We start from the raw sequence: 56539 nt of genomic DNA on the forward strand, positions 1-56539 counted from the left end.
CGTGGGCTTGGACACGGCTTGAGCGATGGCGAGTGTGCGACTGAGGCTGACTTGGCAGCCCTGATGGCGGCGCAGGTTGCCGCCGAAAAACTCAATGTCTCCCACGGCGGAGGCGGCCAACAGACCAAGCTTATCGCCGGAGCCTTTCGGTTCGAAAGCGCTTCCGTGCCCTGGCTCGTATCGGCACTGCCGTCGGTCATTCACATTCCAAAAGCCAGCGGCGAGACCGCCGGATGGGCCGAGGGCCTTGGCTACTTCATGATGAAGGAAGCCCAGGAGGTGTATCCCGGCGCGTCCATCATGATTTCACGGCTGATCGACGTGCTGGTGATCAGTATGCTGCGTAGCTGGGTGCGGATCGAGCGGGGCGGCAATGTCGGCTGGCTTGGAGCGCTCGGGGATGCGCGCATCAGCCGCGCGCTCAAGGCCATCCACGACGAACCTTATCGGCGCTGGACCGTGCTCGATCTGGCTCGGGTGGCGGGCCTGTCCCGGTCCGGCTTCGCGGCGCGATTTACAGCATTGGTGAAAGAAGCGCCACTTTCCTACCACAGCCGCTGGCGGCTGACGCTCGCCTTGGGCTTGATGCGCCAGCCTGATGCCAAGGTTGGGTCGGTCGCCAGGCAAGTGGGCTATGATTCCGAAGCAGCCTTCAGCCGAGCCTTCAAGGCACAGTTTGGTTTTGCGCCCATGAATGCCAAATCGACAACTATTCAGGATCGATGATGGTGTAGATCCGGCGCAATGCATACCAGATTATAACGCGCGAATGTCCGACGTGGGGTCGAATGCCGAATGTCAGCTTCTGCTGAACTCGCCCCGATAACAGACGCCCCGCTTCCGGCCCCGTAGCGGTCGTCTATCCAAGCCGAGCCGATGTCCGTCGTTGGTGCGAACAGCCGCCGGGCCACCCCGGCGGCCTACTGCCGCGATATATTATTCCGCCGCGATCCGTGTGACGCCGTTGGCCTGGACGATCTTTTCCAGCAGCGCGAGCTCGTCCTGGGTAAGATCCGTCAGAGGCGGGCGCACGGGGCCTGGGTTCTGCCCGAGGACGCGAAGGCCGGCCTTGATGATCGAGACGGCATATCCCTTCTTGCGGTTGCGCAAGGCGACGAAGGGGAAGAAGAAGCCCTTGAGGATCTCGTCGACTGTTGCCTGATCGCCGGTGCGCAAGGCGCCGTAAAAGCGCTGGGCGAGGGCGGGGACGAAGTTGAAAACGGCCGATGAATAGGTTGTCACGCCTGCGGCAAAATAGGCTTGGGCATAAACCTCATGGGTCGGCATGCCGCCGACATAGACGAGACGGTCGCCAAGCAGGGTGGTAATCTCGATCACCTTGTCGACATCGCCGACGCCGTCCTTGAAACCGATCAGGTTCGGGCATTCCTCCGCCAGACGCGCGATGCTGTCGGCCGAAAGAATGGCGTTGTCGCGATTATAGACGATGACGCCGATGCCGACCGATTGGCAGACTGCCTTGACGTGAGCGACGAGTCCCGCCTGTTCGGCAAACATCAGATAGGGCGGCAGCAGCAGCAGTCCGTCCGCTCCGGCCTTCTCGGCAGCGACTGCGATCTCGATGGCGAGCGACGTGCCGTAGCCGGTTCCCGAAATGATCGGCGTCTTGCCGGCCGATGCCTTGGCGGCCCGGATCACCTGCGGAATCTCGGCCGGATTAAGCGAGAAGAATTCACCGGTGCCGCCGGCGGCAAACAGTGCAGCGGCGTCATAACCTGCAAGCCACTCGACATGGCGGCGGTACTTCGCTTCGTCAAATTTCAGTTGATCGTCGAAATGCGTAACCGGAAACGACAGGAGACCACTACCGACGGCCTTCTTCAATTCAATCGGGTTCATCATGAAGTCCTACTTCTTACGTGTTGAAAACCGGGTCACTCGCTGTCGAGCACTTGCAGAAGTGCGGCGATATAGCCGTAGCAGAAGGCAAATGCTGTGGCGGTTGGATCCTTGCCGCTGACGGTCGGCACATGGTCGGGCATCAGCATGTATTTGAAGCCCACCTCCTTGTAGATCCTGGCCGAGCGGACCATGTCCATGTCGCCTTCTTCGGGGAAGGTCTCCATGAAGGATAGCTTGCCGCCGCGAATATTGCGGAAGTGAACATTGAAGATCTTGCCGCGCTGGCCGAACCAGCGAATGACATCGTCGATTTCCTTGCCGGGATTTTCCAGCATCTCGCCGATCGAACCCTGGCAGAAATTGAGGCCGTGATAGGGGTTTTCGCGCATCAGCACGAATTTCTTCAGGCCTTCCACCGTACCCAGCACCCGCGTGACGCCGCGATAGCCCGGCGGCGTATAGGGATCGTGCGGATGGCAGGCGAGCCGGACGCGGTTGCTTGCAGCGACAGGAACGACGCGTTCCAGGAAATAGTCGATCCGTTCCCAGTTCTCATCTTCGGAAAGCACACCGGCAAGGCCGGGCTCGGCCTGCTGATCCGTCTTGTCCCAGCGGAAGCTCGCATTCAGAGATCCGCCGCGTCCCGGCTCATCCGGCGTACGGGGAATGCCGATCAGGTTGAGATTGTACTTCACCGCAGGAATGCCGGCGGCGGCGGTATTCTCGATCAGCTTGCAGACGGCGTCGATCTGTCTGTCGCGATCGGGGCCGGCAAGCAGGATATCAGGATAGGAAGCCTTCTCGATCGGCTGCGAGGGCAGCGGCAACTGGATCATGTCGAGGATCAGGCCAAAGCTTTCGACCTTGTCGCGATGACGCTCGAGATCGGAGAGCGTCCAGCTGCTCGGCTTCCCCGGCGGGTCGGCATTGATATGCTTCACGCCCAGTTGCGCGAAGATACGATAATCGTCGTCGTCCCGCGCGGCGACCTGTGTTCCCAGATACATTTGAGTCTCTTTCCAAATTATCCAATGTCATATGACATAATATGAATTTCGAAGAGTGTCGAGCCCTATTGCTGCTCCGCGAGCATGCGATAACGGCGTTGGCTGGCCAGCATATGCGCCCGCATTGCCTGTCTCGCCCGCTCCGGATCCTGATCGGCGATCGCTGACAGGATCTCGACATGTTCGGCATAGACCTTCTGAAGATAGTCGCGGTCATTGGCTTCGGGAAGCGTCGGAAATTGGCCACGGGGAATGGCTTTTGGGCCGAATTGGCGCAAGACGGCAACATAGAATCGGTTGTTCGTGGCGGCGGCGATTGCCATGTGGAAGGCATAATCCGCCTCCACCGTCTGCTGTCCCGTCTCGATCAGGTTCGCCATCCTGCGGTTGGCTTCGCGGATCGCCGCTTCCTGCTCGGCGGTGCGGCGATAGGCGGCGATCGCCGCCGCTTCACCCTCGGCGGCCATGCGAAACTCCAGCAATTCCAGGGTTTCCGGAATGCTCTTGATTTCCACTGGTGTTAAGGAAAGCATCGAATGCGACTTCGGATCCGCGACGAAGACGCCTTTGCCCTGGATCGGCTTGACGAAGCCAGCCGACCTCAGATCGGCTATCGCCTCGCGCACCACGGTGCGGCTGACGCCGAATGACGCTTCAAGCTGCGGCTCGGTCGGCAGCTGGTCGCCGACGCGCAGCTTCCCCGTTTCGATTTGCGCCCGCAGCTGATCGATAACCTGTTGCGCCAGTCTTTGCCGGCCCCGGCTGAGTGTCGTCATTTCGGCTCCCCCAATCCCTTCGCATCAAGTCTCTGTCGCCCGGGACTTGTCAATCTTATCGGACTTCGTTAAATCATAATACGACATACGGACGACATAATATGTTTCCTATAGTAATCCAGGGAGGAGTGACAATGAAGCATTTTTCTAAGAGCTTGTTCGTCGGCGCTGTCATCGGCGCCCTGACGATATCGGCAGCACAGCTGCAGGCCGCCACGCCGCAGGACCAGCTGGTGATTGGCACTTCGCTGGCCCAGGTTTTGTCGCTCGATCCGCAGCAGGCGACCGAAGGCAAGGCGGTCGAGATCATGTCGAATCTGTACGATCGGCTGGTTGCCAGCACGGCGGATGGCAAGATCCTTCCGCAACTGGCGGAAAGCTGGAAGATCGACGACAAGGGCATCACCTTTACGCTTCGCAAGGCCAATTTCGCCTCCGGCAACCCGATCACCTCGAAGGATGTCGTCTATTCACTGGCGCGGCTCCTGAAGATGGACCAGGCCGCGGCCGCCAACCTCAAGCGCGTCGGCTACGACAAGGACAATGTCGAAAAGCTCGTCAAGGCGGTCGACGATCAGACGGTGCGCATCGATCTCTCCGACCAGGTGACGGCAGAGCTTCTGCTCTATCGGCTGACAACGACGACGACCAGCGTGGTCGACAGCGTCGAGGTCGAGAGCCACGCCGTCGATAACGACTACGGAAATGCGTGGATGCGAACGCATTCTGCCGGCTCAGGTCCGTTCACCCTCAATCGCTGGTCTCCGAACGAACTGGTGATCCTCGACGCCAACAAGGACTATATGGCCGGCACGCCGAAGATGCGTCGCGTCATCGTCCGGCATGTGCCTGAAAGCCAGGTGGAGCGGCTGATGCTCGAACGCGGCGATATCGATATTGCCAGCGCCTTGACCGCATCGGATCTCGCGACGTTCCAGACCAAGAAGGGCTTTGCCATCCAGCGTATTCCGACGGGCGGTTTCTACGTGCTGTCGATGAATGCCGGCAACAAATACCTCGCCAATCCGAAGGTTCGCGAAGCCATCGCCTACGGCATCGACTACAAGGGCATCGAAAAGACGATCATGGGCCCTTACGGCCGGGCGAGAAACGTCCCCGTTCCGGAGAATTTCGAATATGCCATCCCGAACCCCGATTGGCATCTCGACGTCGAAAAGTCGAAGCAGCTGCTGAGCGAGGCAGGCTTCAAGGACGGCTTTTCGCTGACGCTGAAGACCATCGCGCAAACGCCGCGCATCGATCTTGCCACCGCCATCCAGGCATCGCTTGCTCAAGTTGGCATCAAGATCGACATCCAGCAGGGCAACGGCTCGGAAATCATCGCCGCCCATCGCGCCAGGGATTTCGATCTGCTGATCCCGCAGACCAGCGCCTATATGCCGAACGTGCTCGGCTCGATGGAGCAGTTTTCCTCCAATCCCGACAATTCGAAGGAAGCCAACAATGCCGGCAATTTCGTCTGGCGCTCGGCCTGGGATATTCCGGAACTCACGGCGCTGACGGCGAAAGCATCGATGGAGCCGGACGCCAAGAAGCGTGGCGAACTCTATGTTCAGATGCAGAAGATGTTCGTCGAACAGAAGCCGGCGGTGCTTCCGCTCTTCGAGCGCTTTGAGCCGATCGTCCTCAATAGCAAGGTCGAGGGATATGTGGGGCATCCGTCTCAGCTGACGCGTCTCGAGAACGTCACCAAGGTCGAAACCCAGTAATACTCCCAGGACAGCCGATCATGAAGGAACTCTCCGTAGCCGAATTTGGCCGACGCCTGGCGCATTTGCTGGTCAGCCTGTTCATCCTCTTATGTGTGACCTTCGTGATCGGCCGTATCCTGCCCACCGATCCGGTCGGCGCGATTGTCGGCGAGCTCGCGGATCCCGCCGCCTATGCGGCGATGCGGGCGCGTCTCGGGCTCGATCTGCCGATCTACCAGCAGTTTTTCCTCTATCTGAACGGGCTGGCCCACGGTGATTTCGGCACCGCCGTCCTCACCGGCAATCCCGTCTCTTCGGATCTCGCTCAAGCCTTTCCTGCGACATTCGAACTGGCGACGCTGGCGGTGATCATTTCGACCTTCGTCGGTGTCCCGCTCGGGTTGGTCGCAGCACTGTTTCGAGATAGCTTCATCGACAAGACGGCCCGCGTGGTCGCGCTCGTCGGTCATTCGATCCCGGTTTTCTGGTTCGGCATCGTCGGGCTCGTCATCTTCTATGCCGGCCTCAACTGGGTCGGCGGGCCGGGCAGGATCGATGTGTTTTACGAGGGTCTCGTCACGCCGCGCACCGGGCTGTTGTTGATCGACAGCCTGCTGCAGGGCGAGACGGAAATCTTCTGGAATGCACTCGGCCATATCATTCTTCCGGCTGTCATTCTCGCCTACGCGGCGATGGCCTACATCACCCGCATGACACGCAGCTTCACCCTGGAGCAGTTGAGCCAGGATTATGTCATCGCGGCCCGAGCCAAGGGCGTGAGCCCGCTCGGCACGATCTGGCACCACGTCCTGCCGAACATTGCGGTGCAGCTGATCACCATCCTGGCCATTTCCTATGGCGGTCTGCTCGAAGGCGCTGTCGTGACCGAGATCGTTTTCTCCTGGCCGGGCATTGGCCAGTACATGACCAACGCGCTGATGATCGGCGACATGAACGCCATCGTCGCCGGCACCATCATTGTGGGATTCATTTTCATGTTGTTGAACTTCCTGGCCGACGTCGCTTACGCCGTCTTTGATCCGCGCATGCGGGAGGCGGCCCGATGAGCGATGTCATCCGCAGCGAAATAGAGATCCGCCCTCCAAGTGTGTCGACCCGTATCGCGGCGTCGTTTGCGCGCGCCGGCCGCAAATTGGCCCACGAGCCGCTTGGTCTTGCCGGTTTCGTCATCCTTGGTCTGCTTTGTTTGATCGCGATCTTCGCGCCGCTCCTGGCGCCCTACGATCCGGTCATACAGTCGCTTGGCGATGCCTTGCAGCCGCCGAGCCTCGCGCACCTGGCAGGCACGGACGAATTCGGCCGGGACATCTTGAGCCGCCTCATCTTCGGCACGCGCATCACCATCCAGACCGTGCTGTCGATCTCCTTGATCGTCGGCCCGATTGGCCTGTTGATCGGCGTCGTCGCCGGTTTCTTCGGAGGGCGCACCGATGCGCTGCTGATGCGCGCCACCGATATCGTTCTGTCTTTCCCGTCGCTGATCCTGGCTTTGGCTTTTGCTGCGGCACTCGGCGCCGGCTTGACCACGGCAATCATCGCGATCTCGTTGACCGCATGGCCGCCGATTACGAGACTCGCGCGCGCCGAGGCCCTTGTCGTCAGAAACGCCGACTATGTGGTCGCCGCCCGCCTTTATGGCGCCTCGCCGATGCGCATTCTTCTTCTCTATATCGCGCCGATGTGCGTTCCCTCCGTCATCGTTCGGCTGACGCTCAACATGGCGGGCATCATTCTGACGGCAGCTTCGCTTGGCTTCCTCGGGCTTGGCGCCCAGCCGCCGGCGCCGGAATGGGGCGCGATGATCTCCAGCGGCCGCAAGTTCATGCTCGATTATTGGTGGGTCGCCGTGATGCCGGGTATCGCCATCCTCCTCACCAGCCTTGCCTTCAACATCGCCGGAGATGCTCTGCGCGACCTTTTGGATCCCCGCCATGCAAGATCGTGATCTGCAGCCCGTTCTTTCCGTCGAAGGATTGACCGTCCGTTTCGGCCGAGGCGCCGTACCCGCCGTCTCCAATGTCAGTTTCGACGTCGGGCGCGAACGCGTCGGGATTGTCGGCGAATCCGGTTCCGGCAAATCGACGACAGGTCGCGCGATCATGCGCCTTTTGCCGCCGGCCGCGGTGGTCTCGGCCGAACGCATGGATCTTAGCGGCGATCCGTTGCTTTCAAAGAGTGAGCGTCAGATGGGCGCGCTGCGCGGCAAGGACATCGCGCTGATCATGCAGGATCCGCGCTATTCGCTGAATCCGGTGCTTTCGATCGGTAAGCAGATCGCCGAAGCCGCCCGCCTTCACCTCGGTCTTCATAAGAAACAGGCGCATGAGGCTGCCCGCGCCATGCTGGAGCGCGTGCGCATCAGCGATCCGGAGCGGGTCATGGCGCTTTATCCGCACCAGATATCGGGCGGCATGGGCCAGCGCGTGATGATCGCCATGATGCTGCTGGCGCGGCCGAAGCTTGTCATCGCCGACGAGCCGACCTCGGCGCTTGATGTCAGCGTCCGAAAGGACGTGCTGCTGCTGCTCGATGAGTTGGTGCGCGAGAATAATTCCGGCCTGCTGTTGATCAGCCATGACATTCGCATGGTGGCAGCCTTTTGCGAGCGCATCATCGTCATGTATGCCGGCCGGATCGTGGAAACGCTGACCAGTCTCGAGGAGGCGCGCCATCCCTATACCCGCGGGCTGATCGCTGCGCTGCCCGACCCGAGGAATCCGGTTCGCCGGCTTGCAGTCCTCGACAGGACGAAACTCGATCTGGAGACGGCGCAATGATCAATGTGCGTGACCTCGATGTCTTCTTTGCCTCTGGCAAGACTAGCAACCATGTCGTCAGGGGCATCAGTTTTCAGGTCAACCAGGGGGAGACCCTTGGCATTGTCGGTGAATCCGGATGCGGCAAATCGACGGTGCTGCGTTGCCTCGCCGGCATGGAGGCCGGTTGGACCGGTCACATCGAGCTTGGCGGCAAACCGATCGGTAAGAAGCGCTCCCGCGAGGAGCTGAAATTTGCCCAGATGGTGTTTCAGGACCCTTACGGATCCCTGCATCCGCGCCATCGTATCGGCACTGCCCTGGCGGAACCGCTGCGCGCGATGGGCCATTCCGATATCTGGTCGAAGGTCGAAAGGGCTTTGATCCAGGTCGGTTTGCCGGCGAGCTTCGCAAACCGTTTTCCGCACGAACTTTCCGGCGGCCAGAGGCAGAGGGTTGCAATCGCCCGGGCCCTGATCCTGTCGCCGCCCATCCTGTTGCTCGACGAGCCGACATCGGCGCTCGACGTCTCGGTCCAGGCCGAAATCCTCAACCTGCTGGCCGATCAGCGCGAGGAAAAGGGCCTGACCTATCTGCTTGTCAGCCACGACCTCGCGGTCATCGCACATATGTGCGACCGGGTGCTGATCATGAAGAATGGTTGCTTCGTCGACGAGCTCACAAAAGCGGATCTGCAAGCCGGCACCACGCATGATGCCTATGCGCGTGAACTGTTTGAGGCGAGTTTTATCGAGGCTTGATATCCTCGATCGCGGTGTGGATTCAGCGGCCCGCCGATGCGGCAGGGATGCGGACAGCCGCAACGCTGCCCCTTTCGACAAGATGGCAGGCAAGCTCGACCCGCCGCCGTGGGGCAGCAAGGCCGAGCATCATGTCGCGCAAAAGATCGAGCGCGGTGGCGCCGAGTTCGCGCATCGGAATATGCACCGTCGAGAGCGGTGGGTTGAGAAAGGCCGACTGCGGCAGGTCGTCTATGCCCATCACCGAGATGTCCTGCGGCACGGCATAACCCATCGCCTGCAATCCGCGCACCGCGCCATTGGCAAGACTGTCGCCCGCCGTCAGGATGGCGGTGAAGGTGAGGCCTTTCTCGCGGACAAGACGGGTGACGGCCTCGGCGCCGAGTTCCGGCAGCCAGTCATCGACTTCGAGCACCAGATCGGCATCGGCCGTCAGCCCATGATGCTGCAGGGCATCGCGCCAGCCCTCAAGGCGCCGCTCGATGGTCCGCCGCCCCGGCCTCAGCATGAACAGGATGCGTTCATGCCCGGCCTTGATCAGCCGCTCGGCAGCGATGAAGGCGGCTGAACGGTTGCAGGGCGTAACACTCGAAAGCCGCATATAGGGATCGTCGCTGTTGACCAGCACGACGGGCTTTCCGAGATCAGCGGCCGCTGCCAGCATCTCCTCTTCGTCGACGGTCAGGATCAGCATGCCGCCAAAGCTCGGATCGTCACGCATCTCGGCGACGACGCGGGCTTCATCCCCCTTGCCGGCAATGGGGCGCATCGCCAGTTCGATGCCGAGGGCGGCGGCACGCGCGTTCAATCCTTCGAGCACATAGAGCGTGAACTGGTTGCGGACATAGTCGATCATCGCCGCGCCGGAGGCGACGAGCATGACCTTCTTGCCGGCAACGCTGGCCGGCAGCGCGTAGCTGACCGCACTTGCCGTTTCCAGCACCAGCTTGCGGATCTCCGGCCTGACGCCCTTTTCGCCGGCCAGCGCACGCGACACCGTGCTGATCGAGACGCCGCATCGGGCGGCAATGTCGTCGAGGCGCGTGCGCCTGCCTTTTTTCTCTTCCGCCGCCATGTCGTCTCCTCGCTGTCTGTACTATGCAAAAATCTTTCAGATTGCGCAAATGGAATGCCTATGCACAATTGTTGCTGAGGAGTCCGCGGCAAGCGGCAGAGCAGGGAGGCTTTGAAATGTGGCTAGACAGCCAGTCCATGCGTCGGCGTTTTACCCGGCGTCCCAAGGATCGAGCATGATGCCGAAAAGTGTGAGCGGTTTTCGGACGACCTCATGCTCTAGCTGTTCTCGGGCGGGCTGAAGCATGACCGCCGAGCAGCAATCTCATCTCCGCCGTGCAACGGTGAAGGAAAGCCCGATCGTCTACTGGCAGCTCGCTGACCTGTGGCAGGAGCGCTATGACGTCGCCGACCGTCCGATGGACGGCAGCATGGATCCCTTCTTCTTCGTCACCAAGACGAAGAACTTCATTCCGCATGAATATCCCTGCCGCACCGAATTCAAAAAGTCCTTCTCCGGCCGGCGGCCGCAACCGGCTGCCGAATTCGAAGCTGTCCGCTGGTGGCTTCCCTTTGCTTCCCCGCGTGTCGATCTCTCCGGCTTCTGGTTCCGCCCGACACGCATCGGCTGCTGGGCGCGCACCTTCCTCGATGTCCAGTCTGCTGGGGCCGCGACGCTCCGTCTGTCGACCTGCGGTGGCGCGATCCTCTTCGTCAATGGCCGCGAGCAGGGCTTCATGGCGCCTTATGAGCGCAATCTCGAAGCCGAGCAGCTGTTCGAGGTCGAGCTGGCCGCCGGCCTTAACGAGATCCGCGTCTATTTCGACGATCTCGCCGAGCGCGACGCCCGCTTCTATTTCCAGCTGGATTACGTCGAAGGGCCGGAAGTTGAAACTACTCTGCCTGTTCCCATCGCCGCCGGTGATGCGGATGCGCTGGAGGTCATCCTCGAGGGCATGCACTTCGACCGCACCGCCTATCTCGGCGAAGACGTGACGATCCTCTTCCCCGCGCCGCTGCCGGTGGCGCTGAGCTGCCATGTCGAGATCGAAGGCGACTTCATGTCGATCGAGCGCTTCGACTATGATTTCGAGCTGGAAACGGGAGCAACCAAGCTTGAGCTCGGCACGTCGGCGGATATGCCCGCCGATTTCCGCCATTTCCGCATCACCTTCAAAACAGGAGAGCTTTCGCTCGGTCGCACGCTCGGCGTCGAGATCTGTCATCCCCAACGCCAGGGGGAAGCACCCGCCGCACTGGATGACCGCGTCGCCGAGGCGCTGGCCGAGGTCGCCGCCTATTCCGAACCCGACACGGTCTGTGCTTTCGCGCGTCTCGCGCTGGGGCAGGGCGGCGAGGAAACCGAGGCGATGATTTCGGCCATGCTGCCTGTTATCGAGGATTGCCACGACTGCGCCGATTTCGTGCTGGTGCCGCTGCTCTTTGCCTATACGCGCTGGAGCGATCTGCTGTCACCTGCGCTGCGCGACAGGATCGAGCACGCCGTCCTCAACTACCGCTACTGGATGGATGAGCCCGGCAACGACGTTCAGTGGTATTTCTCGGAAAACCACGCGCTTCTCTTCCATACCGCCGCCTATCTCGGCGGCAGGCTGTTCCCCGATGCCGTCTTCGTCCGTTCCGGCCGCACCGGCGCCGAGCAAATGCAGGTCGGCGAAGAGCGTGTCCGCGCCTGGCTCGATCATTTCGAGCGCTGGGAAATGGCCGAGTGGAATTCCGTTCCCTATTTCCCGATCGATCTCAAGGGGCTGACGGCGCTGGCCGCCTGCGCGCCGGATGAGACGATCCGCAACCGGGCAGGCGCCTGCATCGTCCGCCTGATGGAGATCGTCGCTCGCTCCGCCCATCACGGCATGCTGACCGGCAGCCAGGGCCGCTCCTACGAACATACGCTGCGCCCCGGCCGCTCGGTCGAACTGTCAGCTATCGCCCGGCTGCTCTGGGGCCGCGGCTGGTACGGCCGGCGTGTCCACGCTTTGCCGCAGCTTGCCGTCTGCATTCGCGATCATGGCCTGCGTTTTCCAGAAGCGCTTGCGGCGATTGCGGCGCACCAGTCCGACGACGCGCAGGAATGGACCTTTTCCCAGGGCGAGAACCGTTTCGCCGCCCTCTATCACTATAAGACCCGCGACACCGCTCTCGGCACCATCGCCCATTATCGCCCCGGCGCCTGGGGCTATCAGGAGACGGTGCTGCATCTGCGCTTGGGTGACCGGCCGGAAGCGCAGATCTGGATCAACCATCCCGGCGAAACCATCCAATTCGGTTATGGCCGGCCGAGCTTCTGGGGCGGCTGCGGAACGCTGCCGCGCGTGCATCAGTATCGCGATCTGGCGATCCTCGATTTCGAGATCCATGAGGGCCAGCCGGATTTCACCCATGCCTGGTTCCCGCTCGAGGCCTTCGACGACACGGTGGTCGACGGCAATCTGGCGCTCGCCCGCTCCGGCAACGGGATTGCGATGCTGATCGGCAACGGCGCGCTGGAGCCGGTGAAGCAAGGGCCGACAACGGATATCGAGCTGCGGCTGGCCGGCCGCAAGGGCCGCTGGATCGTCCGTCTCTCCGATGTCGGGCGCGAGGGTAGCCTTGACGGCATGCAGGCGCGTTTCGCCACGCTTTCGGCCCGCCGCGACGAAGAGGGCGCATTGATCGTTATCGATCCGGATTATGGCCGGGTCGTCTTCGAAGAAGACGGCACCGTGCGCGCCGAAGGCCGTATTCTTCGCCCGACGGACTGGTCGGTGCGGGGAGACGCGGTACATCTGAAGATACCGGGCAGGCAGCCTCGGCGCGCGGCCTCGTAGACGACGTGTCTGGCAGGTGGAGGACCGGCCGGACGCAGGAATTGATCGATCAGAGGAGGAAAAAATGACCAGAATGAAATCGATCGGCGCGGCTTTTGCTGCAATTCTCTTGAGTTCCGTTGCCGCCCATGCCGGCGACGTGCGCATCATGTGGTATTCCGACGGCGGCGAAGGCGAGGTGATCAAGGACCTGCTCTCGCGCTTCTCCAAGGCCAATCCTGACGTCAACGTCATCCTCGACGAAGTCTCCTACGACGTCGTCAAGGAACAGCTGCCGGTGCAGCTCGAAGCCGGGCAGGGGCCGGATATCGCCCGCGTCACCAATCTGAAGGCGCCGGCGCAACACTGGCTCGATCTTCGGCCCTATCTCACCGACGCGAAATACTGGGAGGACAATTTCGGCGCCCAGGCCGACTGGATGCGTCCGGACGGCTCGAACGCCATCACCGGCTTCATGACGCAGCTGACCTTGACCGGCGGCTTCGTCAACAAGACGCTGTTCGAGCAGGCCGGGGTCGAAATTCCCGGCCCGAAAGCCACCTGGGACGATTGGGCGGCGGCGGCCAAGAAGGTTGCCGACAGCCAGAAGGTCTTCGCCATGGCGATCGACCGCTCCGGCCACCGCGTCTCCGGCCCGAACATCTCTTACGGCGCCAACTACATCGCCGCCGACGGCAAGCCGGCGCCGATCGATCAGGGCGCCAAGGACTTCCTCAGCCGCTTCGTCAAGTGGAACGAGGACGGCACCATCAACAAGGATGTCTGGGTGAGTGCTGCCGGCACCACTTACCGCTCCGCCGCCGAGGACTTCATCAATGGCGGCCTTGCCTATCTTTATTCGGGCAGCTGGCAGGTTTCGGGCTTCGCCCAGAAGATCGGCGACAATTTCGACTGGGTGATGGCGGGCAGCCCCTGCGGTTCGGCCGCATGCTCCGGCATGCAGGGCGGCGCCGGTCTGGTCGCCGTCAAATACACCAAGAACCCGAAGGACGTCGCCAAGGTGATGGATTACCTGGCAGGTGCCGACGTGCAGAAGGAATTTGCCGAACGCAGCCTGTTCATTCCGGCGCATAAGGGTGTTGCCGCCGGCCAGATGGACTTCAAGACCGACAATCCACATGTACAGGCGGCGCTGAAGGCCTTCGTCGAAGCGGCCGGCCAGACGGCGGCACCCGCCATGAAGCTGCCAGGCTGGAAGTGGTCGGACGCCTATTACAGCGCCATCGTCGCCCGCATCAGCCAGGTGATCGCCGGCGAAATGAAGCTCGACGACGCCTATGCCCGCATCGACGAGGACATCAAGGCCAAGGTCGCCGGCAACTGACGGAAGAACAGATGACGGCGAAGACGGCTTCTTCTGAACCACTTGTCAAAACCGGTCTGCGGCAGGCGCTCTTGGCGCCTGTCCGGCTTGTCATGGGGCTCGTCGACATTCCCATGCGGGCCTGGCAGAAAATGACCGGGCTGAACGGCATGGCGGGCGTCTTCCTGGCGCCCAACATGCTGATCTTCACCGTCTTCGTGCTGCTGCCGCTGGTCATCAACTTCATCTATTCGACGACAAGCGGCAGCGCCATCTTCCTGCAGAACCGAACCTATGTCGGCGCCGATCAGTACCGCATCCTCTTCGATTGCGGCAGCTATCTCGACCCTTCGACCTGCGCGGCCGACACCTTCTGGGCGGCCGTGCGCAACACCGCCGTCTTCGTCGTCTTCCAGGTGACCGTAATGCTGATCGCGGCGCTCGCAACGGCGCTAATCCTCAACCGCGAGCTTTCCAATCGCGGCTTCTGGCGCGCCGTCTTCTTCTTTCCGGTGCTGCTGTCGCCCGTCGTCGTCGGCCTGATCTGGAAATGGATCCTGCAGCGCGAGGGCCTGTTGAACTATGCGCTGAGCCCCTTCGGCTTCGAACCGTTTTCCTGGCTCAGCGATCGTTTCTGGGCCTTTTTCTTCGCCGTCTTTGTCTCGGTCTGGGCGCATATGGGCTTTTATGCGCTGATCCTGCTCGCCGGCCTGCAGGCGATCCCGCGGGATCTCTACGAGGCGGCGGCAATGGACAGCGCCCGTCCGATCCGCATCTTCCGGCGCATCACCCTGCCGCTTCTGATGCCGAACCTCATCGTCGTTCTGGTCTTGGCGCTGATCCGCGCCGTGCAGATCTTCGACGAGGTCTTCGTGCTGACCGGCGGCGGCCCGGGCACCAGCACCATGTACATCACCCAGTATATCTATGAGACCGGTTTTGCGAGTTCGCTGCGCAATCCAGGGCTGGCGTCGGCTGCCTCGATCCTGATGGGCATCGTGCTCGTCATCCTGACCCTGGTCCAGCTCGGCGTCAGTAACCGCAACGAGAAGAAGGGAGCACGCCATTGAGCGCTGTCTCTGCCTTTCTGCTGCGCCGGCGCGGCCGCGGCTGGCACTGGACGGATGTCGTCACCTGGATCTGGCTGATTTCAGGCGTCTTCCTGATGTTCGGCCCGGCCGTCTGGCTTGTCTTTTCCTCCTTCAAGACGCCGGCGGCCCTTGCCGAGTTCCCACCGTCCTTCCTGCCCTATGTCACCGAACAGGCCGTGGTGCCGGGCTACGACAAGCCGTTGCCGCTCTATAATGTCGCAATGCCGGATGGCAGCACGCGTGTGCTCGCCGAAGTCCGCCGCATCGGCGTCATCGGCCAGATGGTCGATCCGAAACAGCCGGGCGAAATCGTCAAGGCGAATATCAAGGACCGCACACCGGTGCGTCAGGTCGAATTCGCCCGCGGCAACTACACCGAACCGTTCCAGCGCTTCGATTTCTTCCTCTTCCTGCGCAACTCCGTCTTCGTCACCGTCGTCGCGACGGCGATTACGCTGCTCGTCAATTCCATGGCCGCCTTCGCGCTGTCGAAATACCAATTCCCCGGCCGCACCGCCGTCATGCTGATGATCCTGGCGACGCTGATGGTGCCGCTTTCGGTCATCGTCGTGCCGCTCTATTCCGTCATCGGCACGCTGAACCTCTTCGACAGCCTCTGGGGCGTCATCCTGCCGACGGTCGCCACCCCGACGGGCGTCTTCCTGCTCAGGCAATACATGCTGACGATCCCTGACGAATTGCTCGACGCCGCCCGCATGGACAAGGCCAGCGAATGGCAGATCTACTGGCGCATCATCCTGCCGCTGTCGGCGCCGGCTCTCGCCGTGCTGGCGATCTTCTCCGTCGTCTGGCGTTGGAACGACTTCCTCTGGCCGCTGATCGTGCTGTCGCGCAAGGAACTCTATACGCTGCAGGTCGGCCTCAACGTCTATGCCGGCGAGCTCAATGTGCAATGGCACTACATCCTCGCCATGACCGTCGTCTCGATGATCCCGGTCGTGCTGATCTTCGTCTTCCTGCAGCGCTTCATCACCACGGGCATTGCCGGCGCGGGGCTCAAATAGGCCACCTTAAAAGAAGAAAACAGGAGAGTGCATGAGCGGGCTCGAGCTCAGGAACATCGTCAAGAATTTCGGTGCCGTCGAGGTCATTCGCGATGTCTCGCTTCATGTCAATGACGGCGAGTTCGTCGCTTTCGTCGGCCCTTCCGGTTGCGGGAAATCGACGCTGCTGCGCCTGATTGCCGGCCTCGATAAGCCGACAGACGGCAGCATCGCCATCGACGGCAAGGATGTTACCGCTATCAGCGCTGCCGATCGGGGCCTGGCCATGGTCTTCCAATCCTATGCGCTCTATCCGCATATGAGTGTCAGGGAGAACCTCGCCTTTGGTCTCGAGAATACCAAGGTGGCGAAAGCCGAGATCGAAGCGCGCATTACCGACGCCGCGCGCATGCTGGAGATCGAGCCTTTCCTGCAGCGCCGTCCGGGCCAGCTCTCCGGCGGCCAGCGCCAGCGAGTCGCCATCGGCCGCGCCATCGTGCGGCGGCCGGATGCCTTCCTGCTCGACGAGCCGCTGTCCAATCTCGACGCCGAACTCAGGGTCAGCATGCGCGCCGAATTGGCGGCCCTTCATGCCCGCCTGAAGGCGACGATGATCTACGTCACGCACGATCAGGTCGAGGCAATGACACTGGCCGACCGTATCGTCGTGTTGAGAGGCGGCAGGGTCGAGCAGGTGGGAACACCGCTGGAACTCTACAACAAGCCGGCCAACCGCTTTGTCGCCGGCTTCATCGGCGCGCCGCACATGAATTTTCTCGAAGGTGCGATTGTCGGTCACGAGGGCGGTTTCGCTGAGGTCGAAACCGTCGGCGGCCATCGTCTCTCGGTGATTGCCAAGGAGGCACGCCCGGCGGGCGAAAGGGTCAGCATCGGCATTCGGCCGCAGCATATCACCCTCGCCGAAGCGGGCTCAGCGGGCAGACTGGATACAAGCGTTACCCTTGTCGAGGAATTGGGCTCGGAGACTGTCGTCCACGCCGACGCAGGCGGGAAGAAGCTGATTGCGGTTTTTGCCGGCCAGCAGCGGATGAAATCGGGTGACAGCCTGCCGCTGCATCTCGACCCCGATGTGCTGCACCTCTTCGGCGAGGACGGCAGGCGCTTGTCCTAAGCATGACGCGCAAAAGTGTGCAGCGATTTTGCAATAAAGACATGCGTGGAACAATGCGTCCAAAAGAAAAGCCCGCGCCGAAGCGCGAGCCTAATTGCATATCATAACAGAGCTTTAGTGGCTGTTCTTGTGGCTTTGTTGATCAGCCTTTACATGCTGTTCATGGCTGCCGCCGCGGGTTCCGCTGGACTGCGCGTCGCGGCCAACTGAGGCGTTGCGGGCATTGGAGTCATTCTTGGGACTCTGCTGCCCAGCCTTGACGTGCTGTTCATTGGATCCACCTTGGTTTGCCATTCGGTTCTCCTTGGTTTGAACGAGGCCACGTCGACCTCGAGAGGAGAACCGCGCTCCCGCGCAAGCGTTCCGCATTTTAATATTTCGTGATCTTCGCTCGGAAAAAGCGCTACGAGGACGTGGACCGGGCGGATAGGGAGCTCGACTGCCATTTCGTTGGCCAGAGTGAGAAAGCGGAAAAATCCCGATGTTCTCCAGCACCGCCGCGTCCGCTTGGCGCGGCCCGCAACATCGATCAAAAAGTGCGCATGTTGGCGAAAAGGTTCCAGAAAAACAATTGCATCCACCCGTGCCGGAAGCCTCGATGCGGCTCGCCGGCTCTTTCCAAATCGACGGGTCGCTCTAACTTAGAGAGTATCTGACGAAAAGGAGAAAACCATGACCGACGCACCGAATACGGCGACCCCGGCGCGGAGAGTGTTGCGTGGCCGCCCTTACAGCATCGGCGAATTTGCCAGGAAATATCGGCTCGACGACAAGGAGGCAAAGCGCCTCTACGACAAGTTCGGCCCGTCGGCCACCGAACTCGACCTATTGATGGCAGCAAAGCGGCGCCCGCCGGGCCTGCCGACCAATCTCGACGGCTGACGGGCGCCATGGGTATCCGAACCGGAAGTTGCCTTTGCGGGGCGGTGGCCTACAGGGTGGAAGGCCAGCCGCTTCGCACCGGCCTCTGCCACTGCGCCGATTGCCGCAAATCGAGCGGCTCCGCCTTCGTGTTCTTCGCGGTCTGGCCGCGCCAGGCTTTTTCCCACAGCGGCGAGATCGCCACCTTCGCCGGCCGCAGCTTCTGCCCCGTCTGCGGCGGCAGGCTTTTCTGCCTCAGGGAAGACGAGGCGGAAATCCGTCTGGGCTCGCTCGACAGTCCGCCAACCGACTTTGCGCCTGGTTATGAGGTCTGGATCAAGCGGCGTGAACCGTGGCTGCATCCTTTGCCCGGCGCGGGCCAATTTGCCGAGGATGCGAACTGACGGACGCTTGCTCATCGAAAACTTGACTTTCCTTACCAATATTTCATTTCACCCATCCGCAATTCCGTGCCAGTTCGGCGGCAACGCTAATCGCCGGTTCATCTGCGTTGTGATTACTTCGCCGCAGAGGCCACAAGCGGCCACTGACGGATTGAGGACGACATGAACAAAATCGTAAGCGGCAGCGAAACCGGAGCAAAGACAGGCGCAGCGTCTGATCTCGCCGCGGTCCTTGCTGCATCGGGCCGGCAGGGCAAGCGCAGCCGCTGGCGCGGACGCCTGCTCATCCTGCTGATTCTCATCGCTGCTGCAGCCGTCTCCGCTTATGTCTATATGGGCCGTGGGCAAAGCGAAGTGAGCTATGCCACCCAGCCGGCAAAACGCGGCGACCTGACGGTGCTCGTCACCGCCACCGGTTCCGTGCAGCCGACCGAGCAGGTGGATATATCGAGCGAACTGTCAGGCACAGTTCGCGACGTCAACGTCGATTACAACAGCACGGTCAAATCGGGCGAAGTGCTCGCTCTCCTCGATACGAACAAGCTCGAGGCCGATGTGAAGAGCTCGCGCGCCAAGCTCAATTCGGCCAAGGCGAACGTCATCAAAGCCAATGCCGATATGCAATCGGCAGGCACCTCGCTCGAGCGGCTGAAGAGCCTGGTCAAGAGCAACGTCTCCACCCAGCAGAGCCTCGACGACGCCAGCTACAAATATGCTTCCGCCGTCGCCGCCAAACAGATCAATGAGGCCGAGGTTCTGGCCTCGGAGGCCGACCTGCAGCTTGCCGAAGTCAATCTCGCCAAGGCGAAGATCATATCGCCGATCGACGGCGTCATCCTCACCCGCTCCGTCAATCCTGGCGCCACGGTCGCAGCCTCGCTCTCGGCACCGATCCTTTTCACCATCGCCGGCGACCTGAAGAAGATGGAGCTGCAGGTTGATGTCGACGAGGCCGATGTCGGTCAGATCGCCGTCGGCCAGAAGGCGAAGTTCACCGTCGACGCCTATCCCGATCGCAGCTTTCCCGCCGAGATCGAGCAGATCCGCTTCGCCTCCGAAGTGGTCAACAATGTCGTGACCTATAAGGCGGTCCTATCGGTCGACAATGCCGATCTGCTGCTGCGCCCCGGCATGACGGCGACGGCCGATGTCACCGTCGAGGCCGTCAAGGACACGCTGATGGTGCCGAATGCGGCGCTGCGCTACGCTCCGGCGCAGGCGGAAAGGCGCGGCCGCGGTATTTTCGGCATCTTCGGCCCGCCGCGCCAGCGCAACAACAATGCCGGTCCGGCGCTGAAGGGCGCTGAGCGCCGTGTCTGGCTGCTGCGCAACGGTCGCCCGGCGCCTGTTGTCATCCAGGTCGGCTCATCTGACGGCCAGTTCACGCAGGTCGTCTCCGGCGACATCAAGGAAAACGACGCACTGGTGACCGACGCCACGACGCGTGCGAACTAGGCGGAGAGACGGATGGCAAGCCCGCCGCTCATCGAATTCAGACAGATCTCGAAAATTTACGGAGAGGGCGAGGCGGCGATCCGCGCGCTCGACCATGTTGACCTTGCGATCAACGCCCATGAATTCGTCGCGATCATGGGCCCGTCTGGCTCCGGCAAGTCGACGGCGATGAACATTCTCGGCTGCCTCGACGTGCCGAGCGCCGGCGACTACATCTTCGAGGGTATTCCGACCAGCGGCTTCGACCGCAGCCAGTTGACGCTGCTGCGCCGCCACATGCTGGGCTTCGTCTTCCAGGGCTTCAACCTGCTGTCGCGCACCTCGGCCGTCGAAAATGTCGAGCTGCCGCTGATCTATCGCGGCATGGCGGTGCGCGAGCGGCGCGAACGGGCCCGCGAGGCCTTAGCACTCGTCGGCCTCACCGGGCGCGAACATCACAAGACACAGGAACTGTCAGGCGGCCAGCAGCAGCGCGTCGCTATCGCCCGCGCCATAGTCACCGAGCCGGCACTGCTCTTGGCCGACGAACCCACAGGCAATCTCGATACGAAGACCAGCGTCGAGATCATGGATCTGATGACGCGGCTGAACCGCGAGCAGGGCATCACCATCGTCATGGTCACCCACGAGCCTGATATTGCCGCCTACGCCCAGCGGCTGCTGCGTTTTGTCGACGGCAAGCTGGAGACCGAGGTCGAGCACCGGAGGAGGGCGGATCATGTTCTTTGAGACGCTGAAGCTGGCGCTGCGGGCCATCAGCCGCAACATGCTGCGCTCGTTCCTGACCGTGCTCGGCGTCGTCATCGGCGTTGCCGCCGTTATCGCGCTGGTGACGATCGGCAACGGCACGACTGCGCAGGTCTCGACCGAGCTGTCGCGCCTCGGCACCAACATGCTGTTCGTCCGTCCCGGCCAGTTCGGCCCCGGCCGGGCAAGCTCCGAAGCCAAGCGCTTCAGCGTCAAGGACGTCGCGGCGATCCGCGACCAGATCGGCGGCCTCAGGGCCGTGGCGCCGCTCAACCAGTCGACGGCGACGGTGATTTTCGGCGGCCAGAACCATTCCACCAGCGTCTCCGGCACCACCAACGACTATTTCATCGCACAGGATTGGAATCTGGCGCTCGGCCGCAATTTCCTGCCCGCCGAGGAACGCGGCCAGGCACGCTGCATCATCGGCGAGACGGTACGCTCGCAGCTCTTCGGCAGCGCCGACCCAACCGGCCAGCAGATCCGCGTCGGCAAGGTCTCATGCCCTGTCATTGGCGTGCTTGCCAAGCGCGGCCAGTCCGGCATGGGCAACGACCAGGACGATGTCGTCATCATGCCGGTCAAGGTGTTCCAGCGGCGCATCAGCGGCAGCAGCAACGTGCCGCAGATCATCATCTCGGCGCGCGACGGCGTCTCCACAGCCAAGGTGCAGTCCGATGTCGAAAATCTCCTGCGCGAGCGCCGCAAGATCGTGCCCGGCCGCCAGGACGATTTCAACGTCAACGACATGACCCAGATCGCCGAGGCGATGACCGGCACGACGACGCTGCTGACCGGCCTGCTCGGCGCCGTCGCGGCGATCAGCCTGCTCGTCGGCGGCATCGGCATCATGAACATCATGCTGGTCTCCGTCACCGAGCGCACCCGCGAGATCGGCATTCGCCTGGCGATCGGCGCGCTCGAGAACCAGGTGCTCACCCAGTTCCTGGTCGAAGCGGTGGCGCTGTCACTGTTTGGCGGCATCACCGGCATCGTGCTGGGCCTGAGCCTCGGCTTCGGCGCGGTGACGCTCCTGAAAGTCCCCTTCGTCTTCAGCCCCCTGATGGTCGCCGTCGCCTTCCTGTTCTCCGCGGCGATCGGCATGATCTTCGGCTATTTTCCGGCGAGAAGGGCCGCGCAGTTGAACCCCATCGAGGCGCTGCGGCACGAATAATGCGCCGTGGCAAGCCGCATGATGTCTCTCTACTCCTATCAATCGAACACAAGCACTATCGGAGGTCAGCATCATGCCGCTCAACAGACTGGTGATTTATGCTGGGAATGTCGAGGAAACGGCGCGCTTTTATGAGAAGCACTTCGGTTTCAAGGCGACCAGCCTGCCGGGCGACAGGATCATTGAATTGGTCGCTCAGGACGGCGGTGCGAATATCATGCTGCACCAGGCCGCCAAGGGCCAGCGGGGCGGTCAATCCACCGTCAAGCTGGTGTTCGACGTGGAGGATGTCGAGGCCTTTTGCAGTCGATGCGCGGAGAACGGCTTGGAGTTCGGCGCCATCCATAAAGCCGACGGTTATCTGTTCGCCAATGCCAAAGACCCGTGTCAAAATTCGATCTCGGTTTCCAGCCGGGCGTTTCGCAAGGGGTGACCGAGGGGGTAGTGCCGGCCTGATGACTAGGCGAGCCGGTGTACCTCAGTAGGCCGGGCGGGTGGCACGAGCCTTCACGGCGCAGACGTCAATGCCTCGCCGAGTTTCACGCCTCGCCTATGTTATCTATCTGTCTCTATTCTGATATTTCAATGCCGACTTGTCTTCGGTTTTTGACCGTGTCACTATGTGATATATCAGATTTGGCGACGGAGCTCCGTATTGCAGACTTCTCAGAGCCATCTTGCCTATCTCGCGCTGGAGCATCTGATCGTGACGCTGGCGCTGAAGCCCGGCGCGCTTGTCACCGAAAAACAGCTGATCGATATGGCGGGCCACGGGCGTACGCCGGTGCGCGAGGCAATCCAGAAGCTCGCCTGGCAGGGACTGATCCTGGTGAAGCCGCGCGTCGGGCTGCAGGTCGCCGAGATCGCGCCGGAGGATCATGGCAATGTCATGCAGGTGCGCCGTGAGCTGGAGCCGATCGCGGCAAGCCTTGTCGCCGAACATGCGAGCGACGAACAGCGCGCGCGTCTCCTCGACTGCGCCCGCGCGATGGAGGAATGCGCCGTCACCAGCAATCTCGAAGGCTTCTTCGCTGCCGACAAGGCCTTCGACGAAATCCTTGAAGACGCCTGCCCAAACGGCTTCATCACGGCAGCACTTGGCCCGGTGCAGACGCATTCGCGCCGCCTCTGGTACTCGAAGGCAAGCCCCGAGCGCATGGATCGCGCCATCGCGCTGCACGTCGCCGTCATCCGCGCCATCCATCAGGGCAGGCCGGATGAAGCGCGCGCCACCATGGCGGTGCTGATCGACTACCTCAGCCGGACCCCCGCATAATCCATAAACCGAAATCGGTTTAAGGAGTTATGCAGCATTCAAAGCGCTACAGCGTCCTTTGCGCGTCTGAAAGACGCGCGGCGCTGTAGAAACGGCCCCGTTTCCGGAGCCGTTGACAGATCAGATTGTCGGAAAATATCAGCCGACGAAAGCGCGCTCAATGACGAATTCGGCGGGCTTGCTGTTGGCGCCTTCATCGAGGCCGGCCTTCTCAAGCAGTTCCTTGGTATCCTTCAGCATGGCCGAGGAACCGCAGATCATGCCGCGATCGATCACTGGGTCGAGCGGCGGCACGCCGAGATCGGTGAACAGCTTGCCGGAGGAGATCAGGTCGGTGATGCGGCCGCGATATTCGAAATCCTCGCGCGTGACTGTCGGATAGTGGCGCAGCTTGTCGCCGACCACTTCCTTCAGCAACTCGTCATTCTGGATCTCGTGCACGAGGTCGAAGCCGTATTTCAGCTCGGCGACGTCGCGTGTCGTATGGGTGAGGATGACTTCCTCGAACTTTTCATAGGTCTCGGGATCGCGGATCAGGCTGGCGAAAGGCGCAATGCCCGTTCCCGTCGAGAACATGTAGAGACGACGGCCGGGCGTCAGCGCATCCAGCACCAGCGTGCCCGTCGGCTTCTTGCGCATCAGCACCTGGTCGCCCGGCTTGATCGCCTGCAGATGGGAGGTGAGCGGACCGTCCGGCACCTTGATCGAGAAGAATTCAAGCTCTTCGGCCCAGGCGGGGCTGGCGATCGAATAGGCGCGGAAGACCGGTTTGCCCTCGACCATCAGGCCGATCATCGCGAATTCGCCGGAACGGAAACGGAAGCCCTGCGGCCGGGTCATCGTGAAGCGGAAGAGCCGGTCGGTATAGTGCGTGACATCGAGCACCGTCTCGGCGTAGACGCCGGCGGGGATGGACGAGGCGAAGTCTTCGGTCTTTGCAGGCGCGTTCATTGCGGTAGAGGATCCCGTTTCGTCGGATGAACTGTCGGATGCGAGCGAGATATTACAAATCGGGCCGGAATTAAAGGCATTCCATTCCACACGACGCTTCTAAAGGGAAATATGCATGTCATTGTCAGGATTCAATGGGGAGCAGGGAGCAGGCGGGGAATGTCGTATTTCCCGCTGGCGAAGCCCGGCAAAGGATGCATATTAGAGCAGCACGCCGGAAACGGATGCCGGTTTTCGGCAAAAACGGTGCGACAACAAAGACCTACGGCGTCGAACCCGATTCAGCAACAGAGTTCGGCGATGGTGGCGAAAAAAAAGATGCTTGCCGGGGCGAGCGCGATAGGGCGGTCGGGGGAATATGAAGATTTTCAACTACAAGCGCGTTCCTTATGCGGAGATGCGCGCCTTTTCCGTCCATATCCTGACGGCATCCGGCTCCTTCCTTGCCTTTCTTGGCGTCGTCGCCGCCGCCGAGCACCGCTTCATCGACATGTTCTGGTGGCTGGGACTTGCCCTTCTGGTCGACGGCATAGACGGGCCGATCGCCCGCAAGGTGCGCGTCAAGGAAGTGCTGCCGAACTGGTCGGGCGATACGCTCGACAATATCATCGATTACGTCACCTATGTGCTTCTGCCGGCCTTCGCGCTTTATCAGAGCGGCATGATCGGCGAGCCCTGGTCCTTCGTCGCCGCCGGCATGATCGTCGTCTCGAGCGCCATTTACTATGCCGATATGGGCATGAAGACGGACGAATATTTCTTCTCCGGCTTTCCCGTCGTCTGGAATATGATCGTCTTCACGCTGTTCGTCATCGATGCCAGCGCCACGACGGCGCTCACCGTCGTCATCGTCTCGGTGGTGCTGACCTTCCTGCCGATCAATTTCCTCCACCCGGTCCGGGTCAAAAGGCTGCGCCCGCTCAACCTCGGCGTCTTTTTCCTGTGGTCGGCGCTCGGCATTTTTTCGCTGCTGATGCATTTCGACACGCCCGAATGGGCGCTCATTCTCTTTATCGTGACTGGAGCCTATCTTTACGTCATCGGCGCGGTGCTGCAATTCTTCCCCGCCCTGGGACGCGAAGCATAGGACAGGCAAGATGACCAAAACGCAGGCTGTTTCATTTTCGAGAACGGGTGGGCCGGAGGTTTTCGACTATGTCGAGATCGATCTTCCGCCGCCGTCGACGGGCGAAGTGCAGATCAGGCAGGCGGCGGTTGGGCTCAATTTCATCGACGTCTATTTCCGCAACGGCACCTACAAGGCGCCGCATCTGCCCTTCGTCACCGGCAAGGAGGGCGCCGGCACCGTGACATCGGTCGGTCCCGGCGTCGAGGATTTCAAGGTCGGCGACCGTGTCGCCTATGCCAGTGCCGATGGTGCCTATAGCGCCGAGCGCAATGTCGAGACGCGCCATCTGGTGCATGTTCCCGAGGGAATCGAGCTCGAAACCGCAGCGGCGATGATGCTGAAGGGCATGACCGCCGAATATCTCTTGAACCGCACCTTCAAGGTCGGCCCGCAGACCGTCCTGCTGTTCCACGCCGCTGCCGGCGGCGTCGGCCTGATCGCCGGCCAATGGGCTAAGGCGCTGGGCGCCACCGTCATCGGCACGGCGGGCTCTGAAGACAAGATCGAGCTGGCGCTCGCCCATGGCTACGATCAGGTGATCAACTACAAGAGCGACAGCTTCGTCGACCGTGTCCGCGACATCACCGGCGGCAAGGGCGTGGATGTCGTCTACGATTCGATCGGCCGCGATACTTTTCCACAGTCGCTTGACTGCCTGAAGCCGCGGGGCCTTTTTGCCTCCTTCGGCCAATCCTCCGGACCGATCGAGAATTTCACCCTTGCGGCTCTGGCGCAAAGGGGCTCGCTCTTTGCGACGCGGCCGACGCTCTTCACCTATATCGCCACGCGTCAGGAACTGATCGACAGTGCGAAAGCGCTATTTGATATTGTGCAAAGCAACAAAGTGCGTATCAATATCAATCAAACCTATCCGCTGCGTGAGGTTGGGCGGGCTCATGCGGATCTGGAGACAAGAAAAACAACAGGAACGACGCTGCTGATTCCATGAGATCCGAACGGACCGGTTGGCAGAAGAAATGAGGGGAACGTGTCGCCATTGAATGTGCCGGATTCCGGCGCGTTATTATCGGTCCAGAAGCTGACGAAGTTCTTCGGTGGCTTTGCAGCCTGCAATGAAATCGATCTCGATATCGCGCCGGGCGAAATTCATGCGCTTCTCGGCGAAAATGGTGCAGGCAAATCCACCCTGGTGAAGATGCTGTTCGGCGTTCTCGAGCCGACGGGCGGGCATATCCTCTGGCAGGGCCAGCCGGTCGCGATCGCGTCGCCCGGTGAAGCCCGCAAGCTCGGCATCGGCATGGTCTTCCAGCATTTTTCGCTGTTCGAGGCGCTGACGGTTGCCGAAAACATCGCGCTGTCGCTCGATGACGCCATCCCGATCGACAAAATCGCCGAGGAGGCGAGGGTGCTGTCCAACGCCTACGGCCTGCCGCTCGATCCGCATGCCCATGTCGCCGACCTCTCGGTCGGCGAGCGCCAGCGCATCGAGATCGTCCGTGCGCTGCTGCAGAACCCGAAGCTCATCATCCTCGACGAACCGACCTCGGTGCTGACGCCGCAGGAAGCCGACAAGCTGTTCGAGACGCTGTTCAAACTGCGTGCCGAGGGGCGCTCGGTTCTTTATATCAGCCACCGCCTGGAGGAAGTGCAGCGCATCTGCGATCGCGCCACAGTCCTGCGCCATGGCCGCGTGACCGGCGCATGCGATCCCAAACACGAAACGCCGGCCTCGCTCGCCCGCATGATGGTCGGCAGCGAAGTGGCGACCGTGACGCATCCGGAGCGCAGCGACAAGGGCGAGGTGCAGCTTGCGGTCGCCAACCTTTGCGTCGCCGCGCGCACCCCCTTCGCCATGCCGCTGCGTGATGTGTCGATGGCGGTGCGCTCCGGCGAAATCCTCGCCATAGCAGGTGTCGCGGGCAACGGCCAAAGCGAGCTCTTCGACGCATTGTCCGGCGAATATCCGGTCGCCTCGGCCGAGGCGATTGTCATCCGCAAGAAGCCGGTCGGCAACCAGGGCATTACCGCCCGCCGTCTTCTCGGCGCGGGCTTCGTGCCGGAGGAGCGCCATGGCCATGCCGCCGTCTCTGCCATGAAACTGTCGGATAATCTCGTCCTTGCCCGCAGCCAGTCGGACCGCAAGGCTTTTCTGGGCCTGCTCGGTATCATTCGCCACGCTGCGGTGAAATCCGCCGCAAGGCGCATTTCCGAAGCGATGGATGTCCGCAAGAGCGGCGATGATCCGGCCGCCGGCTCCCTGTCCGGGGGGAATCTGCAGAAGTTCATCGTCGGCCGCGAGCTCGACCGCCAGCCGGCAGTCCTCGTCGTCAACCAGCCGACCTGGGGCGTCGATGCCGGGGCTGCAAGCCGCATCCGCCAGGCGCTTGTCGATCTCGCAAGAGCTGGTTCGGCCGTCGTCGTCATCAGCCAGGATCTCGACGAGATCTTCGAAGTGGCGACCGATATTGCCGTCATCTGCGAAGGCCGTCTTTCCCGCCCGTTCCCGGCCGGCGAACTGACGCGGGAAAGGATCGGACTGCTGATGGGCGGACTGCACGAGAGCAGCTCTCCCCCGGAGGCGCCCCATGCGCATTGAACTTGAAAAACGGCCCGACGTCTCGAAGCTCTTCGCCTTCGTCTCGCCACTGCTTGCCCTTGTCTTGACGCTGGTATTCGGCGCCATCATGTTTGCCATGCTCGGCAAGGACCCGGTCGAGGCACTCGACGCCTTCTTCATCGAGCCGCTGCTCGAGGTCTGGTCGTTGCACGAGCTGGCGATCAAGGCCGCCCCGCTTATCCTGATCGCCGTCGGCCTGGCCGTCTGTTATCGCTCGAACAACTGGAATATCGGCGCGGAAGGCCAGTTCACCATCGGCGCCATCACCGGCTCCTATCTGCCGATCGTCTTTTACGACTGGCATTCGCCGCTCGTGCTGCCGCTGATGCTGATCCTTGGTGCGTTCGGTGGTGCGCTTTTCGCCGCCATTCCGGCGCTGCTGAAGGCGCATTTCAACACCAATGAGATCCTGACGTCACTGATGCTGGTCTATATCGCCCAGCTCTTCCTTGACTGGCTGATTCGCGGCGCCTGGCGGGATCCGAAAGGCTTCAACTTTCCAGTCTCGCGCGATTTCGCGCCGGAGGCGGTGCTGCCGGCGATCTGGGAAGAGTCGGGCCGCGCCCATTGGGCCTTCATCTTCGCCATCATTGCGGCGGTCGGTGCCTGGTTCATGCTGCGTTATACGCTGAAAGGCTTCGAGATCGTCGTGCTCGGCCAATCGGAACGGGCAGGGCGTTTTGCCGGTTTCTCGTCGAAGAAGATGATCTGGTTCAGCTTTCTCTTCTCGGGCGCTCTTGCCGGCCTTGCTGGCATCAGCGAGGTTTCCGGCTCGATCGGCCACCTGCAGCCGGCGATTTCGCCGGGCTACGGCTTCACCGCCATCATCGTCGCCTTCCTTGGCCGCCTCAATCCACTCGGCATCATTGCATCCGGCCTGGTGCTGGCGCTGACCTATCTCGGCGGCGAGGCAGCCCAGCTTTCGCTCGGCGTTTCCGACAAGGTCACCCGCGTCTTCCAGGGCTTACTGCTCTTCTTCGTGCTCTCCTGCGATACGCTGATCTATTACAAAATCCGCATTGTCTGGTCGCGGTTAAGGGGCAGGGCGGCATGAGCATCTTCGAAGCCATTCTTCTGACTGTCATCACCGCCTCGACGCCGCTCGTCATCGCCGCACTCGGCGAACTGGTGACCGAGCGCTCCGGCGTTCTCAATCTCGGCGTCGAAGGCATGATGATCATGGGTGCAGTCGCCGCCTTTGCCGGCGCGCAGATGTCGGGTTCGCCCTATGTCGGCATTGTATGCGGCATTGCGGCAGGCGCGCTTTTCTCTCTGTTGTTTGCCTTCCTGACACTAACGCTGGTGGCGAACCAGGTGGCAACTGGACTGGCGCTCACCCTTCTCGGCCTCGGCGCCTCAGGCATGCTTGGCGAAGCCTATGTCAGCGTGCCCGGCATTCGGCTAGGAGAGATCGTCATTCCCGCCCTGTCGGATATTCCGGTCGTTGGCCACGCTCTCTTCAGCCAGGACCTAATCTTCTACCTGTCGATCGCGCTCGTCGTCGGCGTCAGCTGGTTCCTGTTCCGCAGCCGGATCGGGCTGAAGCTCAGGGCGATCGGCGACAATCACGGTTCGGCCCACGCACTCGGTATTCACGTCATCCGCACGCGGTATCTGGCGGTGATGTTCGGCGGTGCCTGCGCCGGTCTTGCCGGCGCGCAGCTTTCGCTCGTCTACACGCCACAATGGGCCGAGAACATGTCGGCCGGCCGCGGCTGGATCACGCTGGCGCTGGTGGTCTTTGCCTCTTGGCGGCCGTGGCGGGTCTTTGCCGGCGGTTATCTCTTCGGCGCGGTCACCATCCTGCAGCTTCACGCGCAGGCCTTCGGTCTCGGCATTCCCTCGCAGTTTCTCTCGATGCTGCCCTATGCCGCGACTATTGTGGTTCTCATCATCATTTCCCATAATCGGCGCACGACGTTGATCAACACGCCCGCGTCGCTCGGAAAAGCCTTCGTGCCGGAGCGATAAAGCAACAATACAAAGACGGGTTTACGCAATAACTTCAAACCAACAGGGGTCCCCATGAAGAAGTTAGCATTCACACTTGCCGCCTCGGCTGCCGCCGTGATCGGCATCTCTTCCGCCGCGCAAGCCGCGGACAAGACGAAGGTCTGCTTCGTCTATGTCGGTTCGCATACCGACGGCGGCTATTCACAGGCCCACGACCTCGGCCGCCAGCAGATCCAGGCCGAGTTCGGCGACAAGATCGACACGCCTTATCTCGAAAACGTGCCGGAAGGCCCGGATGCCGAGCGCGCCATCGAGCGCCTTGCCCGTTCCGGCTGCAAGCTGATCTTCACGACGTCCTTCGGCTTCATGGACGCGACCGTCAAGGTCGCCGCCAAGTTCCCGGACGTGAAGTTCGAGCATGGCACCGGCTACAAGGCCGGCCCGAACCTTGCGACCTACAATTCGCGCTTCTATGAAGGCCGCTACATCCTCGGCCAGATCGCCGCCAAGACCTCGAAGAATCACGGCGCGGCCTACATCGCCTCCTTCCCGATTCCCGAAGTCGTGATGGGCATCAACTCGTTCGAACAGGGCGCCAAGTCGGTCGATCCGAGCTTCAAGCTGAAGGTCATCTGGGTCAACACCTGGTTCGACCCCGGCAAGGAAGCCGATGCCGCCAAGGCAATGGTCGACCAGGGCGTCGACGTGCTGACCCAGCACACCGATACGACAGCGCCGATGCAGGTTGCCGAAGAACGCGGCATCCACGCCTTCGGCCAGGCCTCCGACATGATCGCAGCAGGCCCGAAGGCTCAGCTGACGGCAATCGTCGATACCTGGGGTACCTACTACTCCAAGCGCGTTCACGCCCTTCTGGACGGCACCTGGAAGTCCGAGCAGAGCTGGGACGGCCTGAAGGATGGCATCCTGAAGATGGCGCCCTACACCAACATGCCCGACGACGTGAAGAAGATGGCCGAGGAAACCGAAGCCAAGATCAAGTCAGGCGAACTGCATCCCTTCACCGGCCCGATCAACAAGCAGGACGGAACGCCCTGGCTGAAGGCCGGCGAGAAGGCCGATGACGGCACCCTGCTCGGCATGAATTTCTATGTCGAAGGTGTGGACGATAAGTTGCCGGGTAAATAATCCCGCAAGCTATCTCGCTAATGCGAAGAGCGCCCTTGTGGGCGCTCTTTTTTTGCTGCAATGCATCCCAAGATTCCGATTTACAAAAGTAATACTATATGATTTTTTGACCCTGCGCCGCGAGATGCGGCATTGGGAGGAAATCATGAAATTGAAGACTGCACTTTTGAGTGCCACGATTCTGGCTGCCTGCATGTTCGGTTCGGCTTCGGCCGCCGGCCTTACTGTCGGCTTCTCGCAGATCGGCTCGGAATCGGGCTGGCGTGCGGCTGAAACGACCGTGACCAAGGAGCAGGCCAAGAAGCGCGGCATCGATCTGAAGTTTGCCGATGCGCAGCAGAAGCAGGAAAACCAGATCAAGGCTTTGCGCTCCTTCATTGCTCAGGGCGTCGATGCCATTCTCATTGCTCCGGTCGTTGAAACCGGCTGGGACGACGTTCTCAAGGAAGCCAAGGAAGCCAAGATTCCGGTCATCCTTCTCGACCGTACCATCAAGGCTCCGGACGATCTCTATCTGACGGCTGTTACGTCGGACCTGGTCCATGAAGGCAAGGTCGCAGGCGACTTCCTGGTCAAGACCGTCGGCGACAAGAAGTGCAATGTCGTTGAACTTCAGGGCACAACCGGTTCGTCGCCGGCCATCGCCCGCAAGAAGGGCTTCGAAGAGGCCCTTGCCGGCCACGACAACCTCAAGATCGTTCGCAGCCAGACCGGTGACTTCACCCGCACCAAGGGCAAGGAAGTCATGGAAAGCTTCCTGAAGGCCGAGAATGGCGGCAAGGATATCTGCGCTCTCTACGCCCATAACGACGACATGGCCGTCGGCGCCATCCAGGCGATCAAGGAAGCCGGTCTGAAGCCTGGCAAGGATATCCTCGTCGTCTCCATCGACGCCGTACCGGATATCTTCAAGGCGATGTCCGAAGGCGAGGCCAACGCCACGGTCGAGCTGACGCCGAATATGGCAGGTCCGGCCTTCGATGCGCTCGAAGCCTATCTGAAGGACAAGAAGGCTCCGGCCAAGTGGATCCAGACCGAGTCCAAGCTCTACACGCCTGCCGACGAGCCGATGAAGGTCTACGAAGAGAAGAAGGGTCAGGGCTACTGATCTGATGTGACACTGCTGCATAATTCCTTAAATCGGAATTCGATTTCGGGATAAATCATGCAGCAATTCAAAGCGCTACAGCGTCCTCTATGCCTCTCGAAGAGACCAGGCGGCGCTGTAGAACCGCACCGGCCCGTCATGGACCGGTGCGGAACTGCCTTTGCCGCCTTGGGACGTCATGTCCGGCCGCGGCGCGGCTTTTGCCGTCAATATCAGGAAAACAGACCCTTATGATTCACGATTTCGAGAACGTTCTCGCGGCCTCCGGAATATCGAAATTCTTTCCCGGCGCAGTGGCGCTGGATAAGGTCGATTTCACGCTCCGCAGAGGCGAGGTGCACGCATTGCTGGGCGAGAACGGCGCCGGCAAGTCGACGCTGATCAAGTGCATCACCGGCGCCTATCATCGTGACGAGGGCAGCCTGATGCTGGAAGGCCAGGAAATCAATCCGGCCAATACGCTCGCCGCCCAGAAGCTCGGTATCGGCACGGTCTATCAGGAGGTCAATCTCCTTTCCAATCTGAGCGTCGCCGAAAACCTCTTTCTCGGACGCCAGCCAAGGCGCTTCGGCATGACCGACGTGCGTTCGATGAACCGCAAGGCGCGCGACCTGCTCGCCGGCTACGGCGTCGATATCGACGTCACCGCCGAGCTTGGCCGTTTTTCCGTCGCTGTCCAGCAGGTGGTAGCCATCGCCCGTGCCGTCGATCTCTCCGGCAAGGTGCTGATCCTCGACGAGCCCACCGCAAGTCTCGACAATCAGGAGGTGGCGCTGCTCTTCCGCATCATCGAAGACCTGAAGAAGCGCGGCCTGGGCATTGTCTTCATCACCCATTTTCTCGAGCAGGTCTATGCGATCAGCGACCGTATCACCGTGCTGCGCAACGGCAAGCTCGTCGGTACCCGCGACGCCGCCGATCTGCCGCGCCAGGGCCTGATCGCCATGATGCTCGGCCGCGAACTGGCGCATGTAGAAGAGACCGTCAGGGAACGCAGCCTTGCGGCCGGCGACGTCCGATATCATTTTGCAGGCTACGGCAAACGCGGCAAGGTCAAACCATTCGATCTTGAAGTGCGCGCCGGAGAGGTGGTCGGCGTCGCCGGGCTGCTCGGTTCCGGCCGCACCGAAACTGCCGAACTGCTTTTCGGCATCGAGCATGCCGACAGCGGCAGCGCCACGATCGACGGCCAGCCGGTGACGATTTCGAGCCCGCGCGCCGCGATCGCAAAGGGTTTCGGCTTCTGCCCCGAGGACCGCAAGACCGATGGCATCATCGGCGACCTGTCGATCAGGGAGAACATCGCACTTGCGCTCCAGGCCCGCCGCGGCTGGACGCGGCCGCTGTCGCGCGCCGAACAGAACACGCTTGCCGACCGCTACATCAAGGCGCTCGATATCCGCACCACCGATCGCGAGAAGCCGATCCGGCTACTCTCAGGCGGCAATCAGCAAAAGGCGATCCTCGCCCGCTGGCTGGCGACCAATCCGAAGTTTCTGATCCTCGACGAGCCGACCCGCGGCATTGATGTCGGTGCCCATGCCGAGATCATCCGGCTCATCGAAGAGCTCTGCGCCGGTGGCATGTCGCTCATCGTGATTTCCTCGGAACTTGAAGAGCTTGTCGCCTATAGTTCACGTGTCATCGTACTTCGCGACAGACAGCATATCGCCGAACTGACAGGCGAGCGTATCACCGCTGCCGGCATCGTCGAAGCCATCGCCGCCGCCGAACACAAGATGGAGGATGCATGAGGTCCTCGCTGAAAGCGCTGGCATATCGCTTGGCGCCGCAATTGATTGCGCTCGTTGTCATTCTTCTGTTGAATTTCATAACGTCGCCGCAGTTTTTTAATGTCGTGGTTCAGAATGACCGCCTCTATGGCAGCCTGATCGACGTGCTGAACCGCGGCGCGCCGGTGGCGCTGCTGGCGATCGGCATGACGCTGGTCATCGCCACCAAGGGCATCGACCTGTCCGTCGGTGCAGTCATCGCCATCTGCGGCGCCGTCGCCGCATCGTCGATTGTCTCCGGAAATTCAGTTGCCTATACCATTATCCTGACGCTTGCGATCGGGCTTGCCTGCGGCGTCTGGAACGGTTTCCTGGTGGCGGTCCTCAATATCCAGCCGATCATCGCGACGCTAGTGCTGATGGTCGCCGGCCGCGGCATCGCCCAGCTGATCACCGAAGGCGCCATCCTGACCTTCAACAATGACGGGCTCACCTTCTTCGGCAGCGGTTCGCTGCTGCTCCTGCCGATGCCTGTCGTCATCTGGCTTCTCGTCGGCCTGCTCGTCATCCTGCTCGTCCGCCGCACGGCGCTCGGCATGCTGATCGAGGCCGTCGGCATCAATCGCCGCGCCAGCACGCTCTCCGGCATTCAAACGCCGGTGCTGCTGATGGCGGTCTATATGCTGAGCGGGCTCTGCGCCTCGATCGCGGGCATCATCGTCGCAGCCGACATCAAGGGCGCCGATGCCAACAATGCCGGCCTATGGTTGGAACTCGACGCCATCCTCGCCGTTGTCGTCGGCGGCAATTCGCTGCTCGGCGGCCGCTTCAGCATTCTCGGGTCGCTGATCGGCGCGATGATCATCCAGGCGGTGAATACCGGCATCCTGTCCGCCGGCTTTCCACCTGAATTCAACCTGATCATCAAGGCCGTCATCATTATCGTCATCCTCGTCATCCAGTCGCCGGCGGTCCAATCGCTCGCCATCTTCGCCAGCCGCCGGCAGGGCGGTAGGGAGCAGCCGAAATGAACTCCAAATACCTGCCGCTGCTTGCGACCATCGTCATCTTCGTGCTCGCCTATGCCGGCTGCGCGCTGCAATATCCGAACATTCTGTCGACGCGCGTCATCGGCAATCTTTTGACCGACAACGCCTTTCTCGGCATTGCCGCCGTTGGCATGACTTTCGTCATCATTTCGGGCGGCATCGATCTGTCGATCGGCTCGGTCATCGCCTTTACCGGCGTCTTCCTCGCGGTGATCCTGCAGAACACCTCGATCCATCCGCTGCTCGCTTTCGCGATCGTGCTCGTCATCACCACTGTCTTTGGTGGTATCATGGGCGCGATCATCCATTATCTCGAAATGCCGGCCTTCATCGTCACGCTTGCCGGCATGTTCCTGGCACGCGGCATGGCCTTCGTGCTCTCGATCGACAGCATCCCGATCGATCATGAATATTATTCGACGCTGACGAGCCTCTACTATCGTCTGCCCGGCGGCGGGCGGCTGACGCTGATCGGCGGCATCATGCTTCTGGTCTTTGCCGTCGGCATCTTCATCGCCCAGCGCACCCGCTTCGGCACCAATGTCTATGCACTCGGCGGCGGTCCGCAGACGGCGCGGCTGATGGGCGTGCCGGTCGGCCGCACGACAATCCAGATCTATGCGCTGTCGGGCTTTCTGGCGGGCCTATCCGGGATCGTTTTTTCGCTGTACACCTCTGCCGGATATTCTCTTGCAGCAGTCGGCGTCGAACTCGATGCCATCGCGGCGGTGGTCATTGGGGGGACGCTGCTGACCGGAGGAGCGGGATTCGTGGCGGGAACCTTGATCGGGATCCTGATCCAGGGGCTCATTCAGACCTACATCACCTTCGATGGTACGCTGTCGAGCTGGTGGACCAAGATTCTGATTGGTCTTCTGCTGTTTGCATTCATCCTGATGCAGAAAGCCATCCTGTTCATTTCCAGTCTGAACAAGAGGTACGCCTGAGGGGGAGACGGATCGCTTGCGCTACAAATTGGACGAGACACGCAAGACGGGGCGCAGAACCCGGACGAGCCACGCTCAGGTCGTCGACGAGCTCGGCAAGGCGATCGTCGCCGGCACCTATCCCGTCGGCTCGATCCTGCCGGGCGATACGGAACTGGCGCAGCGTTTCAAAGTGTCCCGCACGGTCTTGCGCGAGACGATGAAGACGCTCGCCGCCAAGGGCATGGTCGTCGCCAAGGCCCGGGTCGGCACGCGTGTGACCGAGAAGAATCTCTGGAACATGTTCGACAGCGAGATTATCGCCTGGCACTTCGACAACGGCGTGACGGAAGAATTCCTGTTGCAACTCTACGATATTCGCCTCGCCTTCGAACCCTTCGCCGCCGGTCTCGTCGCTGAACGGGCGAATGCCGAGGAGATTGAGACGCTACGCGGGCTGGCGCTCGAGATGGCAGCGGCGGGTCATACGGCCGACAGCCTGGCACTCGCCGACCTTCATTTTCACCTGGCGATCGCCGAAGCCTCGCACAATCCCTTCATGCGGACACTGGGCAGCCTCATCGAAGCGGCTCTCGTCGGAATGTTCCGGATGAGCACGCCGCCAACCGAAAACGGCTTCGCCAATATCGCCGACACCCATATGCGCATCGTCGATGCGATCGTGTCCGGCGATAACGCCGCCGCGCGCCGTGCGATGGAGGACGTCATCCTGGACGGTCGCATTCATGTGCACGAAGCCTTCGCGGCCCGCGGTTCCGAGGCCATCATAGGATCGATTTCGGCCGCAATTTCACCTTTGTGAAGGCTTTGCATATCGACAGCGATTTATCCTTAAATCGATTCCGATTTAGGGATTTTTGCAGTATGAGGCGATAAAGCCGCCTCATGGCGCGGATTCGCGGAGCAAATCATGGAACGCACTTGTCTTGCCGTCATCCTTGCCGCCGGTGACAGCACGCGGATGAAATCCTCGAAATCGAAGGTGCTGCATCCGGTCGCCGGACGGCCGATGATCGCCCATGTGGTCGAGGCGGTCGCCTCCGCCGGCATCTCGTCCGTCGCCCTTGTCGTCGGCCGTGATGCCGAGGACGTGGCAAAGGCGGCGAGCATCGGCGGCGTCAGCATCGAATCCTATCTGCAGAAGGAACGCCTCGGCACCGGCCATGCAGTGCAGGCGGCGCGCGACGCGATCGCCAAGGGCTATGACGATATTCTCGTCACCTATGGCGACGTGCCGCTGCAGACCGCCGGACCGCTGAAGGCCGCTCGCCAGGGCCTTGCCGATGGCAGCGATGTCGTCGTCATCGGTTTCCACACCGACCGCCCGACCGGCTACGGCCGCCTGCTTGTCAAGGACGGCGAACTCATCGCCATCCGCGAGGAGAAAGATGCGACCGATGCCGAGCGCACCGTCACTTGGTGCAACAGCGGACTGATGGCGATCAACGGCAGAAAGGCGCTCGATCTTCTCACGCGCATTGGCAATGCCAATGCCAAGGGCGAATTCTACCTGACCGATCTCGTCGAGATCGCCCGTTCGCTCGGCGGACGCGTCACCGCCGTCGATGCTCCCGAGATCGAGATGACCGGCTGCAACACCCGTGCCGAACTCGCCGTGATCGAGCGTTTCTGGCAGGAGCGTCGCCGCCACCAGATGATGCTTTCAGGCGTCACCATGATCGCGCCAGAAACGGTTTTTCTCTCCTACGATACCGTCATCGGCCAGGATGCGTTGATCGAGCCGAACGTCGTCTTCGGCCCTGGTACTGTTATCGACAGCGGCGCCGTCATCCATGCCTTCTCGCATATCGAGGGCGCGCATGTCAGTCAGGGCGCGACCGTCGGGCCCTTTGCGCGACTGCGGCCGGGTGCGGATCTCGGCACCGGTTCGAAGGTCGGCAATTTCTGCGAGGTCAAGAATGGCCGGCTCGGCGAGGGCGCTAAGGTCAACCACCTGACTTATATCGGTGATGCCGTCATCGGCGCCGGCAGCAATATCGGCGCCGGGACGATCACCTGCAACTATGACGGCGTCAACAAGAGCGAGACGGTGATCGGCGAAAACGCCTTCATCGGTTCCAATTCCTCGCTGGTCGCGCCGGTGACGATCGGCGACGGCGCCTATATCGCCTCCGGCAGCGTCATCACCGCCAACGTGCCGGCCGACGCGCTGGCGCTCGGCCGCGCCCGGCAGGAGATCAAGCCCGGCCGCGCGACGCTGCTGCGCGAGCGTGCGCTGGCCATCAAGGCGGCGAATAAGGCGAAAGCCTGACCGGCCTTGCGTAACCGGCGGAAATTCAAAGTGACCGCCGAGGTGATTGAGAAATAAGCAGGAATTGTTAGGACTGGCCTCGTCATCGAAGCCTTTATGGGGATACTATATGTGCGGCATTGTGGGGATCGTCGGAACTGCGCCTGTTGCCGGGCGCCTGGTCGATGCGCTGAAGCGTCTCGAATATCGCGGTTACGATTCCGCCGGCGTCGCCACAATTCATGACGGCGTGATGGATCGCCGCCGCGCCGAGGGCAAGCTGTTCAATCTGGAAAAGCGCCTCGACAGCGAACCGCTGCCCGGCATCGTCGGCATCGCCCACACGCGCTGGGCGACCCATGGCGTTCCGAACGAGACCAATGCCCATCCGCATTTCGTCGAAGGCGTCGCCGTCGTCCATAACGGCATCATCGAGAATTTTTCCGAGCTTCGCGACGAACTGACCGAAGAGGGTTCGGTCTTCGAAACCCAGACCGACACCGAAGTCGTTGCCCATCTGATGGCGAAATACCTGCGCGAAGGCCTGGAGCCGCGCGCCGCCATGCTGAAGATGCTGAACCGGGTGACCGGCGCCTATGCGCTGGCCATCATGCTCAAGGCCGATCCCGACACGATCATGGCCGCCCGTTCCGGCCCGCCGCTCGCCGTCGGCTATGGCCGCGGCGAGATGTTCCTCGGCTCGGACGCGATCGCGCTTTCGCCCTTCACTAACGAGATCACCTATCTCGTCGACGGCGATTTCGCCGTCCTCACCCGCGACGGTGTCTCGGTGCTCGATTTCGCCGGCAAGCCGGTCAAACGCGCCCGCCAGATCTCGCAGGCGACCGCCTATGTCGTCGACAAGGGCAACCACCGCCATTTCATGGAAAAGGAAATCTACGAGCAGCCGGAGGTGATCTCCCACGCGCTCAGCCACTATGTCGATTTCGCCGAGAACACGATCGGCGCCAATGCCGCCGCGATCGACTTCAAAGCGACGACCGGCCTTGCAATCTCGGCCTGCGGCACCGCCTATCTCGCCGGCCTCGTCGGCAAATACTGGTTCGAGCGTTATGCTCGCCTGCCGGTCGAGATCGACGTTGCCTCCGAGTTCCGCTACCGGGAAATGCCGCTGTCGCCGTCACAGGCGGCACTCTTCATCTCCCAGTCCGGCGAGACCGCCGATACGCTGGCATGCTTGCGTTATTGCCGCGACAACGGGTTGAAAATCGGCGCCGTCGTCAATGTCCGCGAATCGACGATCGCGCGCGAATCCGATGCCGTCTTCCCGATCATGGCCGGCCCCGAAATCGGCGTCGCCTCGACCAAGGCCTTCACCTGCCAGCTTGCCGTGCTGGCAGCGCTGGCGATCGGCGCCGGCAAGGCGCGCGGCACGGTGAGTGCTGATGAGGAGAGGGCGCTTGTGCGCCATCTCGCCGAAATGCCGCGCATCATGAGCCGGGTGCTGAACCTTATTCAGCCGCAGATGGAAAGCCTGTCGCGCGAGCTGTCGAAGTGCAAGGACGTGCTCTATCTCGGCCGCGGCACCAGCTTCCCGCTTGCCATGGAAGGCGCGCTGAAGCTTAAGGAAATTTCCTATATCCACGCCGAAGGTTACGCCGCCGGCGAATTGAAGCACGGACCGATCGCACTGATCGACGAGAACATGCCTGTCATCGTCATCGCCCCTTACGACCGTTTCTTCGAAAAGACCGTCTCGAACATGCAGGAGGTCGCAGCCCGCGGCGGCCGCATCATCTTTATCACCGACGAGGCCGGTGCAGCGGCTTCGAAACTGCCGACCATGGCGACGATCACCCTGCCTGTGGTCGATGAAATCATCGCGCCGATGATCTTCTCGCTGCCGATCCAGCTGCTCGCCTATCACACCGCCGTCTTCATGGGCACCGATGTCGATCAGCCGCGCAACCTGGCGAAATCCGTGACGGTGGAATAAGCCTGTAACGCCGGGACCTACGCGCCGAAACATATTGTGCGACGCCCCGAATTCTGGCAGTTTTGGTCCGCGGACAAGGGGGAAGGGCCGGCGTACCGGCCTGTCCACGACTGAGATGGAGATCATCAGGAAACGATGACCGACAACACCCCCAGAATGCCGGTCGCGACCCGGCTGAGGAATAATTTTCTCGCAGGACTGATCATCTGCGCGCCGATCGCGATTACCATCTGGCTGACCTGGACCTTCATCCATTGGTCGGACAGCTGGGTCCGGCCCTATATTCCGGCGCGTTGGAATCCGGAAAGCTATCTCAATTTCGCCATTCCCGGTTTCGGTCTGCTGACCGCCATTATCCTGATCACCGTCGTCGGCTTTCTCGGCAAGAACCTCATCGGCCAGAGCATCGTTCGGTTCGGCGAATCGATCGTTCAGCGCATGCCGCTGGTGCGCACGGTCTATCGAAGCGTGAAGCAGATTTTCGAAACCGTGCTGAAGGAGCAGGCGAACTCCTTCAAGAAGGTCGGCCTCATCGAATATCCGGGTCCCGGCCTCTGGGCACTGATCTTCATCGCCACCGACGCCAAGGGCGAAATCGCTTCGAAGTTCAATGCTATGGGCCAGGACATGGTCGCCGTCTTCCTGCCGCCGACGCCGGTGCCGACAGCCGGCTTCCTCATCTTCGTACCGCGCGAGAAGATCGTCATGCTCGATATGTCGCCGGAAGACGCCGCCAAGTTCCTGATTTCAGGCGGGCTCGTGGCGCCAGAACACAAGCCGGCTGATCCGAAGCAGAAGCATTTGCCGCGGCCGAAGCCGGTCGCGGTTTCCAAGGCTGAATGATGCATGTCGCCCAAAAGTGTTCAGCGGTTTTGGGGTAACGACATGCATAGAACAATGACTTAAAGCGCGCCGCAGCGCGCTTTATCCAGCTCTAAGAAAACGGATCGCCTCGTCGCGGCGGAAGAGATAGAGCAGGGTGCGGATCGCCGCTCCCCTTTCGGTGGTCAGCTCCGGATCCCGCTCGATGAGGTAAGCGGCATCCTTGCGGGCGATCTCCAGCAGGTCGGCATGTGCTTCGAGGCTGGCGATGCGGAATCCCGGCGTGCCGGATTGCCGTGTGCCGAGCAATTCGCCTTCGCCGCGCAGCTTCAGATCCTCCTCGGCAATGCGAAAACCGTCCTCCGTCTCCCGCATGATCGAAAGCCTGGCATGGCCGGTCTCGCCGAGTGGTCCCTTGTAGAGCAGGATGCATGTCGAGGCCTCGTCTCCGCGCCCGACGCGGCCGCGCAGCTGATGCAATTGCGCCAGGCCGAAGCGTTCGGCATGTTCGATCACCATGATCGTCGCATCCGGCACGTCGACACCGACCTCGACGACGGTGGTGGCGACGAGCAGCCGGGTCTCGCCGTTCTTGAACGCCATCATCGCCGCGTCCTTCTCCGGCCCGCTCATGCGACCGTGGATGAGGCCGATGCCCGGACCAAGTGCTGAGACCAGCGTCGCATGCCGCTCTTCGGCCGACATCAGGTCGAGCTCCTCGGACTCCTCCACCAGCGGGCAGATCCAGTAGGCCTTCTTGCCCTCGGTGATTGCGCTTTGCAGCCGGCCGACGATTTCGCCGGTCCGTTCCATCGGCACGGTGATCGTCTGGATCGGCTTGCGGCCGGCCGGTTTTTCGGTGAGCTTGGAGACGTCCATATCGCCGAAGGCGGCGAGCACCAGCGTGCGCGGGATCGGCGTCGCCGTCATGACCAGCATATGCGGCGAGAGGCCCTTGGCGGTCAGCCGCAGGCGCTGATGCACGCCGAAACGGTGCTGCTCGTCGACGACGGCAAGCATCAGATTGGCGTAGGCGACGCTGTCCTGAAACAGCGCATGCGTGCCGATGACGATCTGGGCGGCACCCGAGGCGATTCGCTCCAGGATTTCTTCCCGTTCGCGTCCCTTGGTGCGCCCGGTCAGCACCTCGATGCCGAGCCCGGCAGAGGCGGCGAATTTCGATATCGTTGCGTGGTGCTGCCGCGCCAGGATTTCCGTCGGCGCCATCAGCACGGCCTGGCCGCCGCTCTCGATCACCGCCGCCATCGCCATCAGCGCCACCAGCGTCTTGCCGGAACCGACATCGCCCTGCAGCAGCCGCAGCATGCGCTCGTTGCCGGCCATATCCTTCAAAACCTCGGCGATCGCCTCGTTCTGGCTTGATGTCAGCGAGAAGGGCAACGCCTTCAGGATCTTGCTGCTGATGGCGCCGGTCGCAGTGACCGGCTGGCCCGCCACCTTGCGCAGCCTCTGCCGAACCAGGCTCAGCGACAGCTGGCCGGCGAGGAATTCGTCATAGGCAAGCCGCCGCCGGGCAGGGGCCTGCGGGTCGATATCCCCAGGGTCGTGCGGCTCGTGCAGCATGTGGAAACTGTCGCGGATCGATGGCAGGCCCTCTCGCTGCGTCAGTGCCAGATCATCCCATTCCGGCAGCTCGGGAAACCGCGGCAGGCCGGCGTCGATGATCTTGCGCAGCGTCTTCGGCGAGAGCCCCGCCGTCAGCGGATAGATCGGCTCGACCAGCGGCAGGCTCTCCGTCTCGTCGGCCCTGACGATATAATCGGGATGCACCATCGAGGCGCGGCCGTTGAACCAGTCGATCTTGCCGCTGACCGTCACCTCCGCGTCAACAGGCAGCTGCTTCTCCAGCCATGCCGCCTGTCCGCGGAAGAACACCAGCGTCAGTTCGCCCGTCTCGTCATGCAGGAAGACGCGGTAGGGGATATTGCTTTTGCCGCCCGGCGGCACCTGGTGGCGGTCGACGCGCGCCGTGATCGTCACGATTGCGCCCTGCGGCGCGCGGGCGATGCCTGGCTGGTTGCGCCGGTCGATCAGCGAGAAGGGCGCGTGGAAGAGCAGGTCTATGACCCGGCAATCCTCCAGCGACTCGCGCCCGAGCAGCTTGACCAGCAGGTCGGCGATCTTCGGGCCGACGCCCGGAAGGCCCGAAATAGGGGAAAACAGAGGATCGAGAATGGCGGGGCGCATGCGGCCAAAATGCGATAAACAATGCGGCCTTGGCAAGGCTGACAAGCCGCTTTCCAGGGTCTATAGAGGCGCATCAACAGGAAGGTATGCCATGACAGGTGTCACGCTCACCAGTGCCGGTCTCGACCCGCGCCGCCGCCGGATCCTTTTCCGCTGCTGGCATCGCGGCATCCGCGAAATGGATCTGGTCTTCGGCCAGTTCGCCGAAGCCGAGGTTGCCAGACTGTCGGAAGCCGAACTCGACGAGTTCGAGACGATCATGGCGGAAGAGGACAATGATCTCGTCCGCTGGATCATGGGAACATGGCCGGTGCCCGAGCGTTTCCAGACACCGATGTTTGCCCGCATTGCCGCCTATAAGCCCGATTTTGACAAGCCCCTCAGGACGCCGGAATGATCCCTGGTTTCGATGCGAAGAAGCTTGCGGCCATTGCCGAGCCGCTGACGATCGGCAATGTGCCGGCAGGTCTTGAAACGCTGCTGCTCGCCGAGCTCGCCCGAACGGGAGAGCCGGTCGCCTATGTCATGTCCGACGGCCACCGCATGGCCGATCTGGAGCAAATGCTGAGCTTCGTCGCCCCCGACATTCCGGTTCTCACCCTGCCGGCCTGGGACTGTCTGCCCTATGACCGCGTCTCGCCGAGCGCCGACACCTCGGCCCGCCGGCTTGCCGCACTCGGCGGCCTCATCGCCCATCGCAAGAAGCCGCATGCGGCAATCGTGCTCGTCACCGCCAATGCCATGCTGCAGAAGGTGGCGCCGCAGGATGTCATCGAGAGCCTGACCTTTTCGGCCCGTCCCGGCAACCAGCTACGCATGGACGATCTCGCGGGCCGCCTCGAGCGCAATGGCTTCGAGCGGGTCGCGACCGTTCGCGAGGTCGGCGAATATGCCGTGCGCGGCGGCATTCTCGACGTCTTCGTGCCCGGTTCGGAGGAGCCGGTCCGCCTCGATTTCTTCGGTGATACGCTGGAGAGCATCCGCAGCTTCGATCCCGCCAGCCAGCGCACGACCGGGCAGGTGCACTCCCTCGATCTCAACCCGATGAGCGAGGTGACGCTGACGCCGGATACGATCAGCCGCTTCCGCAAGAATTACCTCTCCGCTTTCGGCGCGACCACACGCGACGACGCGCTCTATCTTGCCGTCTCAGAAGGCCGCCGTTACCCCGGCATGGAGCACTGGCTGCCGCTTTTCTACGAGAAGCTCGATACCGTCTTCGATTATCTCAGCGGCTTCCGGATCGTCATCGACCATACGGTGCGCGAAGCAGCCGAAGAGCGCTCCAAGCTCGTTTTCGACTATTACGACGCCCGCCTGAATTCCGGCCAGCCGGCCAAGGGGATGACGCAGGGCACGCCTTACAAGCCGGTGACGCCGGGCCAGCTCTATCTCGACAGCAAGCTTTTCGTCAAAACCCTCGACGCGCTGGGTGCGATCCGCATCAGCCCCTTCAACGAGCATGAGGGCGAGGCGCGGCGGGTCGTCAATGTCGACGCCCGCCAGGGTCAGCGCTGGGCTCGTTCGAACGCCGAAGGCGGCGGTGATGCCGAGCGCATCAACATCTTCGACGTCGTCGTCAAGCATATTGCCGACCGCCGTGCCGCCGGCGCGAAAGTGCTGGTCACCGCCTGGACCGAAGGTTCGCTGGAGCGCCTGCTGCAGGTGCTGAACGAACACGGCCTGGAAAAGGTCAAGCCGATCGAGGCGCTGAAGGATGTCGGTTCGCTGGCGAGAGGCGAGGCGGCGGCTGCCGTGCTCAGTCTCGAAGCCGGCTTCGAGGCCGGCGACCTCGTCGTCATCGGCGAGCAGGATATCCTCGGCGACCGCATGGTGCGCCGCTCCAAGCGCCGCAAGCGCGCCGCCGATTTCATCTCGGAGGTCGCTGGCCTCGACGAGGGCTCGATCGTCGTCCACGCCGAACATGGTATCGGCCGCTTTATAGGGCTGAGGACCATCGAGGCCGCGGGTGCTCCGCATGCCTGCCTCGAACTGCAATATGCCGATGACGCCAAGCTCTTCCTGCCGGTCGAAAACATCGATCTTCTCTCGCGCTACGGTGGCGAGGGCACCGAAGCCCAGCTCGACAAGCTCGGTGGCGGCGCCTGGCAGATGCGCAAGGCCAAGCTCAAGAAGCGCCTGCTCGACATGGCCGATGCGCTGATCCGCATCGCCGCCGAGCGCCTGACGCGCCACGCGCCGATGCTGACGACGCCGGAAGGTCTCTACGACGAATTCGCCGCCCGCTTCCCCTATGACGAGACCGAGGACCAGGAAAACGCCATCGAGGCTGTGCGCTCCGATCTCGGCGCCGGCCGGCCGATGGATCGCCTCGTCTGCGGCGACGTCGGCTTCGGCAAGACGGAAGTGGCGCTACGCGCCGCCTTCGTCGCAGCGATGAACGGCGCCCAAGTCGCCATCGTCGTGCCGACGACACTGCTTTCCCGCCAGCATTTCAAGACCTTTTCCGACCGTTTCCGCGGTCTGCCGGTGCGTATCCAGCAGGCCTCGCGCCTCGTCGGCGCCAGGGAGCTGGCGCTGACCAAGAAGGAAGTGGCGGAAGGTAAGACCGATATCGTCGTCGGCACGCATGCACTGCTCGGCGCCGGCATCAAATTCGCCAATCTCGGCCTGCTCGTCATCGACGAGGAACAGCATTTCGGCGTCAAGCACAAGGAGCGGCTGAAGGAGCTGAAAAGCGACGTGCACGTGCTGACGCTGTCGGCAACGCCGATCCCGCGCACCCTGCAGCTTGCCATGACCGGCGTGCGCGAACTGTCGCTGATCACCACCCCGCCGGTCGACCGCATGGCGGTGCGCACCTTCATTTCGCCCTTCGACAGCCTGGTCATCCGCGAGACGCTGATGCGCGAGCATTATCGCGGCGGCCAGAGCTTCTATGTCTGCCCCAGGCTTGCCGATCTCGAGGACGTGCATGCCTTCCTGCAGTCGGATGTGCCGGAGCTGAAGGTCGCCATCGCCCATGGCCAGATGCCGGCCGGCGAACTTGAAGACATCATGAACGCCTTTTATGAAGGCCGCTACGATGTGCTGTTGTCCACAACCATCGTCGAATCCGGTCTCGACGTACCCACAGCTAATACGCTGATCGTTCACCGTGCCGATATGTTCGGCCTTGCCCAGCTCTATCAGCTGCGCGGCCGCGTCGGCCGCTCGAAGGTGCGCGCTTTCGCGCTCTTCACCCTGCCGGTCAACAAGGTGCTGACGGCCACCGCCGAACGCCGCCTCAAGGTGCTGCAGTCGCTGGATACGCTTGGCGCCGGTTTCCAGCTGGCAAGCCACGACCTCGACATCCGCGGCGCCGGCAACCTGCTCGGCGAGGAGCAGTCCGGCCATATCAAGGAGGTCGGCTTCGAGCTCTACCAGCAGATGCTGGAAGAGGCGGTCGCCGAGGTCAAGGGAGTCGACGAAATCCACGATACCGGCTGGTCGCCGCAGATCTCGGTCGGCACGACGGTGATGATCCCGGAAGGCTACGTGCCCGACCTGCATCTGCGCATGGCGCTCTACCGCCGCCTCGGCGAAATCACCGAACTCAAGGAGATCGACGGCTTCGGCGCCGAGATGATCGACCGCTTCGGCCCGATGCCGATCGAAGTTCAGCACCTGCTGAAGATCGTCTACATCAAGTCGCTCTGCCGCGCCGCCAATGTCGAAAAGCTCGATGCCGGCCCGAAGGGCGTCGTCGTGCAGTTCCGCAACAAGGAATTCCCCAATCCGGCCAACCTCGTCGGTTATATCGGCAAGCAGGGCACGATGGCGAAGATCCGTCCCGACCACAGCCTGTTCTTGACCCGCGACCTGCCGACGCCGGAAAAACGCCTGCAGGGCGCTGCCGTCATCATGACGCAGCTGGCCGAATTCGCGAAATAGAGCAATTCCAGCAAAAGTTTGCCGCGGTTTTGCGTCCGGAATTGTGTGGAAAAAGGAGACAAGGATGGCAACATACGGCGCAACGATTGCCTGGCAGCGCAACGGCGAGACCTTCACCGACAACCGCTACAGCCGCGTCCACCGCTGGACCTTCGACGGCGGCATCGAGGTGAGGGCCTCCTCTTCCGCGCACGTCGTTCCGCTGCCCTATTCCGCCGAGGATGCCGTCGATCCGGAAGAGGCTTTCGTCGCCTCGCTCTCCAGCTGCCACATGCTCTGGTTCCTGTCGATCGCCGCCAAACAGCGCCTTTGCGTCGACAGCTACACCGATGCCGCCGAGGGCATCATGGAGAAGAATGCCGAAGGCCGCCTTGCCATGACCGTCGTGACCCTCCGTCCGCATGTCGTCTTCAGCGGCGAAAAGCAGCCCTCGCTGAGCGAGCTGGAAGCTCTACACGATCGCGCTCACGGCGAATGCTTCATTGCAAATTCGGTGAAGACCGATGTGCGCTGCGTTCCGGTTCTGGGCTGAACCTGGAGCCGGCAGCGTTAGTTCATGCCTGATCGCGCCTCGGCCTTCGCCTTGGCGATGTCGCGCAGCGCGTTCGCCAACACGTCGGGCGTCTGTGCGCCGCTGACGGCATATTGCTGGTCGAAGATGAAGAAGGGCACGCCGTTGACGCCCATCTCCTGGGCCGCCTTGATTTCGGCGACGATCAGATCGCGGTCGGCATCGGAGGCAAGCAGCGAGGCGATGACCGAGCGGTCTAGGCCTGATTTTTCGGCGATATCGAGCAGCACCGCATGGTCGCCGACATTGTGGCCTTCCTCGAAATTCGCCTTGAACAGCGCGGCAACGACCTTGTCCTGCTTCTCGCGGCCTTCGATCATCGCCCAGTGGACCAACCGATGTGCGTCGAGCGTGTTCGGGCCGATCTTGATCGCCTCGAAATTGAAGGAGACGCCGACCTCGCGGCCGTAATCGGTGAGCATCTTGTGCGCCTGGGCCACACGCTCCTCGCCGCCGAGCTTTTCCGCCAGCGCCTTCTTCTGGTCGACGCCTTCCTTTGGGTAGTCGGGATTGAGCTGGTACGGCCGCCAGTTGATGTCGACGCCGATTTGGTCCTGAACTTCGGCGATGGCGAGCTCCAGGCGCGCCTTGCCGAGATAGCACCAGGGGCAGACGACATCCGAGACGACGTCGATGGTGATACGCTCCATAATAATCTTCCTTATTCTCATGCATCTCCGCACGGCGACATTTCGGCCGGCAGCGGTTCGGTTGCTTCCTATTGCGCGCTCACGTCCCACCATACCGGCAGCTGGTAGCCGTAGAGCGGCACCGTGTCGGGATGGCCGATGCGCTTGCTGCGCGCCACCCATTGCTGGTCCATATGATAGAGCGGCAGCACGTAATGGCCGGAAAGCAGCAGCCGGTCGTAGGAGCGCACCGCCGCGGTGAAATCCTCGGCGGAGCGCGCCCCGAGCAGATGGTCGATCAGCGTGTCGAGATCGGGATCGTTGGCGCCTGCAAAGCTGTCCGTCCCCTCCTGCGTGCGCACAGCCGAAGACCAGCGGCCGAGCTGTTCGGTTCCAGGCGAGAGCGAAGACGTGTAGGACTTGAGGATCATGTCGTAATCGAAGCTGTTCGTCCGGCTCTGATACTGCGAATCGTCGACCGTACGGATCGCGGCGGCGATGCCGATCGTCTGCAGCGAACGCTGGTAGGCGACGGCGAGTTTCTCCTGGTCGGCATTCTGCGTCATGATCTCGAAGGCGAGCTGGCGGCCGGAGGCGTCAAGCATCTTGCCGCCTTGGATCGTATAGCCGCCCTGCTTCAACAGCGCGACGGCCTGTTTCAGTACATTGCGGTCGCGGCCGGAGCCGTCGGTGACGGGCAGCTTGTAGGTGCCGTCGAGAATCTCTGGCGCGATCTTGTCCTTGATCGGCCCGAGCTGGGCAAGTTCCCTCGCATCGGCCGGAACGCCAAAGCTCGACAGCTCGGAATTCTGCCAGAAGCTCTGCGTGCGCTTGTAGGCTCCGGAATAGAGGTTCTTGTTCGCCCATTCAAAATCGAACACCAGCGACAGGCCCTCGCGCACCTTGAGATCGGCAAAGATCGGCCGGCGCGTGTTGAACACGAAGCCGAGCATGCCGCTCGGCAGTTTAGGCGTGAACGCATCCTTGATTGCAGCCCCCGAGGTGACGGCGGGGAAATCATAGGCATTGGCCCAATGGCCGGGATTGCCGTCAGGGTAGGTGTCGACGTCGCCTTTCTTGAAGGCCTCGAACAGCGTCGTGTCCTGCAGGAAATACTGGACGGTGATCTGGTCGTAATTGTCCGTGCCGACCTTGGCGGGAATGTCCTTGCCCCAGTAATTCGGGTCGCGCTCATAGGTGATGCTCTCGCCGGGCTTCACCGTCTTTACCTTATAGGGGCCAGAGCCGACCGGCGGCGTCAGCGCTGTGCGGTCGAAGGTTTCGGGATCGACCGCATGTTTGGGCAGCACCGGGAAAAGGCCGAAGATCAAAGGCGTCTCACGGTTAGCTTTGTCGGTGAAGGTCAAGCGCACGCTACGCTCGCCGACCCTTTCCACCTTGGCGACGAATTTCTTCAGGGGGGTTGCGTAGCGCGGGAGGCCTTTGTCGCGCATCAGCTCGAAGGTGAACATCACGTCTTCGGGCGTCACCGGCTGGCCGTCGTCCCATTTCGCCTTCGGATTGAGATTGAACTGGATGAAGCTCCTGTTGTCGTCCCATTCGACCGTCTCGGCAAGCAGGCCGTAAAGCGTGAAGGGTTCGTCCCTGGAGCGCTGCATCAGCGATTCGTAGACGAGATTGCCATATTCCGGATCCCACATGCCGCGCGCCGTCGTGCGCATGCTCTTCAGGATGAACGGGTTGAGACTGTCGAAGGTGCCGACGACGCCGTAAGTGATCTTGCCGCCCTTTTTCACGTCGGGGTTGACGTAAGGGAAGTGTTTGTAGTCGGCTGGCAAGGCCGGCTCGCCGTGCATCGCGATGCCGTGCAGCGGCTCGGCAGCGACAGTGCCGCACAGCAGCGAGAGGACGAGAGGGACGACAATCCGGAGCATTCGGCAATCCTTGATCCGTGAAAACGGGGCATGATTCACCGCGGAGATTATCATGGGGTCGATCGATTCCAACACTGAGCGGCGATTTCTTTGGCATCGCGACGAAATGCACCTCAAATTGCCAAAGAAATGCTGGATATCTTGAACGCTGCGATGTAACAGGTGAACCCGAAGTTTAGGGGTCATGCATTTGCCTTATTTTTTTAAGAGGTGGAGTGCCGAACGACCCGATGGTTGGGGCGGCAAACCGCTGCTCCGAACGGATATCAGGAGACGGAATTCGTTATGATGTTCAAGTCTGAAAAGAAAATGCGGGCAGCACTGTCCGTTCTGGCAGTGGTGTTCGGCGCTTCGGCTCCGGTCTCCTCCTTCGCACAGGATGCGGCGGCACAGGCTCCGGCCGATGCCCCGGCACAGGCCGCAGGAGCGCCGAAGCTCGGCTGGTACAAGACCTGCAGCAAGCAGGAAGACAACGACATCTGTGTTGTCCAGAACCTGATCCTCGCCAATGGCGGCCAGCTTGTTACAGCAGTCGGCCTGATCTCGGTTTCCGGCAAGATCAACCGCAAGCTCTTGCAGGTCTCGGTTCCCACGGCACGCCTGGTTCCTCCCGGCGTCATCATGCAGATCGACGGCGGCAAGGGCCAGAAGCTCGACTACGCCGTCTGCCTGCCGGACAAGTGCACAGCCGAAATTCCGCTGACCGACGCGATGATCGCCAGCCTCAAGAAGGGCAGCGACGTGATCTTCACTTCAATCAACTTCCGCCGCGCCCCGAACCCGATCAAGATTTCGCTTGAAGGCTTCACCGGCGCTTATGACGGCGAACCGGTTTCCGAATCCAAGCTCGCTGAAAGCCAGCGCAGCCTGCAGGACAGCATGCAGAAGAAGGCCGAAGAAGCCCGCAAGAAGCTTGAAGATGCCCAGAAGGCAGCCAAGGCGCAGTAATCCTGCCGCTTTCTTTGAAACAGAGACCCGGCTTCGCGCCGGGTTTTTTGTTGCGCAATGAAAAGGCCTCGCCGGGAGAAGCGAGGCCTTGATTTAACGATCGGCACGAGTGAGTTAGTGGGCGAAGCTCATCTTGGGTTTGAACTGCCCTGACGGGGCCTGATCGAAGATCTGGTAGATCTGTGGGTTGCGAAGCGGCGTGCCGCTTTCGTCGTTCATCAGGTTCTGTTCGGAGACGTAAGCGACATATTCGCTCTCGTCATTCTCGGCAAGCAGGTGATAGAAGGGCTGGTCCCTGCTCGGGCGCACCTCGGCCGGAATGGAATTCCACCATTCCTCCGTATTCGCGAACTCCGGATCAACGTCAAAGATGACGCCGCGAAACGGAAAAACCTTGTGCCGAACCACTTCGCCGATGCTGAACTTTGCTACTCTTTCTTTCATGGTACGACTTCCTTTCATCACCAAATTTGGTGATTGGCGCCGCGCAAATCAAGATTTTGCACGCCGTTCGTCACATGAACGTCATATCCTCGCCATTTGCCGTTCGTGACCTGGGAGGCGAAAGCCCCGGCGGGCCGGGACTTTCTGTGTTCAGGGCCCGATCAGGCCGAATAGTACATGTCGTATTCGACCGGATGCGGCGTCATTTCGAAACGCATCACCTCAGCCATCTTCAACTCGATGAAGGCATCGATCTGGTCGTCGTCGAAGACGCCGCCGGCCGTCAGGAACTTGCGATCCTTGTCGAGACTTTCGAGTGCTTCGCGCAAGCTGCCGCAGACGGTCGGGATCTTCTTCAGTTCCTTCGGTGGCAGGTCGTAGAGATCCTTGTCCATGGCCTTGCCCGGATGGATCTTGTTCTTGATGCCGTCGAGGCCGGCCATCAGCATGGCGGCAAAGGCGAGATAGGGGTTGGCGGTCGGATCCGGGAAGCGGACTTCGACGCGCTTTGCCTTCGGGTTGGTGCCGAACGGAATGCGGCAGGAAGCCGAGCGGTTGCGGGCCGAATAGGCCAGCAGTACCGGTGCTTCATAACCCGGGACCAGACGCTTGTAGGAATTCGTCGACGGATTGGTGAAGGCGTTGATCGCCTTGGCGTGCTTGATGATGCCGCCGATATAGAACAGGCAGCTCTCGGAAAGGCCGGCATATTCGTCGCCGGCAAAGGTCGGCTTGCCGCCCTTCCAGATCGACTGGTGCACATGCATGCCCGAGCCGTTGTCGCCGAAGATCGGCTTCGGCATGAAGGTCGCTGTCTTGCCATAGGCGTTGGCCACCTGGTGCACGACGTATTTGTAGATCTGCATCTTGTCGGCGTTGCGCACCAGCGTATCGAACTTGATGCCGAGTTCGTGCTGGGCAGCAGCCACTTCGTGGTGATGCTTTTCGACGACGACGCCCATTTCGGAGAGCACCGTCAGCATTTCAGAACGCATGTCCTGGGCGCTGTCGACGGGGGGAACCGGGAAGTAGCCGCCCTTGACGCGCGGACGGTGGCCGAGGTTGCCGGTCTCGTAGTCGGTGTCGTCGTTCGACGGCAATTCGGTGGAATCGAGCTTGAAGCCGGTGTTATAAGGATCGGCCTTGTACTTGACGTCGTCGAAGACGAAGAATTCGGCTTCCGGGCCGACGAAGATGGTATCGCCGATGCCTGATGCCTTGAGATAGGCTTCGGCCTTCTTGGCGGTGCCGCGCGGATCGCGGTTATAGGCCTCGCCGGAGACCGGATCGAGGATGTCGCAGACGATGACCATGGTCGACTGGGCGAAGAACGGGTCCATATGCACCGTTTCGGTGTCGGGCATCAGCACCATGTCGGACTCGTTGATGGCCTTCCAGCCGCCGATCGAGGAGCCGTCGAACATCACGCCGTCAGCGAACATGTCTTCGTCGACGCAGACGACGTCCATCGTCACATGCTGTAGCTTGCCCTTCGGGTCGGTGAAACGCAGATCGACGAACTTTACGTCGTTCTCCTTGATCTGCTTCAGAATTTCGCTTGCGGTCGCCATTAATGAGTTTCCTCCGATTTGCGATGACGGTGTAGGTCGGCGATGACGGTAACGGACTTTGCGCGATTGGCAAAGTGGTCAGATGGCATCGATGCCGGTCTCGCCGGTGCGGATGCGGATAACCTCTTCGATGTTGGAGACGAAGATCTTTCCGTCGCCGATGCGGCCGGTCTGCGCCGCCTTGCGGATCGCATCGATGACGGCCTCCGCGTTCTCGTCGGCCAGTACGACCTCGACTTTAACCTTCGGCAGGAAATCGACGACGTATTCAGCTCCGCGGTAGAGTTCCGTGTGGCCCTTCTGACGGCCGAAACCCTTGGCTTCCGTGACCGTGATACCCTGCAGGCCAACTTCCTGAAGGGCTTCCTTCACTTCGTCCAGCTTGAAAGGCTTAATGATCGCTTCGATCTTTTTCATGAGAAAATGTCTCTCCGCTTCTCTTGTTATGGCAGGAATTTTCCCGCTCGCCGGATATGATGCAGATATCGTGCCAGTTTGAAATCCATCTTGTCGAAAAAACACGTCGATTCTGTCAAAACAGGCGCGTTTGCGGGGAATTCTATGTGGTTTTGGTGGCGGAACGGGTGGAAAAACATTGTCTCCGATCAAAATCACATCCGAAACGGAAAAAGTCAGGTATTTTCGCAACTGCGAATACACATCGTCTGGAGATGAAAATATAGGCAAATGCTTAAATTGCGTCCTTCTCTTTGGTATTTCAGGCGGTTGTTTTTTAGGCGTTTTTTGATTGAATAGGGTGATGATCAAACATCTGTCCGACCTTCTTCTCACGCCTGCCGAAATGGCCGCGGTCGACGCGGCCGCTGCGGCATCCGGCATCGACTCCTTCGGTCTGATGGAGGGGGCAGGTGCCGCGGTCGCGGCCGCTGCTCTGCGCCTTTATCCCGGAGCTTTGCGTTTCGTCGCACTCTGCGGACCGGGCAACAATGGCGGCGACGCCTATGTCGCAGCCCGTCATCTGCAGGAAAGCGGGGCGAGGGTGGCGCTCTTCCACCTCGGCGATCCCATGAGGCTGAAAGGTGATGCCGCCCGTGCCCACATGAACTGCGCGCTCAAGGGACAGGAACTCGACCTCTATCGGCCGGAAACCGGCGACGTCGTCGTCGATGGCTTGTTCGGGGCGGGGCTTGGCCGCGAGGTGCCGGCCGATGTGCGCGCGCTGATCGGCCGCGTCACCGAGGCCGATATTCCTGTGCTCGCCATCGATCTGCCCTCCGGCCTCGATGGTCGCACCGGCAAGGTGCTGGGTGCCGCCTTCCGGGCCTGCAACACCATCACCTTCATGACCCGCAAGCCCGGTCATCTGCTGATGCCGGGTAGGGAGCTTTGCGGTGAATTGGAGGTCTTCGATATCGGTATTCCCGCCCGCATCATCCGCGCTGAGGCAGGCGGTGTCATCGCCGAGAACACGCCGGATGCCTGGAAGCGCGTGCTGCCGGCCGAGCAACTGGAAACCCACAAATACAAGCGCGGTCATCTGGTCGTCTTCTCAGGCGAGGCCCACAAGACAGGTGCCGCGCGCATGTCGGCGATCTCGGGCCTGAAGGCCGGCGCCGGCTTGGTGACCATCGCAGCCCCCCGCGCGGCGATGGCCGCCAATGCTGCGCATCTCACCGCCGTCATGCTGCATGCCATCGACGACGAGGCCGACCTCGGCGACTGGCTCTCCGACAAGCGGCTGCAGACCTTCGTCCTCGGCCCCGGTTTCGGTATCGGCGCCAGGGCGCGCGGCTTCGTCTCGGTCCTTGCCGATCGCCATCTGGTGCTCGATGCCGACGGCATCTCCTCGTTCAAGGACGATCCGCAACAGCTGTTTGATCTTTTCCGGGGTGAGCCGCGTCTGGTACTGACGCCGCACGAGGGCGAATTCGCCCGGCTCTTTCCCGATATCGGCGGCGACGATAGGCTCGGCAAGGTGGACAAGGCTGTGGCCGCCGCCCGCCGCGCCAATGCCGCGATTATCTACAAAGGCGCCGATACCGTCATCGCCGCGCCAGACGGCCGTGCGCTCATCAATACCAACGCTCCCGTCTGGCTTGCCACCGCCGGTTCCGGCGACGTGCTTGCCGGCATCATCGGCGGATTGCTGGCCCAGGGCCTGCCGGCCTTCGAGGCCGCGGCCGCCGGCGTCTGGCTGCACGGCGAGGCAGGCCAACGCGCCGGCAAGGGGCTGACGGCGGAGGAGCTTGCAGCCGAGGTGTTGCCCCTTTAGAGCGCCTTGCGTCCTTTGGGACGCACAAAGGACGCTCTAGCTCTTTCAATCGCATTGTGCTTTCCGACAATCGATTCCGATTTTCGGTCCGATGCGCTTGCGCCTCGGCATGGGCCAGGATTGAGGAGCGCGGACGCCGCGGATCCAGCCATCTGCCGGATCTGCCCGCTGATGGCCTCCTGCACCTCTGACGCAGAAGCAGCATCGAGGGCGGGTTGAACTCGATGCCGGCTGAATAACGGCCATTGTCGCCGCGATCCTTGCGTGGCATCTTCCGAGGATTCCGCGTCTCGTTCACGGGCTTTCCGTTTTGCTGTGTAAGTTTGTCTTCCCGACGGAGGCTCGAATGAGTATTGGCCTGATCGCCCTTCTTGATGATATCGCGGCATTGGCCAAGGTGGCTGCGGCCTCGCTCGACGATATTGCCGGCCAGGCGGCCAAAGCAGGCGCGAAAGCGGCTGGCGTCGTCATTGATGATGCGGCCGTCACACCCCGCTATGTCACCGGATTTTCGGCAGCACGCGAATTGCCGATCATCGGCAAGATCGCGCTCGGCTCGCTGAAGAACAAGCTTCTGATCCTGCTTCCGGCAGCACTGATCCTGAGCCTTGTCGCACCGCAGGCGATCACACCGCTGCTGATGATTGGCGGACTTTATCTCTGCTACGAGGGTGTGGAAAAAGTCTACGGGCTGGTGCTGCCGCACGCGGCCCACGCCCATGAATCGGCGCTCGAGGCGACGAGCCTCGATGCCAAATCCATAGAAGACGAGAAGGTTGCCGGCGCAATCAAGACGGATTTCATTCTGTCGGCCGAGATCATGGCGATTACGCTCGCCGCAGTGCCGTCAGGCAGCATGTTCACGCAGGCCGTCATCCTTGCCGTCGTTGGGCTGGGCATCACGGTCTTGGTCTATGGCGGTGTGGCGCTTATCGTCAAGGCCGATGATCTGGGTCTGATGCTGGCGCGTGTGCGGACGGCGTCTCCGATCGGCGCATTCCTGCGTTCGATCGGAAAGGGGCTCGTCACAGGCATGCCTTATTTTCTGAAAGTGCTCGGCATTGTCGGAACAGCCGCCATGATCTGGGTCGGCGGCGGCATCATCGTTCATGGCCTCGAAGCCTATGGCATCGGCGGCCTTGCGCATCTGATCCATGATGCCGGTGAGGCGACGGCGCATGCAGTTCCCGTTCTGGCATCGGTGCTCAGCTGGATCGTCGAGGCCGCAGGAGCTGGCATCGTCGGGATCGTCGCCGGCTTGATTGCAATTCCGGTCGCCGGCTACGCCGTTTCGCCGCTATGGCGGCACCTCAAGTCGCTCCTGCCGCGCCGGA

The 56539-nt window shown here is 61.6% G+C and carries 51 protein-coding genes (2 of these 51 cut by a window edge); 39 read left to right on the top strand and 12 right to left on the bottom strand.

The window, feature by feature from the left end; translation table 11 throughout:
* Positions 1-726: the 3' portion of an AraC family transcriptional regulator gene (locus AC245Y_RS09950; protein WP_017994030.1), read on the top strand. 273 nt of this gene lie to the left of the window's left edge; the window shows 726 of its 999 coding nt (coding positions 274-999); its start codon lies off the left edge, out of view; its stop codon occupies positions 724-726.
* Positions 727-936: 210 nt separating this feature from the next.
* On the opposite strand, the gene kdgD is transcribed toward AC245Y_RS09950, so the two are convergent.
* The 3 genes from kdgD to AC245Y_RS09965 form a co-directional block, all read right to left on the bottom strand.
* Entirely contained in the window at positions 937-1863 is a 927-nt protein-coding gene (gene kdgD / locus AC245Y_RS09955; protein WP_017994031.1) for a 5-dehydro-4-deoxyglucarate dehydratase, read from the bottom strand.
* Between the two features lie 32 nt (positions 1864-1895).
* Positions 1896-2870 carry a mannonate dehydratase gene (locus AC245Y_RS09960; RefSeq protein ID WP_012757396.1) on the bottom strand — a complete coding sequence of 325 codons (975 nt, stop codon included), beginning with the start codon at positions 2868-2870 and terminating at the stop codon, positions 1896-1898.
* Between the two features lie 65 nt (positions 2871-2935).
* Positions 2936-3646, bottom strand: coding sequence for a FadR/GntR family transcriptional regulator (locus AC245Y_RS09965; RefSeq protein ID WP_017994032.1), 711 nt, complete (start codon positions 3644-3646; stop codon positions 2936-2938).
* Positions 3647-3780: 134 nt separating this feature from the next.
* Here AC245Y_RS09965 and AC245Y_RS09970 point away from each other — a divergent pair, with 134 nt between their 5' ends.
* The 5 genes from AC245Y_RS09970 to AC245Y_RS09990 are packed head-to-tail and all read left to right on the top strand — an operon-like array spanning position 3781 to position 8896.
* Entirely contained in the window at positions 3781-5376 is a 1596-nt protein-coding gene (locus AC245Y_RS09970; protein WP_017994033.1) for an ABC transporter substrate-binding protein, read from the top strand.
* A 20-nt stretch (positions 5377-5396) separates the two neighbouring features.
* Positions 5397-6425, top strand: coding sequence for an ABC transporter permease (locus AC245Y_RS09975; protein WP_003559265.1), 1029 nt, complete (start codon positions 5397-5399; stop codon positions 6423-6425).
* Positions 6422-7324 carry an ABC transporter permease gene (locus AC245Y_RS09980; RefSeq protein ID WP_017994034.1) on the top strand — a complete coding sequence of 301 codons (903 nt, stop codon included), beginning with the start codon at positions 6422-6424 and terminating at the stop codon, positions 7322-7324. Before AC245Y_RS09975 ends, AC245Y_RS09980 begins: the two co-directional genes overlap by 4 nt.
* Positions 7311-8156 (top strand): ABC transporter ATP-binding protein, encoded by an 846-nt coding sequence (locus AC245Y_RS09985; RefSeq protein ID WP_017994035.1) that lies wholly within the window; start codon positions 7311-7313, stop codon positions 8154-8156. The genes AC245Y_RS09980 and AC245Y_RS09985 overlap by 14 nt, the downstream gene beginning before the upstream one ends.
* Positions 8153-8896 (top strand): ABC transporter ATP-binding protein, encoded by a 744-nt coding sequence (locus AC245Y_RS09990; RefSeq protein ID WP_017994036.1) that lies wholly within the window; start codon positions 8153-8155, stop codon positions 8894-8896. The genes AC245Y_RS09985 and AC245Y_RS09990 overlap by 4 nt, the downstream gene beginning before the upstream one ends.
* Before the next feature lie 22 nt (positions 8897-8918).
* Here AC245Y_RS09990 and AC245Y_RS09995 read toward each other — a convergent pair whose 3' ends face one another.
* The gene (locus AC245Y_RS09995; RefSeq protein ID WP_017994037.1) at positions 8919-9971 is read right to left on the bottom strand and encodes a LacI family DNA-binding transcriptional regulator; all 1053 of its coding nucleotides are present in this window, start codon (positions 9969-9971) and stop codon (positions 8919-8921) included.
* A 244-nt stretch (positions 9972-10215) separates the two neighbouring features.
* Here AC245Y_RS09995 and AC245Y_RS10000 point away from each other — a divergent pair, with 244 nt between their 5' ends.
* The 5 genes from AC245Y_RS10000 to AC245Y_RS10020 all read left to right on the top strand — a co-directional run bounded on the left by AC245Y_RS10000 (position 10216) and on the right by AC245Y_RS10020 (position 17268).
* Positions 10216-12738, top strand: coding sequence for a hypothetical protein (locus AC245Y_RS10000; protein ID WP_017994039.1), 2523 nt, complete (start codon positions 10216-10218; stop codon positions 12736-12738).
* A gap of 64 nt (positions 12739-12802) precedes the next feature.
* The gene (locus tag AC245Y_RS10005) at positions 12803-14062 is read left to right on the top strand and encodes an ABC transporter substrate-binding protein (RefSeq protein ID WP_017994040.1); all 1260 of its coding nucleotides are present in this window, start codon (positions 12803-12805) and stop codon (positions 14060-14062) included.
* A gap of 11 nt (positions 14063-14073) precedes the next feature.
* Positions 14074-15111, top strand: a complete 1038-nt coding sequence (locus tag AC245Y_RS10010) for a carbohydrate ABC transporter permease (RefSeq protein ID WP_017994041.1) — start codon at positions 14074-14076, stop codon at positions 15109-15111.
* On the top strand, positions 15108-16157 hold the full coding sequence (locus AC245Y_RS10015) for a carbohydrate ABC transporter permease (RefSeq protein ID WP_017994042.1): 1050 nt from the start codon (positions 15108-15110) through the stop codon (positions 16155-16157). The genes AC245Y_RS10010 and AC245Y_RS10015 overlap by 4 nt, the downstream gene beginning before the upstream one ends.
* A 31-nt stretch (positions 16158-16188) precedes the next feature.
* On the top strand, positions 16189-17268 hold the full coding sequence (locus AC245Y_RS10020; RefSeq protein WP_017994043.1) for an ABC transporter ATP-binding protein: 1080 nt from the start codon (positions 16189-16191) through the stop codon (positions 17266-17268).
* Between the two features lie 114 nt (positions 17269-17382).
* Here the strand turns inward: AC245Y_RS10020 and AC245Y_RS10025 are convergent, their stop codons facing one another.
* Complete coding sequence (locus AC245Y_RS10025; protein WP_012757406.1) at positions 17383-17562, bottom strand: hypothetical protein; 180 nt, start codon at positions 17560-17562, stop codon at positions 17383-17385.
* Positions 17563-17749: 187 nt separating this feature from the next.
* On the opposite strand from AC245Y_RS10025, the gene AC245Y_RS10030 reads away from it, so the two are divergent.
* The 8 genes from AC245Y_RS10030 to AC245Y_RS10065 all read left to right on the top strand — a co-directional run bounded on the left by AC245Y_RS10030 (position 17750) and on the right by AC245Y_RS10065 (position 23185).
* On the top strand, positions 17750-17908 hold the full coding sequence (locus AC245Y_RS10030; RefSeq protein ID WP_017994044.1) for a hypothetical protein: 159 nt from the start codon (positions 17750-17752) through the stop codon (positions 17906-17908).
* Between the two features lie 32 nt (positions 17909-17940).
* A complete protein-coding gene (locus tag AC245Y_RS10035) occupies positions 17941-18150 on the top strand; it encodes a hypothetical protein (protein ID WP_012757407.1) in 210 nt (69 codons plus the stop codon).
* 8 nt (positions 18151-18158) lie between these two features.
* On the top strand, positions 18159-18533 hold the full coding sequence (locus AC245Y_RS10040; RefSeq protein WP_017994045.1) for a GFA family protein: 375 nt from the start codon (positions 18159-18161) through the stop codon (positions 18531-18533).
* Between the two features lie 162 nt (positions 18534-18695).
* Positions 18696-19988: an efflux RND transporter periplasmic adaptor subunit gene (locus AC245Y_RS10045; RefSeq protein ID WP_017994046.1), complete on the top strand. Its 1293-nt coding sequence runs from the start codon at positions 18696-18698 to the stop codon at positions 19986-19988.
* 12 nt (positions 19989-20000) lie between these two features.
* Complete coding sequence (locus tag AC245Y_RS10050; RefSeq protein ID WP_012757410.1) at positions 20001-20717, top strand: ABC transporter ATP-binding protein; 717 nt, start codon at positions 20001-20003, stop codon at positions 20715-20717.
* Positions 20707-21909, top strand: a complete 1203-nt coding sequence (locus AC245Y_RS10055) for an ABC transporter permease (RefSeq protein ID WP_012757411.1) — start codon at positions 20707-20709, stop codon at positions 21907-21909. Before AC245Y_RS10050 ends, AC245Y_RS10055 begins: the two co-directional genes overlap by 11 nt.
* Before the next feature lie 73 nt (positions 21910-21982).
* Positions 21983-22342, top strand: a complete 360-nt coding sequence (locus AC245Y_RS10060) for a VOC family protein (protein ID WP_017994047.1) — start codon at positions 21983-21985, stop codon at positions 22340-22342.
* A gap of 222 nt (positions 22343-22564) precedes the next feature.
* The gene (locus AC245Y_RS10065; protein WP_017994048.1) at positions 22565-23185 is read left to right on the top strand and encodes a GntR family transcriptional regulator; all 621 of its coding nucleotides are present in this window, start codon (positions 22565-22567) and stop codon (positions 23183-23185) included.
* A 138-nt stretch (positions 23186-23323) separates the two neighbouring features.
* On the opposite strand, the gene AC245Y_RS10070 is transcribed toward AC245Y_RS10065, so the two are convergent.
* Complete coding sequence (locus tag AC245Y_RS10070) at positions 23324-24136, bottom strand: ferredoxin--NADP reductase (RefSeq protein WP_003559318.1); 813 nt, start codon at positions 24134-24136, stop codon at positions 23324-23326.
* 358 nt (positions 24137-24494) lie between these two features.
* Between AC245Y_RS10070 and pcsA the strand changes: the two genes are divergently transcribed.
* From pcsA to AC245Y_RS10140, 14 genes are all read left to right on the top strand, one after another.
* Positions 24495-25223, top strand: coding sequence for a phosphatidylcholine synthase (gene pcsA, locus AC245Y_RS10075; protein ID WP_012757415.1), 729 nt, complete (start codon positions 24495-24497; stop codon positions 25221-25223).
* Between the two features lie 10 nt (positions 25224-25233).
* Positions 25234-26214 (top strand): quinone oxidoreductase family protein, encoded by a 981-nt coding sequence (locus AC245Y_RS10080; protein ID WP_017994050.1) that lies wholly within the window; start codon positions 25234-25236, stop codon positions 26212-26214.
* Between the two features lie 39 nt (positions 26215-26253).
* Positions 26254-27822, top strand: a complete 1569-nt coding sequence (locus AC245Y_RS10085; protein ID WP_017994051.1) for an ABC transporter ATP-binding protein — start codon at positions 26254-26256, stop codon at positions 27820-27822.
* Positions 27812-28897, top strand: a complete 1086-nt coding sequence (locus AC245Y_RS10090; protein ID WP_017994052.1) for an ABC transporter permease — start codon at positions 27812-27814, stop codon at positions 28895-28897. Before AC245Y_RS10085 ends, AC245Y_RS10090 begins: the two co-directional genes overlap by 11 nt.
* A complete protein-coding gene (locus tag AC245Y_RS10095; RefSeq protein ID WP_012757419.1) occupies positions 28894-29814 on the top strand; it encodes an ABC transporter permease in 921 nt (306 codons plus the stop codon). Before AC245Y_RS10090 ends, AC245Y_RS10095 begins: the two co-directional genes overlap by 4 nt.
* Positions 29815-29868: 54 nt before the next feature.
* The gene (locus AC245Y_RS10100) at positions 29869-30945 is read left to right on the top strand and encodes a BMP family ABC transporter substrate-binding protein (RefSeq protein WP_003559331.1); all 1077 of its coding nucleotides are present in this window, start codon (positions 29869-29871) and stop codon (positions 30943-30945) included.
* 145 nt (positions 30946-31090) lie between these two features.
* Positions 31091-32053: a galactofuranose ABC transporter, galactofuranose-binding protein YtfQ gene (gene ytfQ / locus AC245Y_RS10105; RefSeq protein WP_003559333.1), complete on the top strand. Its 963-nt coding sequence runs from the start codon at positions 31091-31093 to the stop codon at positions 32051-32053.
* 230 nt (positions 32054-32283) lie between these two features.
* Positions 32284-33807 (top strand): galactofuranose ABC transporter, ATP-binding protein YtfR, encoded by a 1524-nt coding sequence (gene ytfR / locus AC245Y_RS10110; protein ID WP_012757420.1) that lies wholly within the window; start codon positions 32284-32286, stop codon positions 33805-33807.
* On the top strand, positions 33804-34817 hold the full coding sequence (locus tag AC245Y_RS10115; RefSeq protein ID WP_012757421.1) for an ABC transporter permease: 1014 nt from the start codon (positions 33804-33806) through the stop codon (positions 34815-34817). Before ytfR ends, AC245Y_RS10115 begins: the two co-directional genes overlap by 4 nt.
* Entirely contained in the window at positions 34814-35782 is a 969-nt protein-coding gene (yjfF, locus tag AC245Y_RS10120) for a galactofuranose ABC transporter, permease protein YjfF (protein WP_012757422.1), read from the top strand. The genes AC245Y_RS10115 and yjfF overlap by 4 nt, the downstream gene beginning before the upstream one ends.
* Before the next feature lie 16 nt (positions 35783-35798).
* A complete protein-coding gene (locus AC245Y_RS10125) occupies positions 35799-36584 on the top strand; it encodes a FadR/GntR family transcriptional regulator (RefSeq protein WP_003559341.1) in 786 nt (261 codons plus the stop codon).
* A 108-nt stretch (positions 36585-36692) separates the two neighbouring features.
* Positions 36693-38054, top strand: coding sequence for a bifunctional UDP-N-acetylglucosamine diphosphorylase/glucosamine-1-phosphate N-acetyltransferase GlmU (gene glmU, locus AC245Y_RS10130; RefSeq protein WP_017994053.1), 1362 nt, complete (start codon positions 36693-36695; stop codon positions 38052-38054).
* Positions 38055-38163: 109 nt separating this feature from the next.
* Positions 38164-39990 (top strand): glutamine--fructose-6-phosphate transaminase (isomerizing), encoded by a 1827-nt coding sequence (glmS, locus tag AC245Y_RS10135; protein WP_017994054.1) that lies wholly within the window; start codon positions 38164-38166, stop codon positions 39988-39990.
* Between the two features lie 135 nt (positions 39991-40125).
* Complete coding sequence (locus AC245Y_RS10140) at positions 40126-40833, top strand: DUF502 domain-containing protein (protein WP_017994055.1); 708 nt, start codon at positions 40126-40128, stop codon at positions 40831-40833.
* Positions 40834-40914: 81 nt separating this feature from the next.
* Here AC245Y_RS10140 and recG read toward each other — a convergent pair whose 3' ends face one another.
* Complete coding sequence (gene recG, locus AC245Y_RS10145; RefSeq protein WP_012757427.1) at positions 40915-43020, bottom strand: ATP-dependent DNA helicase RecG; 2106 nt, start codon at positions 43018-43020, stop codon at positions 40915-40917.
* Between the two features lie 91 nt (positions 43021-43111).
* Between recG and AC245Y_RS10150 the strand changes: the two genes are divergently transcribed.
* The 3 genes from AC245Y_RS10150 (at position 43112) to AC245Y_RS10160 (ending at position 47446) form a co-directional block, all read left to right on the top strand.
* Positions 43112-43417, top strand: a complete 306-nt coding sequence (locus AC245Y_RS10150) for an FAD assembly factor SdhE (RefSeq protein ID WP_012757428.1) — start codon at positions 43112-43114, stop codon at positions 43415-43417.
* Entirely contained in the window at positions 43414-46914 is a 3501-nt protein-coding gene (mfd, locus tag AC245Y_RS10155) for a transcription-repair coupling factor (protein ID WP_017994056.1), read from the top strand. The genes AC245Y_RS10150 and mfd overlap by 4 nt, the downstream gene beginning before the upstream one ends.
* Before the next feature lie 64 nt (positions 46915-46978).
* A complete protein-coding gene (locus AC245Y_RS10160) occupies positions 46979-47446 on the top strand; it encodes an OsmC family protein (protein ID WP_017994057.1) in 468 nt (155 codons plus the stop codon).
* 17 nt (positions 47447-47463) lie between these two features.
* Here AC245Y_RS10160 and AC245Y_RS10165 read toward each other — a convergent pair whose 3' ends face one another.
* Entirely contained in the window at positions 47464-48135 is a 672-nt protein-coding gene (locus AC245Y_RS10165) for a DsbA family oxidoreductase (protein WP_012757431.1), read from the bottom strand.
* A 68-nt stretch (positions 48136-48203) separates the two neighbouring features.
* A complete protein-coding gene (locus AC245Y_RS10170; RefSeq protein ID WP_012757432.1) occupies positions 48204-50009 on the bottom strand; it encodes an extracellular solute-binding protein in 1806 nt (601 codons plus the stop codon).
* 285 nt (positions 50010-50294) lie between these two features.
* On the opposite strand from AC245Y_RS10170, the gene AC245Y_RS10175 reads away from it, so the two are divergent.
* Positions 50295-50957 carry an invasion associated locus B family protein gene (locus tag AC245Y_RS10175; RefSeq protein WP_017994059.1) on the top strand — a complete coding sequence of 221 codons (663 nt, stop codon included), beginning with the start codon at positions 50295-50297 and terminating at the stop codon, positions 50955-50957.
* A 114-nt stretch (positions 50958-51071) separates the two neighbouring features.
* On the opposite strand, the gene hspQ is transcribed toward AC245Y_RS10175, so the two are convergent.
* The 3 genes from hspQ to AC245Y_RS10190 all read right to left on the bottom strand — a co-directional run bounded on the left by hspQ (position 51072) and on the right by AC245Y_RS10190 (position 53389).
* On the bottom strand, positions 51072-51401 hold the full coding sequence (gene hspQ / locus AC245Y_RS10180) for a heat shock protein HspQ (protein WP_003539613.1): 330 nt from the start codon (positions 51399-51401) through the stop codon (positions 51072-51074).
* A gap of 161 nt (positions 51402-51562) precedes the next feature.
* Positions 51563-52972: a type I glutamate--ammonia ligase gene (glnA, locus tag AC245Y_RS10185; RefSeq protein WP_012757434.1), complete on the bottom strand. Its 1410-nt coding sequence runs from the start codon at positions 52970-52972 to the stop codon at positions 51563-51565.
* 78 nt (positions 52973-53050) lie between these two features.
* Positions 53051-53389, bottom strand: a complete 339-nt coding sequence (locus AC245Y_RS10190; protein WP_003579240.1) for a P-II family nitrogen regulator — start codon at positions 53387-53389, stop codon at positions 53051-53053.
* Between the two features lie 343 nt (positions 53390-53732).
* Here AC245Y_RS10190 and AC245Y_RS10195 point away from each other — a divergent pair, with 343 nt between their 5' ends.
* Together AC245Y_RS10195 and AC245Y_RS10200 are read left to right on the top strand one after the other, a co-directional pair.
* The gene (locus tag AC245Y_RS10195; protein WP_017994060.1) at positions 53733-55205 is read left to right on the top strand and encodes a bifunctional ADP-dependent NAD(P)H-hydrate dehydratase/NAD(P)H-hydrate epimerase; all 1473 of its coding nucleotides are present in this window, start codon (positions 53733-53735) and stop codon (positions 55203-55205) included.
* Positions 55206-55551: 346 nt separating this feature from the next.
* Positions 55552-56539: the 5' portion of a DUF808 domain-containing protein gene (locus AC245Y_RS10200; RefSeq protein ID WP_012757436.1), read on the top strand. The gene runs 29 nt beyond the window's last position; 988 of the gene's 1017 nt are visible here — the first part of the coding sequence; the start codon lies at positions 55552-55554; its stop codon lies off the right edge, out of view.

The sequence above is a fragment of the Rhizobium sp. SRDI943 genome (assembly GCF_057653695.1).

Bases quoted from the DNA above. Each gene is read 5' to 3' on its own strand.
- AC245Y_RS10170 (WP_012757432.1), bottom strand. From the start codon at position 50,009: ATGCTCCGGATTGTCGTCCCTCTCGTCCTCTCGCTGCTGTGCGGCACT.
- AC245Y_RS09990 (WP_017994036.1), top strand. From the start codon at position 8,153: ATGATCAATGTGCGTGACCTCGATGTCTTCTTTGCCTCTGGCAAGACT.
- ytfQ (WP_003559333.1), top strand. From the start codon at position 31,091: ATGAAATTGAAGACTGCACTTTTGAGTGCCACGATTCTGGCTGCCTGC.
- AC245Y_RS10160 (WP_017994057.1), top strand. From the start codon at position 46,979: ATGGCAACATACGGCGCAACGATTGCCTGGCAGCGCAACGGCGAGACC.
- AC245Y_RS10055 (WP_012757411.1), top strand. From the start codon at position 20,707: ATGTTCTTTGAGACGCTGAAGCTGGCGCTGCGGGCCATCAGCCGCAAC.
- AC245Y_RS10100 (WP_003559331.1), top strand. From the start codon at position 29,869: ATGAAGAAGTTAGCATTCACACTTGCCGCCTCGGCTGCCGCCGTGATC.
- AC245Y_RS10030 (WP_017994044.1), top strand. From the start codon at position 17,750: ATGTTCTCCAGCACCGCCGCGTCCGCTTGGCGCGGCCCGCAACATCGA.
- AC245Y_RS10000 (WP_017994039.1), top strand. From the start codon at position 10,216: ATGACCGCCGAGCAGCAATCTCATCTCCGCCGTGCAACGGTGAAGGAA.
- AC245Y_RS10045 (WP_017994046.1), top strand. From the start codon at position 18,696: ATGAACAAAATCGTAAGCGGCAGCGAAACCGGAGCAAAGACAGGCGCA.
- AC245Y_RS10095 (WP_012757419.1), top strand. From the start codon at position 28,894: ATGAGCATCTTCGAAGCCATTCTTCTGACTGTCATCACCGCCTCGACG.
- AC245Y_RS10090 (WP_017994052.1), top strand. From the start codon at position 27,812: ATGCGCATTGAACTTGAAAAACGGCCCGACGTCTCGAAGCTCTTCGCC.
- glmS (WP_017994054.1), top strand. From the start codon at position 38,164: ATGTGCGGCATTGTGGGGATCGTCGGAACTGCGCCTGTTGCCGGGCGC.
- AC245Y_RS10140 (WP_017994055.1), top strand. From the start codon at position 40,126: ATGACCGACAACACCCCCAGAATGCCGGTCGCGACCCGGCTGAGGAAT.
- yjfF (WP_012757422.1), top strand. From the start codon at position 34,814: ATGAACTCCAAATACCTGCCGCTGCTTGCGACCATCGTCATCTTCGTG.
- AC245Y_RS10070 (WP_003559318.1), bottom strand. From the start codon at position 24,136: ATGAACGCGCCTGCAAAGACCGAAGACTTCGCCTCGTCCATCCCCGCC.
- AC245Y_RS10010 (WP_017994041.1), top strand. From the start codon at position 14,074: ATGACGGCGAAGACGGCTTCTTCTGAACCACTTGTCAAAACCGGTCTG.
- AC245Y_RS10175 (WP_017994059.1), top strand. From the start codon at position 50,295: ATGATGTTCAAGTCTGAAAAGAAAATGCGGGCAGCACTGTCCGTTCTG.
- mfd (WP_017994056.1), top strand. From the start codon at position 43,414: ATGATCCCTGGTTTCGATGCGAAGAAGCTTGCGGCCATTGCCGAGCCG.
- glmU (WP_017994053.1), top strand. From the start codon at position 36,693: ATGGAACGCACTTGTCTTGCCGTCATCCTTGCCGCCGGTGACAGCACG.
- AC245Y_RS09965 (WP_017994032.1), bottom strand. From the start codon at position 3,646: ATGACGACACTCAGCCGGGGCCGGCAAAGACTGGCGCAACAGGTTATC.
- AC245Y_RS10190 (WP_003579240.1), bottom strand. From the start codon at position 53,389: ATGAAAAAGATCGAAGCGATCATTAAGCCTTTCAAGCTGGACGAAGTG.
- kdgD (WP_017994031.1), bottom strand. From the start codon at position 1,863: ATGATGAACCCGATTGAATTGAAGAAGGCCGTCGGTAGTGGTCTCCTG.
- hspQ (WP_003539613.1), bottom strand. From the start codon at position 51,401: ATGAAAGAAAGAGTAGCAAAGTTCAGCATCGGCGAAGTGGTTCGGCAC.
- AC245Y_RS10005 (WP_017994040.1), top strand. From the start codon at position 12,803: ATGACCAGAATGAAATCGATCGGCGCGGCTTTTGCTGCAATTCTCTTG.
- glnA (WP_012757434.1), bottom strand. From the start codon at position 52,972: ATGGCGACCGCAAGCGAAATTCTGAAGCAGATCAAGGAGAACGACGTA.
- AC245Y_RS09985 (WP_017994035.1), top strand. From the start codon at position 7,311: ATGCAAGATCGTGATCTGCAGCCCGTTCTTTCCGTCGAAGGATTGACC.
- AC245Y_RS09980 (WP_017994034.1), top strand. From the start codon at position 6,422: ATGAGCGATGTCATCCGCAGCGAAATAGAGATCCGCCCTCCAAGTGTG.
- AC245Y_RS09970 (WP_017994033.1), top strand. From the start codon at position 3,781: ATGAAGCATTTTTCTAAGAGCTTGTTCGTCGGCGCTGTCATCGGCGCC.
- AC245Y_RS10025 (WP_012757406.1), bottom strand. From the start codon at position 17,562: ATGGCAAACCAAGGTGGATCCAATGAACAGCACGTCAAGGCTGGGCAG.
- AC245Y_RS09975 (WP_003559265.1), top strand. From the start codon at position 5,397: ATGAAGGAACTCTCCGTAGCCGAATTTGGCCGACGCCTGGCGCATTTG.
- ytfR (WP_012757420.1), top strand. From the start codon at position 32,284: ATGATTCACGATTTCGAGAACGTTCTCGCGGCCTCCGGAATATCGAAA.
- AC245Y_RS10020 (WP_017994043.1), top strand. From the start codon at position 16,189: ATGAGCGGGCTCGAGCTCAGGAACATCGTCAAGAATTTCGGTGCCGTC.
- AC245Y_RS09995 (WP_017994037.1), bottom strand. From the start codon at position 9,971: ATGGCGGCGGAAGAGAAAAAAGGCAGGCGCACGCGCCTCGACGACATT.
- AC245Y_RS10060 (WP_017994047.1), top strand. From the start codon at position 21,983: ATGCCGCTCAACAGACTGGTGATTTATGCTGGGAATGTCGAGGAAACG.
- AC245Y_RS10050 (WP_012757410.1), top strand. From the start codon at position 20,001: ATGGCAAGCCCGCCGCTCATCGAATTCAGACAGATCTCGAAAATTTAC.
- AC245Y_RS10035 (WP_012757407.1), top strand. From the start codon at position 17,941: ATGACCGACGCACCGAATACGGCGACCCCGGCGCGGAGAGTGTTGCGT.
- AC245Y_RS10080 (WP_017994050.1), top strand. From the start codon at position 25,234: ATGACCAAAACGCAGGCTGTTTCATTTTCGAGAACGGGTGGGCCGGAG.
- AC245Y_RS10115 (WP_012757421.1), top strand. From the start codon at position 33,804: ATGAGGTCCTCGCTGAAAGCGCTGGCATATCGCTTGGCGCCGCAATTG.
- AC245Y_RS10040 (WP_017994045.1), top strand. From the start codon at position 18,159: ATGGGTATCCGAACCGGAAGTTGCCTTTGCGGGGCGGTGGCCTACAGG.
- AC245Y_RS10165 (WP_012757431.1), bottom strand. From the start codon at position 48,135: ATGGAGCGTATCACCATCGACGTCGTCTCGGATGTCGTCTGCCCCTGG.
- AC245Y_RS10195 (WP_017994060.1), top strand. From the start codon at position 53,733: ATGATCAAACATCTGTCCGACCTTCTTCTCACGCCTGCCGAAATGGCC.
- AC245Y_RS09960 (WP_012757396.1), bottom strand. From the start codon at position 2,870: ATGTATCTGGGAACACAGGTCGCCGCGCGGGACGACGACGATTATCGT.
- recG (WP_012757427.1), bottom strand. From the start codon at position 43,020: ATGCGCCCCGCCATTCTCGATCCTCTGTTTTCCCCTATTTCGGGCCTT.
- AC245Y_RS10150 (WP_012757428.1), top strand. From the start codon at position 43,112: ATGACAGGTGTCACGCTCACCAGTGCCGGTCTCGACCCGCGCCGCCGC.
- pcsA (WP_012757415.1), top strand. From the start codon at position 24,495: ATGAAGATTTTCAACTACAAGCGCGTTCCTTATGCGGAGATGCGCGCC.